The following is a 56325-nucleotide window of genomic DNA, read 5'->3' as shown; positions in this document are numbered from 1 at the left end:
TCGCCGTTCACGGCAATGGCGATATGGCTCGCCTTGGCGCCAGGGGCACCGTGGATCAGCCGGACATGCTCCCGGGGACCGAAGTCCAGGGCATACTGGTTCAGCCTGGCTTTACGCTGTGCGTTCATCCGGCCCCCTCAGTGCAACACGGCTCGGGACCGGCCCGACTCGATAGCAGGCAGATGACCATGCGCGGTCTCGGCCAGCTCCGCCAGCAGCGCATCCAGCACTTCCAACGCTACTGGAGAAAGACCGCTCGCTCCCATCATGCCCAGGTACAGGGCAAGGGCCTGCTGTTCGCCCTGCTCCCGTCCCAGGGCCGCCACCAAGGTTCCTTCAATATGATCCTGCATGGCTAGGCGCAAAGTGTCGGGGTCCATGGGTAGCCCGGCCCGTTCGCCAGGGAGAGCACCCTGGTAATGTTCATGGTAACGATGGGCCAGCAGGCCGCGCAGCAGCGGCAGATCGGCAGGCACAAAGGGTTCGCCCCACGGCTTGGCCCTCAGCCCGTGCGCCAGCAGGGTATCCCGGCCCCGCCAGGGCGCCAGGTACTCAGCCTGCAGTACTTCGGTGTGGTCGTAACAGTCCAGGCCGTCCAGCCGGCATGGCAGCCCATCGAGCAGGGCCGCCAGCTCTGCCACAAGCTCGCCTTCGCTGGCGCCGGTATGGAAGGGGCCCAGCCGGAATGGCCAGCGGTTGAACACCGTCAGCTCGATGGTGAAAGCCCCCTGGGCGTAATGCGGGTGCTCGCTCATTCGTCGCCCCCTTTCTGCCAGGCGCCGCGCAGGCTCTGGGCACCAAGCCAGACCTTCGGCGCTCGGCCATACCCGAACGGGGGGATCACCTCGCCGTCATCATCAAGCCGGGTGGTGAAGTGAACGGCCCTCTCCACATAGGTAGAGCCGGCCAGGGCAGCGCTGGCCTCAGTGACGATCTCGTTTTGGCTTTTGCCGTAGGCCAGGAAAGGCCCGTAGCCATGAACGTCACCCTCTATCGTGGTACAGCAGATGATAAACTCGAGCGGGCGGCGGGAACTGTCGGCGGCAGAGCGGAACAGCTCAAGCTGGCGCTGGTATTCGGCGTATTGCTCCTGGGCGTCCTGGGTGGCCGGGTCCAGTTGGTAACGCTGGCAAAACTCGGTGAAGGGTTTCATTTCCGGCCCCCTGTTTCCCGCGCCAGCATCAGCGCTTTCTCTATCTCGGCAATCTCGTTGAGAGAGTCGACGATCACCTGGCCCACTTCATGGAGTAGGTGGCCGGTATCGCTCGCCAGGTCAGTGTCGATCCCTACCTCCGGATCAATGCCAGTCAGCATCTCCCCCAGGGCCTTGATGCCAACGCCGATATTCGCTACCCGGGTATGGTGGCGGGCAATGTGTTTCTCGGCATCTGCCTTGGTCAGGGTGCGAGTGATGGTAATAGCGCTCATGCTGCCACCTCCTGCCCGGCAGGGCGGCGACCGGCAAACACCAGCGGCAGGCCGGCCAGGTAGGCGCGGGCCTCGGCTTCGGTGCGGCCATAGGCGGAAATGGTGCGAATGCGGGAAAGCTCGGCCAGCTTGCGGCCTTGGGCAACGATCAGAAAGGTGTAGATCATGATGATGGTTCCTATGTGCAATGCGACATAGGCGGATCGGGTAGCCGCAAAGCAGTGCTCACATAGGAAAGCACAGCGGGGGCGTTTTCTTTGGCTCCCGACCCATGCCCCCGAAACAGGGGAGTCACAGCCGCCATGATTGGCCGCCGTGGGGGAATGGGGTTCAGATTGTCCTATGTGAGTCACAGCCTGCGGGTGCTTAATCCGCCTGCCTTGCTGGTTGCTTAAGCCAGCACTGGCGATGATACACAGGGAAACCGGGGGACACAATGCCCCCTCGTGGGAATAGCGGATCATGGGGAAAGCTCCGGGTCAGGCGCTGGCGGTGGCCGCGGTAGTAGCTGCAGTGATGGTGGATAAATCAGGGTAGCGGCCGGCAATGCGGGTCATTCGTTCCGGCGACAAGGGCGGCGCATTGCGCTTTCGCCGCTGGCGGTTTACATCCGCCAGCACCTTGAGGCAGTCGGCCCGGGTCTGAATCCGCCAGCGGTTATGCCGCCCTTCGTTGGTGCCGTTGGCATCCTGGCCAGCATCCAGTTTAATCCCCAGCTCACGCTCAAGCAGCGACGGTATATTCCGGCTGGACGTGGCCCCGCTATTGTTCAGCATACTGAGCACGGTCACGCCCTCAGGAGACTCGGCCAGGAATAAGGCAACCCGCTCCCGAATTGTTGCCGGGCTGCTCACTGGCTCCCGTTCGGTGCCGGTGCTACCATTACCGAGCGTTATGCTGCTGTGTTGAAGGGCTTGGACTCGTGCGGAGTTCAGGCCCTTTTTGCTGTCGGTCATGCGGCGTCCCCCTTATGCGGCCTTCAGGCCGGAAATCCATTTTTGAATATCCGACTCGCGCCAGCGGGTCACGCCGCCCAGCTTTACGCTTTTTGGAAACTTGCCGGCTTTCTCCCATCGCCAGATCGATACCCGGCTGGCGGGTACCAGAGCTTGAACCTGCTTTACGTTTAACAAACGGTCTTGATGTATAGCGTCCATAAATCCCCCCGTGGGTTGCTTGTTGTTACAGAGGGATTCTGTGCTTTGCCGGTGGGGGATTCTTGTCAGGTGCCAAGAATATTCTTGGCTGACAAGAATTCAGTTCTTCGGTGGCGGGTACTGCAGGATTTTGAGGGCGGCGGAAATGTCCTTATTCAGGTTATCCAGGCGCTCGGCAGTCAATCCCAGCTTCTGGGCCTTGTCGATGACAGCCCCTTTGATGCCCGCCATGTTGATGTTGTTTTCGCCCTTCCTCATCCGGGGATCATCGGTGTTTTCGTAGAGCAGGACGGCCATCACGCCCAGCACATCAAACCAACGATCTTCATTGATAAGCGGCTTGGTCTGGCTTTTACCTGCCGGCGAGTCCGTTTCTTCCCCCTGTAGAATACGGCTTTCAAGGTCCAGCAGAGCCTTGGTGCGCACCACCCACAAGGCATCTTCCGGCAATGTCGCGGCAGGGTAGTAATCCCTTTCGCTAAAAGGCTTTGGCCGCTCAAAACTGGGGAGCTTGTCACTGGGAAGATCACTGAACCGATCTTGCAACTGGTAGTAATCACCCCCAGCATCTATAACAAAGACCCCCTCCAAACAGTGCAAGGTAATCTCGGGGCCACCTGTCAGCATCTGATAGCGGTGCTCAACATCAAGCCGTTCAGCTCCGATCAGAGGAAGATCAAAAACCTCGCCACCCTCGCCCAAACTCACAACCGCGGTATATTTATAGGGTGAGATAAGATCCGTGAAATTATTTTTAATAATAAAATCTGCGACATGAGCACTCAGCTTAAAATGCTCAACCAAGATATCAAGCATAAGAGGATCACATAAGCTAGCAGCCTCTTTCCTCAGCTCTCCCATGAGAAGCCTGGCAACCAGATTAGAGTAATCCTCGTCGACCTCCGCTCTCTTTTTAGACACCGCTTTGTTTGGAAAAGATACGGATAAGATAAGATGGCCATCCAATGCAAGCCTAAGCACATCCGCTTCAGTCACCTTCTCACCAAAAGAGCTACTAAGCCTGTCGGCTGCTTCTGGCACCGTCAGCCATTTCTTGAGCTGGAACAGCTTTGACATGTTATCGCTACCTCTGCGGCCCTGAAAAAGGTGCCGGGGCAGGCTGGCAGGGTTCACCAGCTTTTCGGGGCGTCCCCCTATTCCCGGCAAACTCGGTTATGCGGTGCGGTTGAACGAGGCCGGGATCACGTTGTCCGGCTCCTCGGCCAGCAGCTCCAGGCGGTCGAGCCAGCGATTCAGCACCTCCAGCTTTTCCGGCAGGTACTGGCTGCGGTTGTACACGGCGAACACGCCGCCCAGTTCATGGCCGGCCAGCAGCTCCACCACATGGGGCGGGGCGCCCAGGTCGGCGTTTTTGGTGATGAAGGTGTGCCGCAAGTTGTGCAACGTCCAGGGCTCCCGGTGCTTCAGCCGCTTGTGGAAGGTGCGGCCCTGCTGGCTCACGGCCTCGGGCTTCTTGAGCTGGCCCAACAGGTAAGGGCCACCATTGGAGCGGCGCATTTCTTCCAGCCAGGGGATCACCCGTTCGGGTATGGGCCGGATAATGCGGGTGCCGGTCTTGCTGTTCGCCTCGGGTACCGTCCACAGCCGGGCCTCCAGATCCCATTCAGCCCAGGTTGAAAGCCTGATCTCCTGGGTGCGGGCACAGAACGCGGTGATCAGCCTGAGCAAATCTCGGTAATAGGGCTGGACGCCGTTGTTATCGAGCCAGCGCCACAGGCCGCCCAGCTCGGCATCGGTGAGCACCCGGTCCCGCTTGCCCTGCTTCTTGCCCACGTCCGGTATCGTCAGCCCTTCCAGGGCGGTGCTGGTGGCGTAGCCGCGGCGCTCGCAGTAGCGCAGCGCCTGCTTGCACATCTGCAGCACATAGCCGGCGGCCACGGGGGCACCGTTATGGCTGATCCGCTCCAGAGCGGTGAGCCACTGGCGGCGGTCGGCCAGGTTGAGCGGCAACTTGCCGATCTGGGGGAAGATATGGATCTCGAGCTGGCGCCGGTGCTTGTCGTGGTTGGTGCGGTTGTGGGCGGCGTAGTTATCCAGCCAGTATTCCAGGGCATCCCGTACCGTGACCGGCTTCAGCGCTTCCTGGGCGGTAGCATTGAGCTTGAAGCGGGGATCCTCGTTGTTGGCCAGCCACTCCCGGCACTGGTCACGCAGCTTGCGGGCGGCGGCCAGGGACAGCTCCGGGTACTTGCCCAGCAGCAGCCGCTCCAGTTTTCCGCCCCTGCCGCCCAGCCGATAGCGGAAATACCAGGACAAGGAGCCCGACTTGATCAGCCGGGCGGATAACCCGTCACCATCGGTAATCCAGGTTTCCCGCTCGGGCGGCTTGCGGATCAGTCCCTTTATCTTGTTGTCGTTCAGCTGGTTGGTGGCCATGCTTCACCATGTCATGTGATACCCTGTGTGATACCCCAATCATAGTGTTTCACAGAAAATAAGGGAATCAACATGAAACAATATGAGCCACAAAAGCCAACTAATTCCTTACCTGTCAAATGGTTGCGTTAATCAACATGGAATGACATGAACAGCACTGAAACAGGTTATGTGGTAATACGGCATGAACTGATCAAACATCGGTCAAGGCATTGAATTCGAAGGCACCGGTCACCCCGGTGCCTTTTTTCTGCGCCAGGCCGAGGCAGCAAGGCCACGCCCATGCGGCGGCGGCCCGGAGCTCCGGCTGGCCATCAACCCGGTTCGACATCAGGCATGATCACCATAATCTGGCTACACTGAACAACATGGTAACCAGAAGGAACTGTGCCATGAAAAACCTCCTCGCCCCCGGCCTGATGGGCCTGCTTTTGATGGGTTGCGCCCATCAATCCCCAATAGAGACAAATGAACAGCGGCTCCTGGCCGATAGTCAGCGCTGCAACCAAGCCGCCATGGGGCAGGCGTCCGTCCAGCTCCACACCGCGAGCGCCCCCCTCCCCGGTGCCTCACCTGGCAGACGGAGCCATAATGCCTATTTCATGTGCATGAGAGAACTCGGCTGGTAACTCGGATAGCGCCCATACGTCGGCGCCTGCCGACACAGGCCGAAGGCTGCTTTTAGGTAGCCCCTCGTCGGCAACTCCAGGGGCCAGAGCATCTGCCATAGCGTCTTTGGTCTTGCATTCCATGCCGGCAAGGGGTAGGGTATGCGCGCCGAATCTCCGGCATCACGGTAGAGATACTCATGGAACCCAGTAGTTGTAGCTTACAGACAACCACTTCCGAGCCTATGACAGGTCGGGGGCTGGGACTGCCCGCGAGACTGCTGCGCCCCTGACGGCCGATGTCTCCCGGCCGGCCAGCCCCGGCCCAGGAGACAAAGATGACCTACGCCATTCTGTCCGAAGCGCTGCGTGCCGCCATGGCCCGCAACGACGACAACGCCATCACCCATCTGATCGCCGAGCTGCAGCCGGCGGATCTGGCCGATTTTATCACCCAGCAAAACCCGGCCGCTTCCCTGGAGCTGCTGCGCCACCTGCCCCTGCCGGAGCGGGCCGAGGCTTTCGGCTACCTGGAGCAGGAACAACAGCTGAACCTGGCCCGGCTGATGCCGGAGCGGGAACTGGCCGGACTCATGACCCCCATGCCCGCCGACGAACGGGCTGACTTGTTCAACCTGCTGCCCGAGCCGAGGCAGGAAGCCACCTTGCGCCACCTGGCCCGGGAAGAGCGGGAGGACGTGCGCCGCCTGGCCAGCTACCGAGAAGGCACCGCCGGCGCCCTGATGACCACCGACTATGTCACCATCCCCGAGCAGGCCAAGGTGGCCGAGGCCCTGGCCCTGGTGCGCCGGACCGCGCCGGACGCCGAGACCATCTACCAGCTCTATGTGCTGGACGAGCGTCGCCGGCTGGTCGGCACCCTGTCCCTGCGGGAGCTGATCCTCAACAGCCCCGCCTCCAGCGTGCGGGCGCTGATGACCACCGAGCTGGTGCAGGCCGAGGTCGATCTGCCCCAGGAAGAAGTGGCCCGCCTTATAAGCCGCTACGACCTGCTGGCCCTGCCGGTGGTGGACGCCGAGCAGCGGCTGGTGGGCATCATCACCTACGACGATGCCATGGACGTAGCCGAGGAAGAGGCCACCGAAGACATCCACAAGGGCGGCACCATCGGCAAGCTGGAAGGCGGCCTGCGCAACGCCAGCCTGTTCACCCTGTACCGCAAGCGCATCGTCTGGCTGGTGCTGCTGGTGTTCGCCAATATCTTCTCCGGCGCCGGCATCGCCCATTTCGAGGAGACCATCGAGGCCTACATAGTGCTGGTGTTCTTCCTGCCCCTGCTGATCGACAGCGGCGGCAACGCCGGTTCCCAGGCCGCCACCCTGATGGTGCGCGGTATCGCCACCGGCGACGTGCGGCTGGCGGACTGGGGCAAGCTGCTGGGACGGGAGATGATAGTGGCCACCGGCCTGGGCCTGACCATGGCGCTGGCGGTGTCTCTGCTCGGCACTTTCCGTGGCGGACCCGATATCGCCCTGGTGGTGGCATTAAGCATGCTGGTGATCGTCATGGTCGGCAGCCTGATCGGTATGAGCCTGCCCTTTGTCCTCAACCGGCTGGGCTGGGATCCGGCCACCGCCAGCGCCCCCCTGGTCACCACCATCGCCGACGCCAGCGGGGTACTGATCTACTTCGGCATCGCCACCAGCCTGCTGGGCCTGCCGGCCTGAGGCCTCGACCTCAAGGCCGCTCGAATTTATTCGGTCGGCAGCACCGGGAGTTGGCGTTGTGCCAGCCAGCCTTTGGCTGCCAGCTCCCAATCACCACCTTGCTGCCACTCGACCAGCACCCACTCCAGATCTTCCTGCTGCCAGCGCATGGCCGCCAGCAGCGCCAGCGCCTCGGGCGCACTCCGCTCCAGGGCCCGGCGGGCCAGGGTATGGGGCCTGTCGCCTTCGGGCCAATCCCCTTCCTCCAACCGTGGTCCCAGATAGTTGGGTCCCAGATCATGCAGCCGTTCGAAGAATCGCGCCACAAAGGGCGACGAGGCCTCGGGCATCCAGATGCTCAAGCTGGCATCCGCCTCGCCGGCCCACAGCCGCTGCCAGCTCTGACCGAGGTTGGCCCGGCTGATGCTCACCTCGAAGCCGGCCCGCTCCAGCACGGCAGCGGCCATATGGCTGCTGGCCAGTTCCTGGTATTGTTCACCACTAAGCAGGCGGATTTCCCGCTGGGGCTCGCCGCCACAGGCGCTCAGTAACAGCGCCAACACGGCTCCCAGTCTTGCTATCCACGTCATCGCCGCCTCCTGAAAAGGGCCAAGAATGCCCAAAAGTCGCCCCGGGATCATGCCTTTCGTGTCGGCCAGCCGCTGGGCCGGCCATAAGACACGATGAGCACCGCCAAACGCAGGGGCTGTCGCATCGCCACCGCTCGCCCCCGCCGCCGAAAAAACAGCCTTTGCCATTGAATCGGCAGGGCTTTCCCGGAACCTTGCCAGCGGATAGGGTACTATTTTTTCCCCCTCCTGGCCTCTTTTTGGCCAATTTATGGTAACGTGCGCCCGCCTGCTCCATGGATCGCGGCCTTGCGTCGGACCCGTATAGGTAAACCTTTGTTTTTTCATAAATTAAATGGATTCTCAGATGCGTCTGTTAACCCTGTTGAAAGCGGCTGCGCTCAGCCTGTTGCTGAGCGCCTGTGTGGCCCCCATGCTGGCCATGGGCCAGGGCCAGTTGATGTGGGCCCTGCTCAAACCCCTGGTGGGGCTGGACCCCAACACCACCAACCTGTTCGAGCAACCGGTGATCAAGACCCGGATGACTGGCCTGCTCGGGCCCCATTACGACACCACGGTGGACCTGCTGCGCACCGCGACCGAATTGCAGCAGGAAGGCCCGCTGTTCTACCTGGCTTCCCGTTATAGCCCGCTGGAAGGACCGGAGCGAGCCGGCTTGGTATGGAACTCGGAAACCAACCAGATGGCGGCCCTGCTCAATACCGGCGAGCAGACCAAGGTGTTCACCGAATCCCATACCGGCCGGGCGGCCGTATGGCCCGCCGCCATGCAGGACTGGCTGAACCACAACACGGCGCCGGCGCTGCTGCCCCTGGCCGGACCCGAGAGTTCCCCGCCGGCCACGGTACTGGCACCGCAGCAGTTGGCCCCGTCAGCCCAGGCCCTGCCGGCGGCAACCGGGGAGCCGCCCCTTGGCCAGCTACAGGCCGAACTGGCCGAAGCCAGGGCCAAGCTGCGGGCGGCGGAACAACAGCTGCAGCAGCTGGAAAGTGCCCCGGCTCCCAAGCCCGACAGCGCCTCCCCTGCGGCCGGCAACGACAAGGAAGCCGCCATGGAAGCCATGTTTAACGGCAACTGATCGGACCGGGCTCAGGCCAGGGCCTCCGGGGATACCGGCAGTATCTGGCCGGCGATATAGCGGCTCTCTCGGGAAGCGAGACAACGCATGGCCGATATCCTCCCTCCCCCCGCATGCCGGCTTGCACCGGCAAGGCGCCTCCCCATAGCCGGGATGCTAGATTTAAACAGTGTCCCCCTTGCCGGGGACAGCAGAGGAAAGCCTACGCCTTGCGGTTGCCGCCACCGGCGGCAGGGGTGGAAGAGGCTCCCCATCTCGACGAGGAAAAAACAGCATCCTCAGGAAGAGCACGAAACCGAGCCCGATTAGTCTCTACAGATGGAACAATGCCGCTGGCCAGGAGAACAAGGCGACATGGCAAGTCGCGCCAGGACAACACGGAGATGACCAGGATGGGCAGAAGCCGGAGGCCCCGTTTTATGGCCGATGCCATGCTGGGACGGCTGGCGCGCTGGCTGCGAGTGCTGGACTTCGACACCCGCTACCAGCCCGCCTTGACTGATCATCAACTGGTGGAATTGGCCAATGCCGAAGGGCGGATACTGCTCACCCGGGATAGGCACCTGGTGCGCTTTCTGCGCCCGGACCAGGCCTTGCTGCTCGGCTCCCAGGTCCCCCTGGTGCAGTTGCAGGAAGTGATCGGGGCCTGCCGGCTCCCACCGCCGCCGCGGCTGTTCCGCCGTTGCCTGCTGTGCAACACGCCCCTGTGCCCGGCCCGGCCCGAGGACCTGAGCGGCCGCCCGCCGCCTTTGCCGCCCGACGGCATGGCGCCGGTGTTCCAGTGCCCCCATTGCCGCCGCCTGTACTGGCCGGGCTCCCATACCCGGCGCATGCGCGAGGCGCTGCAACGGGCCCTGCCCGATTGGTTGCCCGGTGGCTAGCCCAGTCCGCCCAGGTTGACGTATTTGGTTTCCAGAAACTCCTCCAGGCCGATGCGGGCGCCTTCCCGGCCCAGGCCGGATTCCTTGACCCCGCCGAAGGGGGACACCTCGTTGGAGATGATGCCCTCGTTCACCCCCACCATGCCCGACTCCAGCGCCTCGGCCACCCGGAATACCCGGTTCAGATCCTTGGTGTAGAAGTAGGCGGCCAGGCCGAAGGGGGTGGCGTTGGCGCGGCGCACCGCCTCGGCCTCGTCCTGGAAGCGGAAACAGGCCGCCACCGGGCCGAAGGTTTCCTCCTGGGCCAGTTGCATGCCTTCGTGGGCCTCGCGGATCACGGTGGGCTGGTAGAAGGTGCCGCCAAGCTCATGACGTGCCCCGCCACACACCAGCTGGCCGCCCCGGGCCAGGGCGTCCGCCACATGGCGCTCCACCTTGGCCAGCGCCGCCGGGTTGATCAGCGGCCCCTGCTGGGCGCCGGGGGTCAGGCCCTCGGCCACCGTCATGGCGGACGCGGCCTCGGCCAGGCGGCTGACGAAGGCGTCGTAGATACCGTCTTGCACGAAGAAGCGGTTGACGCACACGCAGGTCTGGCCGGTGTTGCGGAACTTGGAGGCCAGGGCCCCGGCCACGGCCGCGTCCAGATCCGCATCGTCGAACACGATAAAGGGAGCGTTGCCGCCCAACTCCAGGGAGAGCTTCTTCACCGTGTCGGCGGCCCTGGCCATCAGCAGCTTGCCCACCCGGGTCGAGCCGGTGAAGGACAGCTTGCGCACCACCGGGCTCGCCATCATCGCCTCGCCGATGGCCGGGGCATCGCCGGACACCAGGTTGAGCACCCCGGGCGGCATGCCCGCCCGTTCCGCCAGCACCGCCAGGGCGTTGGCACAGAGGGGGGTTTCTTCCGAGGCCTTGGCCACGGCGGTGCAGCCGGCGGCGATGGCCGGCCCCACCTTGCGGGTGAGCATGGCGAAGGGAAAATTCCAAGGGGTGATGGCGGCGATCACGCCCACCGGCTCCTTCACCACCCAGAGCCGGTTTTCCTGCCTGGGGCTGGGGATGGTTTCGCCGTAGGCGCGCTTGGCTTCTTCCGCGAACCATTCGAGGAAGCTGGCGGCATAGGCCACCTCGCCCCTGGCCTCGGTCAGGGGCTTGCCCTGCTCCAGCACCATCAGTTCGGCCAGTTCATCCTGGTGCTGCATCATCAGTTCATACCAGCGGCGCAGCACGGCGCCCCGCTCCTTGGGCGTGGTCTTGCGCCAGCCGCCCAGGGCCCGCTCGGCGGCGGCGATGGCCTCGTCGGTTTCGGCGCCGCCGCAGCGGGCCACCTTGGCAATGACCTCGCCGCTGGCCGGGTTGCACACCTCGTAACTGTCGGGGGCGGTACGCCACTGGCCGTCACAATACCAGCCGGTTTGCCACAGGGGGTTGGAAGCGTCCATCTCGTTTCTCCTTCAGGGATGAATATGCAGCCATTGTTCTGCAGACAGTAACGTTAGGTTAATGGTGTGTATAGGGGCAAGCAGGATTCGGGGGTGGGACCAGCAGGGCGGAAGCCCGGCGCCGGAATAAGAAAAGGCCGGGAGGGTTCCCGGCCTTGCTACTGAGAGTGTTTCAGTTCGGCTTAGCTGCGTTCCGCCTGGGCGTCGGCAACCACTTCGTCACCCACGGCACCGGACTTGGCTTTCTTGTCCTTGACCCAGTGATCCGCGTTCTTGATGCCCAGCTTGGTGGGATCGAAGGTCGGATCCAGGCCCTTGGCCTTCTGCGCCTCGTAGTCCTTCAGGGCGATCAGCGCCGGCTTTTGCAGCAGCAGTATGGCGACGATGTTCAACCAGGCCATCAGGCCCACGCCGATGTCACCCAGGCCCCAGGCCAGCTCGGCAGTACGGACGGCACCATACACCACAGAGGCCATCAGCGCGATTTTGAGGGCGAAGATCAGCCAGGGACGGTGTACCTGACGGTTGATGTAGGCCACGTTGGTCTCGGCGATGTAGTAGTAGGCCAGTATGGTGGTGAAGGCGAAGAAGAACAGCGCCACCGCCACGAAGATGCTGCCGAAGCCAGGCATCACCGACTCGACCGCCGCCTGGGTGTAACCCGGGCCGGCAGACACGCCCGGCAGTTTTTCGACGATGGCTTCGCCGGCCTTGCCCATGACGTTGTAGGCACCGGTGATGATCACCATAAAGGCGGTAGCGGTACAAACGAACAGGGTGTCGATGTACACGGAGAAGCTCTGCACCAGACCCTGCTTGGCCGGGTGGGACACCTCGGCGGCGGCGGCGGCGTGAGGACCGGTACCCTGGCCCGCTTCGTTGGAGTAGATACCGCGCTTCACGCCCCACTCGATGGCCAGGCCCAGGATGGCACCGAAACCGGCCTGCAGGCCGAAGGCGCTACCCACGATCAGGCTGATCACGCTGGGCAGTTGGCTGACGTTCATGATGATGATCACGAAGGCCACCAGGACGTAACCCAGCGCCATAAAGGGCACCACCACCTGGGTGAAGTGGGCGATACGCTTGATACCACCGAAGATGATCAGGCCCAGCAGCACTACCACAGCGGCGGCAGACACTGAAGTGGGAATGCCGAAGGCATTCTCGATACCGGAAGCGATACTGTTGGCCTGTACGCCCGGCAGCAGCAGACCGCAGCCGATGATGGTGGCGAAGGCGAAGATCCAGGCGAACCACTTGATGCCCAGGCCTTTCTCGATGTAGTAGGCGGGACCACCACGATACAGTCCGTTGTCGTCTTTTTCCTTGTAGATCTGCGCCAGGGTGGACTCGATAAAGGCGGTACCGGCACCCAGGAAGGCCACGACCCACATCCAGAACACGGCGCCGGGACCACCGAAGGTGATGGCGGTGGCCACACCGGCGATGTTACCTGTACCTACCCGGCCGGACAGCGACAGTGCCAGGGCCTGGAAGGAAGAAATACCGGCGGGAGAGGATTCGCCCTTGAACATCAGGCGGACCATTTCTTTGATGTGACGGACTTGCAGGAAGCGGGTACGCAGAGAGAAGTACAGACCCACACCCAGACACAGATAGATCAGGGGCAGGCTCCAGATATAACCATTAATTGCATCGACTAATGCACTCATACTAACGTCCTTTGTTCTGATTTAGGATGTCCGCTCGCGCAGAACATTGTCCTGACAGGGGCTTTTGATTAACGATTAAACAAGGTCCAACCGGTAAGTGGAGAGAAAATTACTCCGCTATCCGCCCCAGTACAAGTAGGGCTACCGATTAGAATTTCTTATCGATAGCCGGCCAGTTGATTAACAACAGGGCAACAGCCTGCCTCAACCCGGTTATCCTGCTTATACCCCAGTCTTGCGACCAACTTCAACTCATTGTTTTTAAAGAAATAAAACAAGAACACCCGATTTACATTCCGGCTTCACAAAAGCCTCCCCTCGTTTACATAAGGTAAAAACTGTCTGGGTTTTGCCACCGGTACAATTTTAAAATATGTAAGCAATATCACATTTTCATTTACTAAAAAGTAAGCGGTTGTAAGTGTAATTAACAAGCCATGCACCAAGACAACCATTTTTAATGAATAAAAAATCAACCAGAGCAGTAGAAAGTATCGGCACAGCGGCATACCTAGCCCAGGCTCCACCCCAGGAACCCAGCCGTCAAAAATTAACAACATTAGAGTAAAAAGGTAAATTATGGGGCTTTTCCACGGACAGCTCCGTGGCCGTGCCGGCTCGAATTTATGGGTGCCATGCGGGAAGTCCAGGCGATAGGAGGGCCCACCAATACACTCGCGGCCCAGCTCCGGCCACCTGACACCCCCTCTAACGGGGAAAAACCGCCACCTGCCGCTGCCAGCGCTGTTGCAGGCTAGGCAGTGACATGGCCCCGAACAGAGCCTGGGAAGCCTGGCTGTACCAGGCCCAGGACTGGTTGCCGTAGTCGAAGTGCCACCACTCGCTGGGCAGGTTGGTGAAGCCGGCGCGGATCATTACGCTGTGCAGCAGGCGGCGGTTCTCGATCACCTCCGCCTCCCGCGGGCCGGGCCGGGCCACCGCCTCGAAGGCGGCGCTGTAGGACCAGGGGCTGATGTCGTCGAACTCGGTGCCCATGTCGAGCAGCCGGCCTTCGCCGTCGCACAGGGTCACGTCGACGGAGCCGCCGGTCAGATGCGGGCTGGGGGCGCACGGATCGGCGCTGGGCGGGGCCACGAAGTGGCGGGCCCGGGCCTGGTGCTCGGCCTCGCTGCCGGCCGGATCATGGTCGCGCAGGGCCGCCAACAGGGTGTCGTACAGGTACTGCTGTACCGCCAGCGGGCGCCAGCCGTCCAGCACCACCAGCTCGATGCCGGCCGGCAACAGCCGGGCCGCCTGCTGCAGTCGGGTCAACACCGAAGCACGCACATGGCACTCGGCCAGGGCGCCCGGCACCCCCAGGTGAAAATAGGCCGGGTAGACCCGGATGGGCGAGGAAACCAGGCCGAGCGGCACCAGCGGATCGCCCACCTCCTCGATGGGCAGGGACTGCAGCCGGCTCCAGTCCGGCTCGGGATGGGAAGGGATCGGCTGGGACAGGAAATTCATAGGGACTCGCGACGCAGGTGAGAATGTCCCAGACTGGCCAATGCCGGCCGTTTTTGCAAGCCCGCCGTCAGTCCCCCTGTTCGGGCCGGGCCGCCCGGGCCTGGTAACGCTGCATCAGCCAGCCGCCGCCCAGGCTCAGCAACACGATGCGCACCACATGGTGGAAGATCACCCAGGAGGGCTCCTCGCCGGTGACCAGCGCCAGATAGATCATCGCCTCCAGCCCGCCCGGGGCATAGGCCAGCCACACCTGGAACACCGACAGATCCAGTTGCCAGGCCACCAGCCCGGCCCACAGCAGGGACACCAGCGAGCTGGCCAGGCAGATCACCAGGCCGATGCCCAGCAGCCCGGCCAGCTCCCGCGCTGGCAAGGGGCGGATGCGGCAGCCCAGCAGGGCGCCGAGCAGCAGCATGGACAGGGGCAGCATCCAGCCGGCCAGCACCATGTCCTGGGGTTGCTGGGCGGCGAAGACGCCCCCCACCAGCATGCCGCCCAGCAGCGGGCTCACCGGCAGCCGCAGGCGGCGCAGGCCCCGCCCCAGCAGCAGGGCGACGGCCAGCAGCAGCAGGCTGAGCCCGTGGGACAGGGCCTGTTCGCCGGGCAGCGGCACCTGGTTGACCCAGCCCAGCCAGAGCACCAGGGTGACGCCGCTTACCAGCAGCATCACCCGCACCGTCTGCGACAGCACCACCCGCAGCGGATTGTCGAGCTCCGACGCCAGCGCCGCCATCACCGACAAGGCCCCCGGCGAGGCCGCCAGCATGGCCTCTTCCCGGGACCAGCCGAGCCGGCGCAGCAGCCCCTGCACCAGGGGTAACTGGGTAGCCAGGCACAGCAGCAGGCCGCCCAGGCTGATCAGCAGGGAAGATCCCGCCGGCAATTCGGTGCTGATGCGCAGGCCCACGCTCAGGCCCAGCACCAGTTGCACCAGTTCGAGGCTGTACGGCGGCACCCGGGTGGCGAGACCACGCATGGAGCAGAAGGCCACCAGCACCATGGCGCCGACCAGCCAGTCGGAAGGAAAGCCGAGCCCGTGGGCGGCACCGCCCCCCACCCCCGCCAGCAGCAGCGTCAGAAGGATAGATCGCATCAAGGTATCCGGGCCGGCCACTTCCTGTGCCCGGCCTGTTCAGGCATGGGCGGCCGGAGAAGATCCCGTTCGCAGCGGGCCGCCGGGAGAAAACAGGAAAGGCGATTATTTCTCTTTCTCGGTCAAAGCTCAACCAGGACTAGAGCAGCAGGCCGCCGAACACAAAGCCCAGCATCACGCTCACCGCTATGGTCACCACCCCGGGCACGAAGAAAGGATGGTTGAACACCGCCTTGCCGATGCGGGTGGAGCCGGTGTCGTCCATTTCCACCGCCGCCAGCAGGGTCGGATAGGTGGGCAGCACGAAGAGCGCGCTGACCGCCGCGAAGGAGGCCACCGCGGTCAGCGGATCCACGCCGATGGCCAGCGCCGCCGGCATCAGCGCCTTGGTGGTGGCGCCCTGGGAATAGAGCAGCATGGAGGCGAAGAACAGGGTCACCGCCAGCAGCCAGGAATAGGTTTCGAGCAGACCGCCGGCGACCAGCTTGATGTCGTCGATATGGTTGGACACGAAGGTATCCCCCAGCCAGGCCACCCCCAGCACGCAGACACAGGCCGACATGCCGGACCTGAAGGTGGCCATATTGGAAATGTGGCTCGCATCCAGCTTGCAACCCAGGGTGATGGCCCCGGCGGCAGTCAACATGAAGATCATGATGGCCGCATCCCGCGGCAGCACCGGGTTGGCGATCAGCCCCACCTTGTCGGAAATGGCGGTGGCGTAGAGCACCACGGCGCCGATGGCCAGCAGGAAGTAGAGCACCGAGCGCCGGGCCCCCGCCTTGATCTCGACGGCGCTCCCGCCCCGGAGCCTGACCAGCCCCTTGGCCAGTCGCTCCCGGTACACCGGATCCTCCGCCAGCGGCGCCCCCAGCCGGTTGGCCACCAGGGCGCCGACCAGGCAGGCCAGGAAGGTGGCGGGAATACAGATGGCCAGCAGGGTCAGGTAGTCCACCCCCAGGGGCTCGAGGATGCCGGAAAAGAACACCACCGCCGCCGAAATGGGCGAGGCGGTAATGGCTATCTGGGAGGCCACCACCGCGATGCTGAGCGGGCGGGACGGGCGTATGCCCTGCTCCTTGGCCACCTCGGCGATCACCGGCAGGGTGGAAAAGGCGGTGTGGCCGGTGCCGGCGAACAGGGTCATGCTGTAGGTGACCACCGGCGCCAGAAAGGTGATGTATTTGGGATGGCGGCGCAGCAGCCGCTCGGCCAGGCTGACCAGGTAGTCCATGCCGCCGGCCAGCTGCATGGCGGCGATGGCGGTGATCACCGACATGATGATCAGGATCACCTCCACCGGAATGGCGCCGGGAGTCAGCCCCAGCCCCAGGGTCAGCACCAGTACCCCCAGGCCGCCGGCGAAGCCGATGCCGATACTGCCCATCCTGGCGCCCAGGGTGATGGCCGCCAGCACAATCAACAACTCGAACACTATCATTTCCACTCTCCCGCCGACCGACCCGCCTCCCTGCCGGTGATGAGCAGCATAAAAACGGGCTCCGTCTCGAGCCCGTCGCTTCAGGGTTAGTCCAGGGCCCGCGCGTAGCGCCTGGCCCGGTATTGGGGCCGCATCAGGTTGTCGATGGACAGGATGTCGTCGAGCTGCTCGGGGGTGAGCAGGCCCCGCTCCAGCACCACTTCGCGCACCCCCTTGCCGGTTCTGGCGCAGATCTTGCCGACGATATCGCCCTCATGATGGCCGATATAGGGATTGAGGTAGGTGACGAGACCGATGGAGTGGAGCACATAGTCCCGGCACACCTCGGGGTTGGCGGTAATGCCGGTCACGCACTTGTCGCGCAGGGCCACGCAGGCCTTTTCCATCAGGTTGAGGGATTCGAACATGGACTGGGCGATCACCGGCTCCATCACGTTCAGCTGCAGCTGGCCGCCCTCGGCGGCCAGGGTGACGGTGACGTCGTTGCCGATCACCTTGAAGGCGGCCTGGTTGACCACCTCCGGGATCACCGGATTGACCTTGGCCGGCATGATGGAGGAGCCCGCCTGCAGCTCGGGCAGGTTGATCTCGTTGAGCCCGGCGCGGGGCCCGGAAGACAGCAGCCGCAGATCGTTGCAGATCTTCGACAGCTTCACCGCCAGCCGTTTGAAGGCGCTGTGCAGCATCACGTAGGCGCCGCAGTCGGAGGTGGCTTCAATCAAGTCCTCCGCCGGTACATAGGCCTGGCCGGTGATCTCCGCCAGTTTGGCGATGGCCAGGCGGGAATATTCCGGCGGGGTGTTGAGCCCGGTGCCGATGGCGGTGGCCCCCAGGTTGACCTCCAGTAGCAGCTCCCGGCACAGGCGGATGCTTTTCACTTCCTCGCGCAGGGTGACGGCGAAGGCATGGAATTCCTGGCCCAGGCTCATGGGCACCGCGTCCTGTAGCTGGGTGCGTCCCATCTTGAGGATGTCCGCAAATGCCAGTGCCTTGGCCTCGAACGCCTCGATCAACCGCTCGAGGGCCGCCAGCAGGTGTTCGCAGCTGTGGAACAGGGCCACCCGAAAGCCGGTGGGATAGGCGTCGTTGGTGGACTGGCACTTGTTGACGTGATCGTTGGGGTTGACCACGTCGTAGCGGCCCTTGGGCAGGCCCATCAGCTCCAGGGCGATATTGGCCAGCACCTCGTTGGTGTTCATGTTGACCGAAGTGCCCGCCCCGCCCTGAAAGACGTCGATGGGAAACTGATCGAAACCCTTGCCGGTGCTCAGCATCAGGTCGCAGGCGTCCACTATCTGGTCGGCAATGCGCGGCTCTATGGTGCCCAGTTCGCCGTTGGCCAGGGCCGCCGCCTTCTTGGTCAGCACCATGCCGCGCACCAGATCGGGAAAATCGGAAATTTTCTGGCTGCTCAGGCGGAAATTGTCCAGCGCCCGCTGGGTATGGATGCCGTAGTAATGGTGGTTGTCCACCGCCAGGGTACCCAGCAGGTCTTCTTCGATACGAACGGGGATCATGTCGCTCATGGTTGTCCGGCCTCGGCGTTATTATGAATTGGCGGGCCCGGTGCATTCTGCCCCCGGGCATGGCCTCATGCTACCCCCAAGGGGGTAAGCAAAGATTGATCCAGGGCACTAAAGGGACCGATACCGGAAGCGGCGAGCGTGATCTCCCTCCCCGGCTTAACCTTTTTTCTTCTTGCAGCGCCCCTGCACGGCCTTGAACCTGGGGTTGCTCTTGCAGATAACGTAGAGCCGCCCACGACGGCGCACTATCTGGCAATCCGGATGACGCTGTTTGGCACTTTTCAGGGAGTTGACCACCTGCATTACTTGATTCCCCCGCTCGCCATGCCCTTGAAGCGGCGCTGGAACTGGCGCACCCGCCCTTCGGCCGCCACCGTCCGCTGCTGGCCGGTATAGAAGGGGTGGGAGGCGGAGGACACGTCCAGCCGGACCAGGGGGTAGTGCTTGCCGTCCGACCAGAGGATGCTCTCCTGGGAATTCATGGTGGAGCCGACCTTGAAGTAAGTGTCGGCCGAGGCGTCGTGGAAAACGACCTGGCGGTATTCGGGGTGAATGCCGGTTTTCATTGAGGGATCTCCGTGTGGGCAATGAAGCAACTGTTATAACATAACAATACCGCTAATGATAATAATTGTTGTTCGTCTTTTTATCTATACCGAATTCCCCTGCCGGAAACAAAAGCACCGGTGCGGACGGAAGCATGCCATGACCCACGTCAAGGCAGTCCCGAGCAATTACTACTAAAGTGGTGCCCAGTGATTCCCAGCTACAGGAGAGACCTGTGCAAACCCTGACCCTCGATATCGCCGTGGTCGGCGCCGGCGGCGCCGGCCTCAGGGCCGCCATCGCCGCCGCCGAGGCGGATCCCTCGTTGCGGGTGGCCCTGCTGTCCAAGGTCTACCCCATGCGCTCCCATACGGTGGCGGCGGAAGGCGGCGCGGCCGCCGTGATCAAGGACGAAGACAGCCTGGACCAGCACTTCGACGACACCGTTTCCGGCGGCGACTGGCTGTGCGAGCAGGACGTGGTCGAGCGCTTCGTGGCCGAATGCCCGCGGGAAATGACCCAGATGGAATTATGGGGTTGCCCCTGGAGCCGCAAGGACGACGGCAGCGTCAACGTGCGCCGCTTCGGCGGCATGAAAACCGAGCGCACCTGGTTTGCCGCCGACAAGACCGGCTTCCACCTGCTGCATACCCTGTTCCAGACCTCGATAAAGTACCCGCAGATCAAGCGCTTCGACGAGTTCTTCGTGCTCGACCTGGTGGTGGTCGAAGGCCGGGTGCAGGGCCTGGTGGCGCTGCACCTGGCCGAAGGGGAGCTGGTGCTGATCCGCGCCCGGGCGGTGATCCTGGCCACCGGCGGCGCCGCCCGGGTGTTCCGCTACAACACCAACGGCGGCATCGTCACCGGCGACGGCATGGCCATGGCCTACCGCCACGGCGTGCCCCTGCGCGACATGGAGTTCGTGCAGTACCACCCCACCGGCTTGCCCGGCTCCGGCATACTGATGACCGAGGGCTGCCGGGGCGAGGGCGGCATACTGCTCAACCGCCACGGCTACCGTTACCTGCAGGACTACGGCCTGGGCCCGGAAACCCCGCTCGGCGAGCCCAGAAACAAGTACATGGAGCTGGGCCCGCGGGACAAGGTGTCCCAGGCCTTCTGGCACGAGCTGCAGAAGGGCAACACCCTCTCCCACCCCCTGGGCGAGGTGGTGCACCTGGATCTGCGCCACCTGGGCGAGAAAAAACTGAAAGAGCGGCTGCCCTTTATCTGCGAGCTGGCCAAGGCCTATGTCAACGTGGATCCGGTGAAGGAGCCTATTCCCATCCGCCCCACCGCCCACTACACCATGGGCGGCATAGAGGTGGACAAAGAGAGCCAGACCCGCATCCGGGGCCTGTTCGCGGTGGGCGAATGCGCCTCCAGCGGACTCCACGGCGCCAACCGGCTGGGCTCCAACTCGCTGGCCGAGCTGCTGGTGTTCGGCCGTCAGGCCGGGGAAGCGGCGGCCCGGCTGGCGGCGGAGCAGCGCCCCTTCGACGAGGCGGCCATCGCCGCCGAGGCGGGACGGGTGCAGTCCGGGGTCGAGGCGCTCAGGCAACAGCGGGGGGATCAGAACTGGGCCGACATCCGCGACGAACTGGGCCGGACCATGGAGGAAGGCTGCGGCATCTATCGCAGCGAGGATCTGATGCAGGCCACCATCGACAAGATTGCCGAGCTGAAGGCGCGCTACCGCCATATCGCCATCCGGGACCCGGGCCGGGTGTTCAACACCGACTTGATCGGCGCCATCGAACTCGGCTACTGCCTGGACGTGGCCGAGGCCATGGCCCACAGCGCCATCCGGCGCAAGGAATCCCGCGGCGCCCACCAGCGGCTGGACGAGGGCTGCCGGGAGCGGGACGACGAGCGCTACCTCAAGCATACCCTGGCCCACTACCGGGCCGACGGCGCGCCCGACATCGGCTACAGCGAGGTCTGCATCACCCGTTCGCGGCCGGCCAAACGGGTTTATGGCGCCGAAGCGGAACAAGGGGAGAAAGCCCGATGAGCCAGCTGAAAACCGTGCAGATACTGCGCTACGATCCGGAGCGGGACGACGAGCCCCACCTGGAGCGCTACGACATCCCCTGGAACGACACCACCTCGGTGCTGGACGCCCTCAACCATATCAAGGACCAGATAGACCCCAGCCTGACGTTCCGCTGGTCCTGCCGCATGGCCATCTGCGGCTCCTGCGGCTTTATGGTCAACGGCGTGCCCAAACTCGGCTGCAAGACCTTTCTGCGGGACTACGACGAACTGCGCATCGAGCCGCTGGAGAACTACCCCATCGAAAAGGATCTGGTGGTGGATCTGGCCCCCTTCGTGGAGCGGATCGAAGCCATCAAGCCCTATATCATCGGCAACGACAGAACCGTGGAGCAGGGGCCCAATACCCAGACCCCGGCCCAGATGGACGCCTACCACGGTTTTTCCCAGTGCATCAACTGCGGCCTGTGCTATGCCGCCTGCCCCCAGGTGGGGCTCAACCCCCGCTTCCTCGGGCCGGCGGCCATCACCCTGGCCCGCCGCTACAACCTGGACAGCCGGGACCAGGGCCGGCACGAGCGGATGAAGCTTATCAACGGCGACGACGGCGCCTGGGGCTGTACCTTCGTGGGCTATTGCTCCGAGGTCTGCCCGAAGGAGGTGGACCCGGCCGCCGCCGTCAACCAGAGCAAGATAGACTCGGGCGTCAATTACCTGCTGGCCGCCCTGCGCCGCAACTGAGGGGGAAACCATGAGTGCTCGCAAACCCTATGTCCGGGAGATGAAGGCCGACTGGTGGCTGAAGAAGCAACCCTACCGCTTCTACATGCTGCGGGAAGCCACGGTGCTGCCCCTGACCTTTTTCAGCCTCTGCCTGCTGGCCGGGCTGTGGAGCCTGGGTCGAGGCCCGGAGGCCTGGGCAGGCTGGCTGGCCTTTATGGCCAGCCCCCTGGTGATAGTGCTGAATCTGCTGGCCCTGGCCGGCAGCCTGTTCCACGCCGCCACCTTCTTTCTGATGATGCCCCAGGTGATGCCGGTGAAGCTCAAGGGCGAACGGCTGCCGGCGGTGAAGGCGGCGGCGGCGCAATGGGCGCTGACCGCCGCCATCAGCCTGTTCTGCCTGCTGTGGTTTTTAAGCTAAATACCGCTTCTGAAAAGTAAATTCATTATCGGCAGCGACCGGGTGCTGCTAAGCAGACCCTTCGCGCCAGGGATGGCGCGGCGGAGCCCCCAGGGATGGGTTTACGGCGTGTCTGTGTGCAGCACACGGTCGATGTGGCCTGATTAGGACAACGACTTAGGAGTCGACATGAAACCCATCAATCCCCATCCCCGCCGTTCGGAAGAGCCCATCTGGTGGAGCCTGTTCGGCGCCGGCGGCAGCTGGTTCGCCATGATCACCCCCATCACGGTACTGCTGGTGGGCGTACTGGTGCCGCTGGGGCTGCTGAGCCCGGACTACCTGAGTTTCGAGCGGGTACATGGCTTCGCCAGCCACTGGATCGGCGCCCTGTTCATCCTGGGCTCCGTCATACTGCCCCTGTGGCATGCCATGCACCGCATCCATCACGGTACCCACGATCTGCGGCTGCAGCTGGGGGTCATGGGCAAGATACTCTGTTACGGCTTCGCCGCCCTAGTGTCCTTGCTGGCCATTATCCTGGCTCTGGGGCTGTAGCCGGCTCACATATCGTTGATAAAGGACTTGTCCAGCTGCTTGAAGGCCAGGTTGAGGGTTTCCCCCAGCTCGTAGTAGCGGGGCCGGGATACCGGCTCCTTGGCCTTGATGCCGGCGGCGGCAATCTTCTCGTGCAGTTGCCAGTACCAGTTCACCAGGGTCGGCGGCAACAGGGTGTCGGCCCGCTTGCCGAGCCAGTACAGCCCCTGCAGCGGCAGGCTGGCCAGAAAGAGCACCGAGGCCACCACGCTGGGCCAGTATTGCGGAGCACCGAACTGGAATTGGATCAACAGACTCAGGGTCACCAGCACCGGCATGGTGCGCATGCCCAGGCTGGTGGCGGCGATCACCCGGTATTCGGGAAACAGCGCCGCCAGTCGCCGCTCCCTTGGCCATATGCTCAGGTAGGCCTTGCCTCTGTGCAAGGTGGTGGTGAAGATGCCCATACTGCCTCCCGGGACTGGCCACGCCATTCTGTTGGTAAATTACAACGCATTCATCCAAATCAAAAAAACACGCTAATTTTCTGTTATTTTATGACAAAAAAAAGGTATTATCTTGCCCTAAATCGACCCGGTCAGACCGGTGAAGTCAGGGATGGTAACGGCGTAATCTCCGCTTGGGAATGCGTCTAACCTTAAGGATAGAGTTTAACCGACATTTATTGCCCGGAAATCGCCTCCGGACAGCAAGATTTTCGTAACCCCTGACGAAAAGGTTCCATACATGACTAGCAAGCTGGTACTCGTCCTCAACTGCGGCAGCTCCTCGCTCAAATTCGCCATCCTCGACGCCGAAACCGGCGATGAACGCCTCTCCGGCCTGGCCGAGTGCTTCTACCTGCCCGAAGCCCGCATCAAGTGGAAACTCGACGGCGAAAAGGGCAACGCCGAGCTGGGCGCCGGTGCCGCCCACCAGCAGGCCCTGGACTTTATCGTGGCCAACCTGCTCAACCCCAGCCCCGAGCTGCTGCAGGGCCTGGTGGCCATCGGCCATCGGGTGGTGCACGGCGGCGAGCAGTTCACCCGTTCCGTGCTGATCGACGAAACGGTGATCAAGGGCATCGAAGACTGCGCCAGCCTGGCGCCGCTGCACAACCCGGCCCACCTGGTGGGCATCGCCTCGGCACGCAAGTCCTTCCCCGCGCTGCCCCAGGTGGCGGTGTTCGACACCGCTTTCCACCAGACCATGCCCGAACAGGCTTATCTGTACGCCATTCCCTACCACCTGTACCGGGAACACGGCATCCGCCGCTACGGCATGCACGGCACCAGCCACTATTTCATTGCCCAGGAAGCCGCCAGGATGCTGGACAAGCCGGTGGCCGAGCTGAACATCATCAGCTGCCACCTGGGCAACGGCGCCTCGGTCTGCGCCATCAAGAACGGCGAGTCGGTGGACACCTCCATGGGCCTGACCCCGCTCGAGGGCCTGGTGATGGGCACCCGCAGCGGCGACATCGATCCGGCCATCATCTTCCACCTGCACGACGTGCTGGGTTACAGCACCGACCGCATCAACACCCTGCTGACCAAGGAATCCGGCCTGCTGGGCCTGACCGAAAACACCAGCGATTGCCGCTTCGCGGAAGACAACTACCACCGCCTGCCGGAAGCCAAACGGGCCCTGGACATCTTCTGCTATCGCTTGGCCAAGTACATCGCCGGCTACAGCTGTGCCCTGGACGGCCGCCTGGACGGTGTCGTCTTCACCGGCGGCATCGGCGAGAACTCCGCCCTGGTGCGGGAACTGACCCTGTCCTACCTGGGGCTGCTTGGCTTCAAACTGGACGCGGACGCCAACCTGGCCGCCCGTTTCGGCAAGGCCGGCCGCATCACCGCCGAGGGCAGCACTCCTGCCTGGGTGCTGCCGACCAACGAAGAATGGGTGATCGCCCAGGACGCGCTGGCCCTCAGCCGTCAACAGTAAGGGGGACATCATGGCCAGAACCATAATGCTCATTCCCGTCAGCAGCGGTGTCGGGGCCACCTCGGTCAGCCTCGGCATGGTGCGCGCCATGGAGCGCAACGGGGTCAATATCAGCTTCTTCAAGCCGGTGTCCCAACCGCGCACCCGGCGCAAGGGCCAGGATCATTCCAGCGCGGTGATCGCCAATGGCTCCAATATCACACCGCCTGAGCCCTTCGCCCTGAGTTATGCCGAAAGCATGATCTCCGCCGGCAACCTGGACGTGCTGCTGGAAGAGATCGTCGCCCGCTTCGAAAAGCACGTGAAGGACAGCGGCGCCGAGGTGGTGGTGGTGGAAGGCCTGATCCCCACCGACAAGCAGCCCTTCGCCAACCGCATCAACTATGACGTGGCCAAGGCGCTGGACGCGGACATGGTGTTCATCACCCAGCCCGGCAGCGACAGCAGCCAGCAGTTGAAAGAGCGGCTGGAGCTGGCCTGCGCCAACTTCGGCGGTGTGGTCAACAAGCGCATCGTCGGCTGCATCATCAACAAGGTGGGCGCACCGGTCGATGACCAGGGCAATACCCGCCCCGATCTGACCGAAATGTTCAGCCCCCACGCCAAGGGCGAGCATGTCTCCCCCAACCTGGAAGTACTGCAGGTATTCGGCAAGACCCCGCTGCGCATCCTCGGCTGCATTCCCTGGAACACCCCGCTGGTGGCGCCACGGGCGGTGGATCTGGCCCGTCACCTCAGCGCGACCATCATCAACGAGGGCGAGCTGAACAGCCGCCGCCTGCAGAGCGTGACCTTCTGCGCCCGCGCCATCCACAACATGGTGGAGCACTTCCGCCCGGGCAGCCTGCTGGTGGCCTCCGGCGACCGCTCCGACGTTATCGTCTCCGTCTGCCTGGCGGCCATGAACGGGGTCAAGATCGGCGCCCTGCTGCTCACCGGCAGCTATCATCCGGAGCCGCAGATCATGGCCCTGTGCCAGCGCGCCATCGAGACCGGCCTGCCGATCCTGATGGTCAACACCAACACCTGGCAGACCGCGGTCAGCCTGCAGCACTTCAACCTGGAGATCCCGGTGGACGATCTGGGCCGGATCGAACTGGTGCAGGACTATGTGGCCGGCCATATCGACAAGCACTGGATCGAGTCGCTCAGCGCCAAGTCGGCCCGCAGCCGCCGCCTGAGCCCGCCCGCCTTCCGCTACCAGCTCACCGAGCTGGCCCGCCGTGCCGCCAAGCGCATCGTGCTGCCGGAAGGCGAGGAGCCGCGTACCATCAAGGCCGCCGCCATCTGCGCCGAGCGGGGCATCGCCCGGCCGGTGCTGCTCGGCAACCACGACGCCATCATGCGGGTGGCCGCCCAGCAGGGGGTGGTGCTGGATGAACGGGTGGAAATCGTGGATCCGGTACAGGTGCGCGGCAACTATGTGGAACGCCTGGTGGAACTGCGCAAGTCCAAGGGCATCACCGAGGTGGTGGCCCAGGAGCAGCTCGAGGACAACGTGGTGCTGGGCACCATGATGCTGGAGCGCAACGAGGTGGACGGCCTGGTGTCCGGCGCCATCCACACCACCGCCAACACCATAAGGCCACCGCTGCAGATCATCAAGACCGCCCCCGGCAGTTCGCTGGTGTCCTCGGTGTTCTTTATGCTGCTGCCGGATCAGGTGCTGGTGTACGGCGACTGCGCCATCAACCCGGATCCCACCGCCGAGCAACTGGCGGAAATCGCCATCCAGTCCGCCGAGTCGGCCCAGGCCTTCGGCATAGAGCCGCGGGTGGCGATGATCTCCTATTCCACCGGCACCTCCGGCACCGGCGCCGACGTGGACAAGGTGCGCGAGGCCACCCGTCTCGCCAAGGACAAACGCCCGGATCTGGTGATCGACGGCCCGCTGCAGTACGACGCCGCCATCATGGAGAACGTGGCCAAGTCCAAGGCCCCCAACTCGCCGGTGGCGGGCAAGGCGACGGTGTTCATCTTCCCGGATCTGAACACCGGCAACACCACCTACAAGGCGGTGCAGCGTTCGGCCGAGCTGGTGTCCATCGGCCCCATGCTGCAGGGCATGCGCAAGCCGGTGAACGATCTGTCCCGGGGCGCCCTGGTCGACGACATCGTCTACACCATCGCCCTCACCGCCATCCAGGCGGCCCAGCAGGCGGCCAAGAGCCACGGCTGAGCCTCGCCGCCCCTCTCTACGCCGCCCTCTCCGGGCGGCGTTTTCTTTATGTCATCCGGCTCGGCGGCGCCGTCCCCCTCAAGAAATAAAAACCTTTTCCTTATCGTGAAAACTGGTAACTTAGCCTTAACTTTCACAGAAGGAGATAAACCATGTCCGCAGTGACCTTCCAAGGCAATCCCGTGGCCGTTTCCGGCCAGTTTCCCCAGGCCGGCCAGGCCGCACCCGACTTTATCCTGACCGGTGCCGATCTCACCGATATCCGCCTGGCCGACTTCAAGGGCCAGAAGCTGCTGCTCAATATCTTCCCCAGCATCGATACCGGTGTCTGTGCCACCAGCGTGCGTACCTTCAACGAAAAGGCCGCCGCCCTGGCCAACACCAAGGTACTGTGCGTCTCCATGGACCTGCCCTTCGCCGCCAGCCGCTTCTGTGCCGCCGAAGGTGTCGAGAATGTGCAGGTGGCCTCGGCCTTCCGTCACCCGGAATTCCTGGGCGCCTACGGCGTGGCCCTGAGTGACGGCGCCCTGCGCGGCCTGTCCGCCCGCGCCGTGGTGTGCATCGATGAGCAAGGCCAGGTGGTGTATGGCGAGCGCGTGGCCGAACTGACCGACGAGCCCGCCTATGACGCAGCCATCGCGGCCCTGTCCTGATCCTGCCGGATCCCTGCCCGATCCGTTTTTTGTTTTAATATCAAGAAACTAGCTTAACTCCCCGGGGTAATCTACAGACTTACTCACAGTTTATGTGGATAACCCCGGTATTGCTCTGCCGCCATTCCTCTCATCGTCCCCCCTCAGAAGTCGTGGGTTATATCCGTAAGGCTCTGTTATTCTGAAGAAGTATTTTCCATCAGGCTAGGTGCGGCCTGGGCACGGAGGAGTGAGATTATGAAGATACTGCTGACCGGTGGTACCGGCTTTATCGGCCATCGTCTGATGAGCCACCTGCGGGGGCATCATCAGCTGGCCGTATTGAGTCGCTCGCCCAACAAGGTGTACCAGCGCCTGGGGCACGATGTCGAGGCCCTGGCTTCGCTGCAGGAGCTGGACAACCTCGATGCCTTCGATGCGGTGATCAACCTGGCCGGAGAGCCCATTGCCGACAAGCGCTGGAGCCAGGCCCAGAAAGACAGCATCTGCCAGAGCCGCTGGCAGCTGACCCGGCAACTGGTGGACAAGCTCAAGGCCGGCAAGCACCCCCCCAAGGTATTGATCAGCGGCTCGGCGGTGGGCTATTACGGCCGCCAGGGCGATACCCTGGTGGACGAAGACTCCCACCCCCATCCCGAGTTCAGCCATGAGGTCTGTGCCCGCTGGGAAGAGCTGGCCATGGCGGCCGTCAGCGAACAGACCCGGGTCTGCCTGATCCGCCTGGGTATGGTGCTGGGTGCCGAGGGCGGCGCCCTCAAGAAGATGTTGCCCGGCTACCGCCTGGGACTCGGTGGCCCGATCGGCTCCGGCAAGCAGTATATGTCCTGGATCCATATCGAGGATGTGGTGAACCTGCTCCTGTTCCTGCTGGAACATGAGGAGTGCAGCGGCGCCTTCAACGCCACCGCCCCGGAGCCGGTCACCAACGAGCAATTCAGCCGCAACCTGGCCCGGGTGCTGGGCAAACCCCATTTCGCCCGCATTCCGGCCTGGGCGATGAAACTGTTGCTCGGGGAGATGGCGGATCTGCTGCTGACCGGGCAGCGGGTGATGCCGGTGCGGCTGCAGCAGGCGGGGTTTCATTTTCGTTATCCCACCCTGGACAAGGCTCTGAAAGAAACCCTGGGTGCCATGCGCAACGCCTGAGCCCCTTATCGAAGGAGAAGAGATGCCCCCACCCCAGAGCCGACTGCGCAACACCGCCAAAGTAGTGGTCATACTGGTTTTGCTGTCCAGCCTGCTGGTGGGCTCCAGCCTGATATGGCAACACTCGCAGCAGGAGGTGAAGCAGCAGAAACTGGCCGCCATCGATATCGCCCGTTTCCATATCAACAGCCTGCAGGTCCAGCTGGAGCGTAACCTGTCCTCGGCCTATGCCCTGGCCGCCCTGATCAAGCAGGGTCAGGGCGATATCCAGGATTTCGGCGCGGTCGCCGGGCAGTTGCTGCCTTTTTATCCGCAGGTCAAGGCCCTGGCGCTGTCGCCCGGGGGTATCGTCACCAAGATCTATCCGCTGGCGGGCAATGAAGGCGCGCTCGGGCTCAATCAATTTACCCATCCGGCCCAGCGCAAGGAGGCGCGGCTGGCCAGGGACTCGCGCCGCCTGACCCTGACCGGGCCGGTCGAGCTGGCCCAGGGCGGCGTCGGGCTGATCGGCCGGCTGCCGGTGTTTATGGCCGAGGACGACGATACCTTCTGGGGCTTCGTCAGCGTGGTCATCCTGCTGTCGGATCTGCTGGCCGATACCGAGTTGCAGATGCTCGAGCAACGGGGTTATGCCTTCGAACTGTGGCGCCAGCTCCCGACTGCGAGTATCGATGACACTCGGCGACAAACGATTGCCCGTTCGGCCAAACCTCTGGACAACGATGCCATTACCGAATCCCTGGCCCTGCCCAACCACAGCTGGCAGCTCAGCCTGGCCCAGCCAGGGGGCTGGCGCGATACCCAGAGCCTGGCGCAACAACTCCTGGGTATCCTGGTGTTCAGCCTGATGCTGGCCTTTCTGGTCTATCTGCTGGCGCAGACGCGCTGGCAGGCCCGACGGCTGGAACTGCGAGTCGAGGCCCGTACCCGGGAGATCTCCGAGGCCAGAAACCAGCTGGAGGCCACCCTGGCCCGCCAGCAGTCGCTGATCACCGCCTCCAATACCGGCGCCTGGGAATACGACCGGAACACCGGAGAACTGAACGGCAGTGACGAGTATTTTTCCATGCTCGGCCTGGGCAAGCAGGCCCATGAACAGGGGCATGGCCGCCGCCTGATGACGGCCTGGGAAGATTTACTGCACCCGGAAGACAAGGCCCGCGCCCGGCAGGCATTTGCCGAGTACCTCGCCCGTGAAGAGGATACGCTGTACGAAAATCAGTTTCGCATGCGCCACGCCAACGGAAACTGGATATGGATACTGGCCCGGGGCCGAACCCTGCGGGACCGCAAAGGCCAGCCCACTCCCCTGACCGTGGGTACCCATATCGACATCACCCAGCAGATCAGGGACAAAGAGCAGATCCACTTCCTCGCCCATTTCGATCCCCTCACCGGCCTGCCCAACCGCAGCCTGCTGGTCGACCGCACCCGGCAGGCCATCCAGCTGGTCCGCCGAGAGCAGGGCTCCCTGGCCCTGCTGTTCCTGGATCTGGACAGGTTCAAGGGCATCAACGATTCCCTGGGGCACAACATCGGCGACAAACTGCTGGTTCAGGTGGCGGAGCGGCTCCGGCAGTTCTGCCGGGAAGAGGACACCATTTCCCGCTTCGGCGGTGACGAGTTCATCCTGGTGCTGCCACTGACCGATGCCGAAGGGGCCGCCCATTTTGCCCAGCGGCTGCTGGCGACCATGACAGCTCCCTTCGCGATCAAAAAGCATGATATCCGGCTTTCTGTGTCGCTGGGCATCGCCCTCTATCCCGATGACGGGCTGAACTTCAACGAACTGTATCATCACGCCGATATCGCTATGTACCAGGCCAAGGAGGCGGGACGAAACGGTTACCGCTTCTTTACCACCGAGATGCAGAGCCGCTACAGCCGCATGCTGCTGCTGGAAAACGGCTTGCGTCAGGCCATCGAACGTCAACAACTGAGCCTGGTATATCAGCCCCAGTTCACCCTGGCCGAGTACCGGCTCACCGGCTTTGAGGCTCTGCTGCGCTGGCAACATCCGGAGCTGGGCATGATATCGCCGGCGGAGTTTATTCCCATTGCCGAAAAGAACGGCTTTATCATGCCTCTGGGCGAGTGGGTACTGGCCACGGCCCTGCGGCAGCAGGCCCGCTGGCAACAACAGGGCTTGCCCGCAACACTGATGGGCGTCAACGTGTCGGCGGTACAGTTTCGCCATCCCAGGCTGGGCGAGCAGATCCGCATGCTGCTGGCGGCGACAGAAGTACCGGCGCAACAACTGGAGTTGGAGCTGACCGAAAGCGTGATGATGGACAACCCGCAGCGGACGGTGGCGGTCATGGAGCAGCTGAATCTGCTGGGTATTCACCTGGCACTGGATGACTTCGGCACCGGCTATTCGTCGCTCAGCTACCTGAAGCGCTTGCGCCTGGCGCGGCTGAAAATCGATCAGAGCTTCGTCCGCGACCTGCTGATCGATGAGGAAGACAGGACCATTATCGGGACTATCATCAGCCTGGCCCGTAACCTGGGGCTGCAGACCATCGCCGAGGGGGTGGAAAGCCGGGAACAGCTCGAGATGCTGCGGACCATGGGCTGCGACCAGGCCCAGGGCTACCACCTGGGTCGCCCCCTGAGCGCCGAACAGGCGACCGAGCTGCTGCTCGGTCGCCGTTCATTCCTGAGCTAACCCTGCTCCAGCTGGCGCAGCCGCTGGACCAGGGGCCCGCGCATGATGCCGCCGGCACGGCCGGTGAGCAGCAGCAGGGCCGCCCCCAGCAAGGGCAGGCCGAACCAGATACGGGGGTGGGGCTGCCAGGGCAGCTCCAACCACCAGGGCAGCAGCACCGCCACACACAGCTCCACCGCCAGCGCCGCCGCCAGGCCCGCCGCCAGCCCCGCCGCCAGCCATTCCCAGCGCAGCGAGGCCGTGATCAGCCGCTCGCCGGCGCCCAGGGTACGCAGCAGCACCAGCTCCCGCCGACGGCTTTCCAGGGTGGCCTCCACCTGGGCCAGCAGCACCAGCAGGCTGGCGCCGGTCACCAGCGCCATGATCACCAGCAAGGCTTGGCCGACCTGGGCCAGCACCTGGCGCAGTTGATCGAGCAGGGCCTCCACGTCGAACACCGTGATGGTGGGGAAGGCGCGGATCAGCTCCACCTCCAGGGCCCGCTGCGCCGGCGGCAGGTAAAAGCTCGCCAGCCAGGTGGCCGGGTACTCCGCCAGCACGTCGGGGCTGAAGATAAGATAAAAGTTGGGCTTCATGCTGTCCCAGTCCACTTCGCGGATATTGCGCACCTGTGCCGACACCTGCTGGCCGGCCAGATCCAGGGTCAGACGGTCGCCAACCGACAGCGCCAGCCGCTCGGCCAGGCCCGACTCCACCGAGACCCCGCCGGGGGCGGCCGACCACTGGCCGCGCAGGATGCGGTTGCCCTCGGGCAACTGCTCGCCGAAGGTCAGGTTGAGCTCCCGGCCCAGGCCGCCGCCCCGCTCGCTGTCCACATCCGGCGCCGCCGGGGCGCCGTTGACCTCGGTCAGGCGGCCGCGCACTATGGGGTAGAACAGGGAGCTGTCCAGCCCGGCCTGCTGCAGCCGCTCCCGGATCGGCTCCCGCTCCTCGGCGGCGATATTGATCAGGAAGCGGTTGGGGGTATCCGGCGGCAGCCGGGCCAGAAAACCGTCCACCAGTTCGCCGCGCACCACCCACAGCAGGGTGCCGAGGAAGAGCGCCAGGGCCACGCCGCCGAACTGCACCAGGGTCGCCAAGCGCGCCCGTTGCAGGCGGCTGACCGCCAGCCGGAAGGCGATGCCGCCACCGCTGCTGCGGGCCAGGGCCAGCAGCAGCCAGCACAGGCCGCCGAGCAGTCCCCCCAGGGCCGTCAGCCCCAGCAGCAGCCCCACCGCCAGCCCCGGGCTGCCGGCGAACAGCCAGCTCAGGCCGAAGGTGCCCGCCAGCAGTATGCCGGCGCTCCACCAGGGGGAGATGCGGGCCTCGGCCTCGTTGCGCAACACCCGCAGGGGCGGTACCCGCAACAGCCGCAGCAGAGGCACCACCGACAGCATCAGGGTAGTGAGCAGCGCCAGCCCCGCCGCCACCACGAAGGGCATGACGGAGGGCGGCGGCAGCGGAATATCGAGCACCTCCCCCAGGCTGAGCAGGATAAGCCGGTGCAAGCCGTAGCCGGCCAGGGCACCCAGGCTGGCCCCCAGCAGCAACAGGCCGGCCAGCAGCCGGCCGAGCCAGCCCAGCAGCTGCCGGCGCCCGGCGCCCAGGGTCTTGAGCAGGGCGATACGGTCCTGCTCCCGGCGGGAGAAATAGCCGAGGGCGATGGCCATGGCCAGGATGCCGAGCAGCACCCCGGTGAGCGACGCCAGCCGGAAGAACTGCTCGGCCCGGCTGATGGAGCGGGCCACCGGGGTATCGGCGTCGTCCGGGCCGCGCCAGCGCTGGCCCTGCTGCAACTGCGGTCGCAGCCAGTCGGCGTAGGCCTGCAGCCCGGGATCCTCGCCCTTGAACAGGTAGCGGTAACGGGCCCGGCTGCCTTCCATAAAGATGCCGGTGGCGGCCACATCGTCCAGATGGATCAGCGCGCGCGGCGCCAGCAGGAAGGGGGAGAAGCCCTCGTCCGGCTCCTTCACCAGCTCCCCCGCCACCTCGAGCTCGATATTGCCGAGCTCGACCTTGTCGCCTGGTTGCAGTTGCAGCAGGGCCAGGAGGCGGGCGGACAGCCAGATGGTGCCCGGCCGTACCCGGCCGGCGGGGTTCAGCTGGAGTTCACCGTAAAACGGAAAGGCGTCGTCCACCGCCCGGACGCTGGCCAGCTGCAGCTCGTCGTTGGCGAACAGTACGCTCTGGAACGACTGGGTGCGGGACACCTCCAACCCATGCCGTTCCGCTTCCTGCAGCCATTCATCCCGGGCCGGTCGGCTGCCGGTGAGGATACGATCGGCGGCGATATAGTCCCGCCCCGACACCTTGAGCGCGCTGTTGAGGCGGTCCGCCACCAGGGTCACGCTGAGGATGCTGGCCACGCACAGGGCCAGGGCCAGCACGAACAGCCGGAGCGGTCCCCGCCCCGCCTCGCGCCAGATCAGGCGCCAGCTAAGACTCTGCATGCTGCTCCTCCAGGCGACCGGCGGTCATCAGCAGGCGCCGCTCGCAGCGACCGGCCAGGGCCTCGTCGTGGGTGACGATCACCAGGGTGGTGCCGTGCTCCCGGTTCAGGCGAAACAGCAGCTCGATGATCTGGGCACCGGTGTGGTGATCCAGGTTGCCGGTGGGCTCGTCCGCCAGCAAGATGTCCGGCTCGGTCATAAAGGCGCGGGCGATGGCCACCCGCTGCTGCTCGCCGCCGGACAACTGGCTGGGAAAGTGGTGCACCCGCTCGGCCAGCCCGACCTGGGCCAGCAGTTGCAGGGCCCGTTCCCGGCAACGGCTGCCGCCCTGCAACTCGGCGGGCAGCATAACGTTCTCCAGGGCGGTGAGGGTGGGCAGCAGCAGGAAGGACTGGAACACGAAGCCGATATGGCGGGCGCGCAGCCGGGCCCGCTGTTCTTCGTCCAGGGCGGCCAGTGAACGGCCGCCGATTTCGATGTCGCCCTCGCTGGCGATGTCCAGGCCGGCCAGCAGCCCGAGCAGGGTGGACTTGCCGGAGCCGGACGCCCCCACCAGGGCCAGGCTCTGCCCGGGCTTGACTTCCAGCCCTATCCCCTGAAGGATGGTCAGTGATGTGTCGCCCAGGCCGACCCTGTGGGTCAGGCCGGCCACCCTGATGATCGGAGAAGAAGTTGTCATGCCTCGTATCCTTTTGACGATACTGCTGTTGGTGTCATCCGTCGCCCATGCTAACACCGTTCTTATTCTCGGCGACAGCCTCAGCGCCGGTTACCGGATGAATGCCGACCAGGCCTGGCCCCGGCTGCTGGCCGAGCAATGGCACCGGGAAGGACGCAATGTGGAACTGGTGAACGCCAGCGTCAGCGGCGATACCACCCAGGGCGGCCTGCAACGGCTGCCGCCCCTGTTGGAACGCCACCAGCCCAGCCTGGTGGTGCTGGAGCTGGGCGGCAACGACGGCCTGCGCGGGCTGCCACCGCCGCTGATCGAGCGCAACCTCGACACCATGATAGCGCTCGCCGGTCAGGCCGGCGCCCGGGTGGTACTGACCGAAATCCGCCTGCCGCCCAACTACGGCCGCCGCTATCTGGAGCAGTTCGAGGGCATCTTCGGCACGCTGGCCGAACGGCACGAATTGCCGTTGCTGCCCTTCTTCGTGGCCCCGCTGCTCGGCGAGAACGGCATGATGATGGACGACGGCATCCATCCCACCGCCGAGGCCCAACCGCTGATCGCCCGCCAGGTGCACGCCTTCCTGACCCCCTACCTGGAGCCCTGACCGAGGGAACAGGCCAGGGTCTTGCTGATCTCGCCGAAGCCGAGCCCGCTCTGGCGGCGCCACTCGTTGAAGGCCGCCTGGGCCTGCTGCCTGCCCTTGCGGCTGCCTAAGCCTGCGTCGACCACCCGGTGGTTGACCAGGTAGGCAGTGACATCGGGGGTGAAGATAAAGGTGTCCACCCCCAGCCGGCGCAGGCCGTAGGCGGCGATGTTGCCCCCCAGCAAGCGGCCGCGCCCCTTGATCTCCTGCCAGAGCCCCACCCGGTCCGCCTCCGGCCAGCTGGCCACGAAGGCACCGAAGCCGCCGTAGGGCCGCCCCAGCTCCAGCACCATGCGGGCATTGACCGGTACGGCGGCAATTTTCTTCGCATGGCGCACTATGGTGGCGTCGTTGTTGAGCCGTTCCAGGTGATGATCGTCGAGCAGCAGCATCTTCTCCGGCGCGAAGCCGAAAAAGGCCCGCTCGAAATCGGGCCACTTCTGGCGGATCACCTCCCAGACGAAGCCAGACTGGAACAGGCTCATGGTGAAGGAGGACAACCAGCGGTCGTCGGGAATCGCCGCCAGCTGGTCGGGCGTACAGCACGGGGTGGCGATACGCTGCCGGAGCGCGGCCTCGCCGCCGTGGCGGGCGCAGGCCCGGGCGAAGATATCGGCGAACGCCTCCATAAAACCAGCCTCGTTTGAGTTTTTTCCATTGTGCGTGGCGGCGGCGAAAAAGGCCAGGGCCGGAGGGACCACGGAAAAGCAAAAAGCCGCTGCATCTCTGCAGCGGCTTTCTGTTTGGTGGACCCAGGCGGAATCGAACGGGGCAACCTTTGTCGCCGACCTCATTCATTCCACTCTCATCACCGACTAAAGTTGGTGGAGCTAGGCGGGATCGAACCGCCGACCTCTTGCATGCCATGCAAGCGCTCTCCCAGCTGAGCTATAGCCCCGAATTCGGGTTCAGATTGTTTTGGTGGAGCTAGGCGGGATCGAACCGCCGACCTCTTGCATGCCATGCAAGCGCTCTCCCAGCTGAGCTATAGCCCCAAAACAATGCTGTTTTACTGGTTTTTTCTGCCGCCTGGTGGATCTAGGCGGAATCGAACGGGGCAACCTTTGTCGCCGACCTCATTCATTTCCACTGTAACCACCGACCAAATTTGGTGGAGCTAGGCGGGATCGAACCGCCGACCTCTTGCATGCCATGCAAGCGCTCTCCCAGCTGAGCTATAGCCCCATTTGGCAGAAATGACTTAAGGGGTTACCAAGAAATCTTGGTGGAGCTAGGCGGGATCGAACCGCCGACCTCTTGCATGCCATGCAAGCGCTCTCCCAGCTGAGCTATAGCCCCGCTTAAGTCTCTCGGGGACCTTGTCCCTGCGAGCGAGGCGCATAATAGGCAGGGGGCACTTTAGTGTCAACCACAAAATAAAAAAAGCCGTTCAACCAGTCATTTTTTGAGCGATGGAGGCTGGAAGCCGGAAGCGTAATAAAAAACGGCGCCGTCTCAAGGCGCCGTTTGTTTTTCTTCTGGCTTACAACTTAAGGCTTTGAGCTGTTTTATCCTTGGGTCCGTTCGGCGATAAAGGCCAGGGCCATGTCGATGCGTGCCAGTACCTTGTCCTGGCCGAGCAGCGCCATGACGCCGTCGATGGCCGGCGACTGGCCCACGCCGGTGACCGCCACCCGCAGCGGCATGCCCACCTTGCCCATGCCCAGCTCCAGCTCGGCGGCGGTGGCGTTGATCACCTCGTGGATGGCGCCGGCCCGCCAGTCGGCCAGCTCCGCCAGCCTGGTGCGGGCCAGGGCCAGGGGCTCGGCCGCCACCGGGCGCAGGTGCTTCTTGGCCGCGCCCTCCTCGAAGGCGGCGAAATCCTCGAACAGGTAGCGGCTCTGGGCCGCCAGCTCCTTCAGGGTCTGGCAGCGTTCGGCATACAGGCTCACCACCTCGGCCAGGGCCGGCCCCTGGCCGAAGTCGATGCCCTGATCGCGCATATGCCATGCCAGGTGGCCCGCCACTTCCTCGGCCGGCAGGGTCTTGATGTAGTGCTGGTTCAGCCACAGCAGCTTGTCGGTATTGAAGGCGGAAGCCGACTTGCTGATGGCGTCGAGGGAGAACAGGGACACCATCTCCTCCAGGGAGAAGATCTCCTGGTCGCCGTTGGACCAGCCCAGCCGCACCAGATAGTTGAGCAGGGCCTGGGGCAGGTAGCCGTCGTCCCGGTACTGCATCACGCTGACGGCACCGTGGCGCTTGGACAGCTTGGCGCCGTCGTCGCCCAGGATCATGGACACATGGGCGAACTCGGGCACGGGCGCGCCCAGGGCGTGGTAGATGTTGATCTGGCGCGGGGTGTTGTTGATGTGGTCCTCGCCGCGCACCACATGGGTGATGGCCATGTCCCAGTCGTCCACCACCACGCAGAAGTTGTAGGTGGGGGCACCATCGCTGCGGCGGATGATCAGGTCGTCCATCTCCCGGTTGGCGATCTCGATATGGCCGCGCACATGGTCCTCGAACACCACGGCGCCGTCGGTCGGGTTCTTGAAACGGATCACATGGGGCGTGCCGGCGGGGTGTTCATGGTCGCCATGGCGGCAGGTGCCATCGTAGCGGGGCTTTTCGCCGCTGGCCATCTGCTGTTCGCGCAGGGCTTCCAGCCGCTCCCTGGAGCAGTAGCAGCGGTAGGCCTTGCCCTCGGCCAGCAGCCGGTCGATCAGCTCGTTGTAACGGTCAAAACGCCGGGTCTGGTAGTAGGGACCCTCGTCCCAGCCCAGGCCCAGCCAGTCCATGCCCTCGAGAATGGCATCGATGGCCTCCTGGGTGGAACGTTCCAGATCGGTGTCTTCGATACGCAGGACAAACTCGCCCTGGTGATGGCGGGCGTAGAGCCAGGAGTACAGAGCCGTGCGTGCGCCGCCGACATGGAGGAAACCGGTGGGGCTGGGAGCAAACCGCGTTTTAACTGTCATTTTTCTGCCTTAAGCTGGTGAAAAGCCCAAACGAGCCTGAAACGTTATAAGTGGCGACCATTTTAGCACCCGGCCGGGGCGGGTTAAACGCTTTGTCGAAGCGGGCCGGGATGGTGGCCGGAGACGGGCGGGACAAAAGCGGACAAGACTGAAAAAGGGCCTTATCCGCCGCTTGTCGGGCGAGCGGCCCAGGGATACACTTGTGCCCGCGAGGGCCTATACATGACCAGACGAAGACCAGTCACCAAACGTAATACGCCGGAATCGTTCGGCACCAAATTGAACCAGCTGACCCTGCCGGCACGGCAAGGGGTGGGCAGGGCCTTGTCGGCACTGCGCCAGTTGCCCCAGGCACACCGCACCGGCCTGATGGTGCTGGTGCCGCTGTGGCTGCTGCTGCTGATTTGGCAACCGGCGCCGCCCCCTCCCCGGGGGCCGGTGACCGGCACGCTCAGCCTTGCCCTGGAGCCGTCCCTGACCCGGGAGATACCGGTGCCCGAGGGCGGCCGGCGCATCGACCATACCCTGGGCCAGGGGGATACCCTGGCAGCCCTGTTCCGCCAGTGGCAGTTGCCGGGCCAGGACCTGATCGCCCTGGTGCGGGCCGAGCCCTCCTACAAGCCGCTCAGCAACCTGCGCGCCGGCCAGGACATGACCCTGGTGATCAGCGCCGACGGCCGGCTGCACTACCTGGAGGTACGGGACAAGGGCCTGACCCTGAACGCCTTCCGCCGCATGGGCCAGGACTTTACCACCGTTACCACCCCCTGAGATAACCAAAGGGGCTGCCAGGCCCCTCTCCATCAGGGCTGCCAGCCGTGCTCGGCCAGCAGCACCAGCAGTGCTGCCTCATCCATCACCGGCACGCCCAGCTCCTGGGCCTTGACCAGCTTGGAGCCGGCCGCTTCGCCCGCCACCACCCAACTGGTCTTGGCCGATACCGAGCCGGCCACCTTGGCGCCCAGGGCCTGCAGCGCCGCCTTGGCATCGTTGCGCGACAGCTGGCCGAGGGTGCCGGTCAGCACGAAGGTCTGGCCCGCCAGGGGCTGGGCGGCGACAGGCACGGCCTCGATCGCCGGCCAGTTCAGGCCGCAGCCGCCCTGCTCCCTTGGCGCCACCAGCGCCTGCACGACTTCCTGGTTATGGGGCTGCCGGAAAAAATAGTAGATGTGTTTGGCCACCACCTCGCCCACATCCGGCACCGCCAGCAGCGTTTCCACCTCGGCCTGCATCACCGATTCCAGCGCCCGGAAGTGCTGTGCCAGGTTGCTGGCGGTGGCCTCCCCCACTTCGCGGATACCCAGCGCATACAGGAAGCGTGACAAGGTCGTGTGGCGCGCCTTGTCCAGCGCCGCCAGCAGATTGGTCGCGGACTTCTCGCCCATGCGCTCCAGGCCGGCCAGGGTGGCATGGTCCAGGTGAAACAAATCCGCCGGCGTCTTTACCTTTTCCTGATCCACCAGTTGCTCCACCAGTTTGGTGCCCAGCCCTTCGATATCCAATGCCTTGCGGGAGGCGAAGTGGCGGATGGCTTCCTTGCGCTGAGCGGCGCAGAACAGGCCACCGGTGCAGCGGGCCACCGCCTCGCCCTCGATTCGCTCTATCTCGGCGTCACAGACCGGGCAATGATCGGGGAACTCGATGGCCTGGGCGTCCGCCGGGCGCCGCTCCAGCACCACCGCCACCACCTGGGGGATCACATCCCCGGCCCGGCGCACTATCACCGTATCCCCTTCCATCACCCCCAGCCGGGCTATCTCGTCGGCGTTGTGCAGGGTGGCGTTGGACACCATCACTCCGGCCACCGGCACCGGCTCCAGCTTGGCCACCGGGGTGATGGCACCGGTGCGTCCCACCTGGAACTCCACCTTCAGCAGCCGGGTCAGCTCTTCCTGGGCCGGAAACTTGTGGGCGCAGGCCCAACGCGGTGCTCGGGCCACGAAGCCCAGCCGCTGCTGCAGGGCCAGCTCATCGACCTTGTAGACCACGCCGTCGATTTCATAAGGCAGTGACTCCCGACGCGCCAGGATATCGTCATGGAAGGCTTGGCAACCGGCCTTGCCCTGCACCCGCTTGATCTCGGGACACACCGGCAGACCCCACTGTTTTAATCGTTGCAGGCTGTCGAAGTGACGCCCGGCCAGGGGCTCGCCTTCCACCAAACCGACGCCGTAGCAGTAAAAGGCCAGCGGCCGCCGGGCGGTGATGCGGGAGTCGAGCTGGCGCAGGCTGCCGGCGGCGGCATTGCGCGGGTTAGCGAAAATCTTGCCGCCCTCGGCCCGCGCCGCCTGGTTCATGTTCTCGAAACCGGCCCTGGGCATGTACACCTCGCCGCGCACCTCGAGACGGACCGGCCAGCCCTCGCCTTTCAGCTTCAGCGGCACGGCGCGAATGGTGCGCACATTTTCGGTAATGCCCTCGCCGGTGCTGCCGTCGCCGCGGGTGGCGGCCTGCACCAGCCGTCCCTGCTCATACACCAGGCTGACCGCCAGGCCGTCGAGCTTGGGCTCGCAGCAGAAATCGAGCGGCTCGGCCCTGCCCAGCCGGTCCATCACCCGCTTTTCGAAGGCGGCCAGTTCCTCGTCGCTGAACACGTTGTCGAGCGACAGCATCGGCAGCGCGTGGCGCACCTCGGGAAAGGCGGACACCGGTGCCCCGCCCACCTTCTGGCTGGGGGAGTCCGGATCCAGCAGCTCGGGGTGGGCCTGCTCCAGCGCCACCAGCTCCCGCATCAGCCGGTCGTACTCGGCGTCGGGCACGCTGGGGGCATCTTCCACATAGTACTGGTAGTTGTAGCTATCGAGTTGCTCGCGCAGGGCAAGGATTCGGGCTTTGGCATCACTCATGGCATATTCCGCTCAAACAAAAAGTGCGGCCCCTGGCCGCACTTTGACATCACAATAGGGTTATCGGGCCTGGCTGTCGTAATCTCTCAGCTGTTCACGGCAATGGGCCAGATAGTCCGGACTGAGCGGGGAGCGCTCGCCGTCAAACAGCAGGGCATCCAGCTCCTCCGCCAGGTTCTCGGCGGTTTGCACCATCAGGTTGAAATGGTTCTTGGCCATGCCGGGCTTGGGCAGTTGCATGAATATCGATACCCCCGGCGTACTGAACCCGGTCATGGCGCCGGGATTGAAGGTGCCCGGCTTGACCATGTTGATCAGGCTGAACAATACCTCCCCCTGGCCGCCGGGAGCCTGGTGACGGTGAAAGATGTTCATGTCGCCAAAACAGAAGCCGGAACCGGTCAGGGCCCGGATCAGGCTGTTACCGGCCAGCACCTGGTTGGGCCGGGCCATCAGGTTGATCACATAAACATCCTGCCAGGTCTTGGGCACTTCCCGCCGAACCGGTGCCGGCTCGACCATCGGCTCGACCATCGGCTCGGCCGCAGGAACCGGCTCCGGTTCGACGACGGTTTCGGCCTCGGGCGGCACGGACGCCGGCGCATCAAACAGCGGGTCGATTTCTCCCTGCTGGTACCGGCGCTCACGCTGCTGCTGTTCAACCTGGTCGTGTACGGGACGGGCGGTCGTCACTGGCGGCGCCACCGGCGGGGGGGCTTGTTCGCGGACTGCGGCAGCCTTGGCCGGGGGCAGGCCCAGGCTGGGTTCACCCTCATCATCGTCGTCATCGTTGATTGCAGAGAAACGCGGGGCTGCCTGCCAGTCATCCTCGTCTTCATCCTTGCGGCGGGAGGGCTCGCCCTTGCGTGAGCCGACCACCCTGACCTTGCCGATCCCATCGGGGTCAAAGCCGTCGCTTTCCGCCGGCTCAGTCGCCATTTTGCCTAGCGGCTTTTCACGCATCGGTTTCTGGCGTCCTTTCTGGCTGGTCCACAAGCCGTGGATCAGCAAGGCGGCAATGGCCACCGCGCCCAGGATGATCAAGATAATTCGCAAATCCTGCATTATCGCTTCTCTAAAATTTTTGCTTATGTTCAGCCATAGCCGACGCAAGCGAGAATCCAATTACGTGGGTCGGGACACTCCCAAAGACACCGACAAGGGTATGTTTACCATGCGGGTTTGACAAGAGTCATCTCCGTCCTTAGCGGATAAAATACCCGTTTTTCACACTGTTATCCGCTCCTCAGCAAGAAAATAGCCACCGATGCTACCAGTACCCGGGCAAGACGTTCAAAAAACGCCCAAGGAATGGGTGACTCGGGAGTACGACAGGACGTTTCGCTTGCCCTTTCACGGCTTGGCACATACCGGTACGCCCTCTAGAATGGGGCATTTTTCATCGGGAGCCGTTATGCCCACTGTTTACCATGCCACCAGTGGCCCGGGTTATCTGCTCAAAGGGTGGGCACTGATGTGGGAGCGAGACCTCCGGCTGTTCGTGCTGATCCCGCTGGCGGTGAACCTGGTGCTGTTTGGTGGGGCTTGCTATGTGCTCTATATCCAGCTTGAGCAGCTGTTTACCTGGCTGGGGCAAGCAATGCCCCATTATCTGCAATGGCTGAGTTATATACTCTGGCCCTTGGCGGTGCTCACCATAGTGGTGCTGTTCTCGCTGACGTTCACCAGTATTGCCAATATGCTGGCGGCGCCGTTCAATGGTCTGCTGGCCGAGCGGGTGGAACAGAAACTGACCGGTGTTGCCCAGGACGACGGCGGCTGGCTCGGACTTCTCCGGGACACGCCCCGCATGCTGGGACGGGAGTGGCGTAAACTGGCCTATTATGTGCCGAGAGCCATCGGCTGCCTGCTGCTGTTCCTGGTGCCGGCCTTCGGCCAAACATTGGCGCCGGTGATCTGGTTTGCCTTCAGCGCCTGGATGATGACCATCCAGTACTGCGACTATCCGTTCGATAACCACAAGATCGACTTTCGCCTGATGCGCCGGGCGCTGGCAGAGAAAAGGCCACTGACCTGGGGCTTCGGCGCCAGCGTCACCCTGTGCTCCAGCCTGCCCTTTGTCAACCTGCTGATCATGCCGCTGGCGGTGTGCGGTGCCACCGCCCTGTGGGTGGATCACTATCCCCAGCTGCGTACCGGGCCGGTATCGAGATGAACAAAATCGGAGCTAGGGTAGTAGCCGACACCGCCGACGCCGAGCTGGCGGGCAGCCTTGTTGACCTCGACCAGGGACACACCGGGCAGGCGCAGATCGACGGCCTGGCCCAGCATATGGTAGCTTTTTTTGGCCACTCCCTTGCTCTGCCGCCGCAGCATGGCATTGGTCAGAGGGGAACGATACCCGGAGATGATCTGAATTTCACCTTGCCTGCCCAGCCGGAGCTGCAACAGGAACAGCTGATCGAACAGTTTAGGATCGATGGGAAAGGCTTCGTTACGGCGAATATCGCGCATTACCCGGCTGAATGAGCTAAGGCCATCCTCGAGATAATTCCCTTCTTCCCAGAAGCTGGCCGTCACCTGTTCACCCGTATGCAGGTTGTGCAGACTCAGTTTGCGTACCGGAGCGGATAAACTGGCCTGTGCCGAAACCGGCAGCCACGAGGCAACCCCTAGCCCGCCCAATCCCAGCAAAAAACGGCGACGATCCATACCAGATCCCGGCATACTACCTCCTTGAAAACCGCAGGGGTGCGTCGCCGATGTCCAAAGAGCCTATTATCCCGGCGCAACCGGTATTGCGTTTGCCTGTCAGGGATAAACCGGAAACCGGCCATCACCGGCTACGGGGGCACTCGGTCATCGGCTGCCGCACAGCGTTGAACCGGACCGAAACTATCCATAACAGAGCAAAATATCAACAACCTTTGGTTATAAGAGCTGCCCGTTGTGCGCGAGCAGCGGCCTCTGCTGCCCGGCGACGAAAGGAGGGTTAAGGGAACGATCGAACTGATATATGTCGTCCCGGAAACGGGGCAGCCCATCCGGCCCCAGCCAGCCGGGCCAGTACACCATGAACACCGGCAGGGGTTTGTTCACCCTGAGCCAGCGGGTATGCCGGCTCGACTTCAGATCGGCCAGCCGCGCCGGACTCCACTGTTCACTCAACAGCCAGAGCGCCAGTTGCTCGGCTTCTTCCACCCGTACGCAGCCCGAGCTCAGGGCCCGGCTGTCACGGCTGAACAGGCCGCGGGACGGCGTATCGTGCAGGTAGATGGCGTCATTATTGGGCAGATGGAACTTGTAGGCACCCAGCGCATTGCGACTGCCGGGTCGCTGCCGCAGACGGTAAGGAAAACCGCCCTCCTCATACAAGCGTGCCTGCCATTCCTCCCTGGGCACCACACGTTCTCCGGCATCCAGCACTTCGAAGTCTTCCCGTTCGATGTAGTCGGGATCCTGGTACAACCGGGGCAGTATGTCCTTGGTCAGGATGGAACGCGGTACATGCCAAGGAGGGTTGACCACCACATTGGTGATCTCGCTGGCCATGATCGGGGTCTTGCGGCTGTCTTTTCCTACTATGACGTCGCTTTCCAGCACCATGGCCTGATCCTGATAGAGCCGCAGCCGGTATTCGGGGATGTTCACCAGCAGATAAGCCGACGGCAGGGTATCGCCGATCAGGGTACGCAGCATGCTGCGCATCAGCAGCTGGGCCCGAGTCAGGGGTGGAGCGTCCAGCCAGGCATAGGTATGGGGCCCAATCACCCCGTCTACCTGCAGACCGTGACGCAGCTGAAACTGCCGCACCCCCTGTTCAAGCCGGCTGTCGTAGTAAGACGGATCCGTCTCGGCCTCCGCCGCTGACAGATCTCCCAGCAACTGCAAGCGCTCCCGTACCCGGGACACCGCCTTGGCCCTCTCGCCGGGCCTGAGCGTAGTGGTCCTGAGAGCCGGCCAGGGCTGCTCGGCCAGGCTTAACAGTCGTGCCAACTGCTGCTGTAACTGATCATGGTTCGCATAACCAGGTACCAGACGCTGTACCAACTGGTGACGACTGCCCTGTTGCGTTGCCTGTTGCAACGCCGCCTGGTCTTCCGCACTGAACACCAGGGCCGAGCGGCGGACTTGCAGATGCTGACGTTCGACGAAAGAGAGCGAGGACCATTGTCGCCAGAAGGTGCTCAGCCCCAGTAACAACCGGTCATCGGCCTGATCGGACGCGGTGTCGGCCGACGTCGCCTGTTGCCACCACAGGGTCAGTTCCGGGTGTACATCCGCCAGCGCCAGCTCCAGCCCCAATTGGTGCAGCTGCAACCGGGCCGCGGGCTCCTCCTGCCAGGAAGCGACAGCCCCACCCATGTTCAGACAAAGTAACAACCACAGCCCAGCGGCTGCACGGCACCTGTTCATCTTCCTTCCCTAACCCGTATTCAGAATCTACTATCTATTGGGCCCTGCTACAGGTGACCCGATCCCATGCCGGCGGCATTCACCCCGCTAGTGCCTTGATAACAGAGTTGCGGCCAAAGCACCATAGCCGGGGGACAGATAAGCCCAGGGATAAAGGAATATCATTTTATCATTTAATAACATATTGTTATAACAAATCGTCACTTCTCATTCCGCAAAGAATGGTTAAGCTGATGGTGTAAACGTATTTTTGGTGACACTGAACCTTAGGGATAGCCACAATGAGCAAGATTTTTGAAGATAACTCGCTGACCATTGGTCGCACTCCTCTGGTAAAACTGAACCGGGTCAGCAAGGGCCGGGTTTTTGCCAAGGTAGAAAGTCGTAACCCCAGTTTCAGCGTCAAATGTCGTATCGGCGCCAACATGATTTGGGACGCCGAAAAACGCGGTGAGTTGGTCCCCGGCAAAGAGCTGATTGAACCGACCAGCGGCAATACCGGTATTGCCCTGGCCTTTGTAGCGGCTTCCCGTGGCTATCCGATCACCCTGACCATGCCCAACACCATGAGCCTGGAGCGTCGCCAGCTGCTGAAGGCCCTGGGGGCCAACCTGGTGCTGACCGAAGGGGCCAAGGGCATGAAGGGCGCCATTGAGAAAGCCATGGAGCTCAAAGAGTCGGCCCCGGACAAATTCGTGCTGCTGCAGCAGTTCAACAACCCGGCCAACCCGGAAATCCACGAGAAAACCACAGGTCCCGAGCTTTGGGAAGACACGGATGGCAACATCGATGTTTTCGTGGCCGGCGTGGGCACCGGCGGTACCATTACCGGCGTATCCCGCTACATCAAGCACACCAAGGGCAAGGCCATCACCTCGGTTGCCGTTGAACCGGTAGAATCACCGGTGATCACCCAGGCCATGGCCGGTGAAGAGATCAAGCCGGGCCCCCATAAAATTCAGGGGATCGGTGCCGGCTTCATTCCTGGCAACCTGGATCTGTCCCTGGTAGACCGGGTCGAGCGCGTCACCAGCGAAGACGCCATCGAGATGGCCCGCCGTCTGATGAAGGATGAAGGCATCCTTGCCGGGATCAGCTCCGGCGCCGCCGTGGTGGCCGCCAACCGCCTTGCCGAGCTGCCCGAGTTTGCCGACAAGAACATAGTGGTGATCCTGCCCAGTTCCGGCGAACGTTATCTCAGCAGTGCCCTGTTCCAGGGCATCTTCAGCGAGCAAGAACTGCAACAGTAACAACTAGGGCGCCGAATGGCGCCCTTTTGCTCCCCATGATCGTGGAATTACCACAAAAAACCCTCCTTTTGACCCAGCGCATGGGCGGCAACGACAGCATCGTTATCATGGGCATCACTGGTTCCCTTGCCTACACTAGTGACAGCCTTATGCCCGGCCAGACATTTTTGGACACGTTTGCCTCTTTATCTTGGGAAAGTCCGTCTGTTATTATTACGCGTTAAATAACTCCAGGAGCTGAATACTATGGGTCTGTTCGATAAACTGAAAAGAATGGTATCTGACGATACTAGCGACACCAGCGGTATCGAAATCTTTGCTCCCCTGTCCGGGGAAATCGTCGCCATCGAGGACGTGCCTGATGTGGTGTTTGCCGAGAAGATCGTCGGCGACGGCATCGCCATCAAGCCCAGCGGCAACAAGATGGTCGCGCCCTGCGACGGCACTATTGGTAAAATCTTTGAAACCAACCACGCTTTTTCCATCGAATCCGATTCCGGCCTGGAACTGTTCGTGCACTTCGGCATTGATACCGTTGAGCTCAAGGGCGAAGGTTTTACCCGTATTGCCCAGGAAGGCCAGCAGGTGAAGAAGGGCGACACCGTGATCGAATTCGACCTGGCCCTGCTGGAAGCCAAGGCCAAGTCCACCCTGACTCCCGTGGTCATTTCCAATATGGACGAAGTCAAAGAGCTCAGCAAGCTGAGCGGCGCCGTCACCCTGGCCCAGGACCTGGTGCTGCGTGTTAAAAAATAACACCATTTTTCTGTAATAAGGCGCCGATAGGCGCCTTTTTTATCGGCACGAATTAAAGGGAAGCCACCATGTTCAACTGGTTGAAAAAACTGGGCAAAGCGACCACGGCAGACGCCTCCGCCCGTTTTGAACCCGTGTCCTACCAAGGGTTCGACATCTATCCCGAACCCAAGGCGGAAAGCGGCCAGTACCGCTTGCAGGGCCGTATAGTGCAGCTCAAGGACGGCACCCGGCGGGAATACCTGTTAATCCGCTCGGATGTGTTGCCGTCTGCCGAGCAGGCCGCCGAGCTGATGGTCGCCAAAGCCAAGCGGGTGATCGACGAAAACGGTGAGCAGCTGTTTGACTGACTGGCCCCGCTGGCGCCGGCACCTGCAGCAGATCGGTGAGCGTCGGCTGCTGATACTGAGCGGTAGCGAAGCCTGGGCCATGGCCCGGGCCGTCACCCTCGGTGGAGAGAACCGGCTCTGGGTAGGACAGGCTCCGCCCGGTCTCGAGAGCCAGGCCGCCGGCAAGATCCAGCGCTGCCTGGGCCGGGAATACGATACCCTGGTGTACAACGCCTACAGCGGCCTGCACCCGGATGCCTTCGGCGCCCTGCTGGGCACGGTCACCGCCGGCGGTCTGGTTCTCTTGCTATGTCCTCCCCTGGCCGACTGGCCCGGCTACGCAGATCCCGATCTGGCCCGCTACGTGGCCCAGCCCGAGCAGGCCGCCGGGCTGGAAAGCCGCTTTATCCGCCGTTTCGTGTCCTTGTTGCGGCAGGATCCCCAGGTACTGCTGTGGCAGCAAGGCTCCCGCCCCCCCGCCTTGCCCGCCCTGCCCGATACCCCCTGGCAGCGCCGGCGTGACCGCCATGGCTGCCTGAACCAGGAACAACGCCAGGCCCTGGCCAGGGTACTGCGGGCCGCACGCCGCCGCCAGCCCCTGGTGCTGACCGCCGATCGCGGCCGGGGCAAGTCCAGCCTGCTGGGGCTGGCCGCCGCCCGCCTGCTGGATGCCGGTTACAGGGTACTGTTGACCGCGCCCAGCCCGGCCGCCACGGCCCGCGCCCTGGAGCACAGCAGCCAGCGCCTGTCTTTTATTGCGCCGGATGCCCTGCTGGCCCGGCTCCCACCGGCGGATCTGTTGCTGGTCGACGAAGCGGCGGCCATACCGACTCCCATGCTGCTGAACCTGGCCCGGCGTTACTGCTGTATCTTTGCCAGTACCGAGCACGGCTACGAAGGCACCGGCCTCGGCTTCCAGCTCAAATTCCAGCCGGCCCTGGCCCGGCTGGCCCCCAACTGGCAGAAGTATCACCTTGACACCCCCGCCCGCTGGAGCCCGCGGGATCCGCTGGAGCCACTGGTGTTCCGGCTGCTGGCGCTGGATGCCGACCCGCCGGCGCCGCCGGTTGGGGGCGTCCTGAACTTTCGTTATGTCTGCCGGCAGCAGCTGGAAGACGACGACCTCCTGCTGCAGCAGGTATTCGGTCTGCTGACTCTCGCTCATTACCAGACCCGGCCGAGCGATCTGCGCCAATTGCTGGATGCCCCCGGGCTGACGCTGGCCCTGGCCTGTCGGGAGCAGACCCCGGTAGCGGCGGCCCTGCTGGTACGGGAAGGGAAGCTTGACCCTGCGCTCGGCCAGGCGGTCTGGCGCGGGCAACGCCGCCCCCGGGGCCACCTGCTGCCTCAATCCCTGGCCTTCCATGGCGGTTTCAGGGAAGCGGGTGACTTCAGTTACCGGCGCATCATGCGCATCGTGGTGCACCCTCACTGCCAGCAGCAGGGCATCGGCTCACGGCTGTTGAGCTGGCTCAAACAGCAGGGCGGTGCCGACTTTCTCGGCACCAGCTTCGGCGCCAGCCCCGATCTGCTGCGCTTCTGGCAACACAACGATTTTCGTGCGGTGCGCGTCGGCCTCGTCGCCGATACGGTCAGCGGCCTGCACGCCGCCATGATGCTGTGGCCATGCTCACGCCCGGCGCATCGAGTCTTGCCCGCCTGGAGGGGACAGTTCAGCGCCAACCTGGCCTACTATCGTGAAGGGCTGCTGCAGGCGTTACCGGAAGCCTGGTGGCAAAGCCTGCAGTTGTGCCCGCCTTTGCCGATGCCGGCGCTGGATACCGCCATCGCCTGGGGCTTTGCTTTTGCCCAGCGGGACCTGATGGCCGATCAGGCGGTGCTGGCCCGCGTTGCGCTCGCGGCCACGCCCTTGACTCCGCTCGACGGGAAACAGCAGGCCCTGCTGCACGCCCTGCTCAGTCCCGGTGCCACGCCGGTAGGGGTGGCAGCAGATTATGGCCTGCCCGGCCAGAAAGCGGCGGTACGGCAGTTGCGTACCATCATCCAGCATTTCTTCCCCTGCCCCCATACCCCCTGCCCGGATTGTTAATATCGGGTAAACGGCGCTAGGCTATACAAGAAAATTTTGTCTATTCAATTACCTTCTTTCAAGGAGCCTGACAGATGGAACCGATCACCGAGCTGCTGTCCTCGATTAACAGCGTGGTATGGGGGGTGCCCATGCTGGTGGGGATCCTGGGCATCGGCCTGTATCTGCAATTCGGGCTCGGCTTTATGCCCATCCGCAAACTGGGTACGGGTTTTCGCTTGCTGTTTACCAAAAGCGAGCGCGGCAGCGGTGAAATATCGCCTTTCAACGCCCTGATGACGGCCCTTTCCGCCACCATAGGCACGGGGAATATCGCCGGGGTCGCCACCGCCATCTTCTTCGGCGGCCCCGGCGCCCTGTTCTGGATGTGGATGACGGCCCTGGTGGGCATGGCCACCAAGTATTCCGAGGCGGTCTGCGCCGTGAACTTCCGGGAAACCGATAAACTCGGCAACCATGTCGGTGGTCCCATGTACTACATCAAGAATGGCCTGGGGGCCAAGTGGGCATGGCTGGGCGTGGCCTTCGCCATCTTCGGCGGCATCGCCGGCTTCGGCATCGGCAACACGGTGCAGGCCAACTCGGTCGCCGATGCGCTGCGAGCCTCCTTCGGCATCTCTACCCTCACCACCGGAGTGGTACTGATGGTACTGGTCGGAGCCGTGCTGATCGGCGGCATTCGCTGGATTTCCGAGGTGGCCGGCAAGCTGGTCCCCTTGATGACGCTGTCTTACTTTACCGCCGGGCTGGTGGTACTGGCCTTGAATATCACCGCCATTCCCGCCGCCTTTGGCTTGATCATCGAACACGCTTTCAGCCCTATCGCCGCCCAGGGCGGTTTTGCCGGTGCCGCGGTGTGGGCCGCCATCCGCTTCGGGGTGGCCCGGGGGGTGTTTTCCAATGAGGCCGGCCTGGGCAGTGCCCCCATCGCCCACGCCGCAGCCAGGACCGACAGCCCGGTGCGCCAGGGGCTGATTGCCATGCTCGGTACCTTCATCGATACCATCATCGTCTGCTCCATCACCGGCCTGGCAATTATTGTCACCGGCAGCTGGACCAGCGGTGAAGCCGGCGCCTCGCTTACCACCCTGGCCTTTTCCAGCGCCATCCCCGGCGGTCAATATATCGTCGCTATCGCCCTGGCCGTTTTCGCCTTTACCACCATCCTCGGCTGGAGTTTCTACGGTGAGAAATGCGTGCAATATCTATTCGGCATCAAGGCCATAGTCCCCTTCCGTGTCGCCTGGATACTGGCGCTGCCCGTTGGCGCCACCCAATCGCTGGAGTTTATCTGGCTGCTGGCCGACACGCTCAACGCCATGATGGCCATTCCCAACCTGATCGCCCTGGCCTTGCTGAGCCCGGTGGTATTCCGGCTGACCAAGAGCTACTTTGCCAAGTCATGAGATTCTGGCTCTTTTGCCGGCATTGCCCCCTACAGCAATGCCGGCTCCGGCTGATATACTGGCCCCAGCCAATCATCAGGACCAGACGATATGCATTCATATCCCAGCTATTCCGCTCACGCCATCGCCGAGCTTCGCAAACACCATCCCCTGCTCGGCCCCTTGATGGCGATGCAGCCGTTCAGCTGGTTCAATCCCGAGCGGGCTCCGGTGGAGCTGGCATTACCGGCCGTCGGCCTGACCGCCGGCGACGTGGCCGATGCCAGCCGGCGGCTGGCACGTTTCTCCCGCTATTTCTGCGCCGCCTTTCCCGCCACCCGGGAACAACAGGGCATCATCGAATCCCCCTTGCGCCCCATCCCCAGCATGCAGCGGGCCCTGGGCGAACACTACGGCCAGCCGCTCACCGGCAGCCTGTGGCTGAAAATGGACAGTCACCTGCCCATTTCCGGCTCCATCAAGGCCCGGGGCGGCATCTATGAAGTGCTGCAGCATGCGGAGAAACTGGCGCTCAAGGCCGGCCTGCTGCACCTGGACGACGACTATGCCAAGCTGCACAGCGAGGCCTTCCGCCAGTTCTTCGGCCGTCATTCCATCGCCGTCGGCTCCACCGGCAACCTGGGGCTGTCCATCGGCATCATCGGCGCCCGGCTGGGATTCAGGGTCAGCGTGCACATGTCGGCCGATGCCCGCCAGTGGAAGAAAGATCTGCTGCGCAGCCAGGGCGTCACTGTGGTTGAGTACGACAGCGACTACTCGGTGGCGGTGGCGCAAGGGCGGCTCGAAGCGGAAAAGGATCCGCTTTGCCACTTCGTGGATGATGAAAACTCGGTGCAGCTGTTCCTCGGCTACGCCGTGGCCGGAGAGCGGCTCAAGGCCCAGCTGGAACAGCAACAGATCAAGGTGGACAAGGAACACCCGCTGTTCGTGTACTTGCCCTGCGGGGTCGGCGGTGGCCCCGGCGGGGTGGCGTTCGGCCTCAAGCTGGCCTTCGGCGATGCCGTGCACTGCATCTTCGCCGAACCCACCCACTCGCCCTGCATGCTGCTGGGCGTCTACACCGGGCTGCATGATCATATCTCGGTACAGGATCTGGGTATCGACAACCTCACCGCCGCCGACGGCCTGGCGGTCGGTCGCCCCTCGGGCTTTGTGGGACGGACCATGGCCCCCATGCTCGACGGCTTCTATACCCTGAGCGATCAAGAGATGCTGTGCTTACTGGGCCTGCTGGCCGGAACGGAAGGCATACGTCTCGAACCCTCGGCCCTGGCGGGCATGCCCGGGCCGCTGCGGGTGCAGACCGAGACCGAAGGCTACCGTCAGCGACTGGGGCTGACCCCGGCCCGCCTGGCCCGCGCCCATCATCTGGTCTGGGCTACCGGTGGCGGCATGGTGCCGGAACAGGAAATGGAACAGTATCTGGCCCTGGCCGCTTCAGCCAAACCAGCCACGGTTTAGACTGTCCTTGCACTGCCAGTACTGCCCGGCATAGCGCTGGGCACGGGCCTCGACCTTGCGCGAGGTATTCAGCAGCCAGCCCTTGCGCTGGTGGCTGCCACGCCGGTATCCCCCCCATCCCTCGTGATAATTGAGGTACTGGCCGTAGGCATCCCACTTGGAAACGCCGTTGATGGTGCTGGTTTTATGCATGTACCAGCCCATGAAATCGAGGGCGTCGTCGAAATTGGTTCGGCTGGCCCAGCGGCTGCCGGCTTCCCGCTGGTAGTCGGCCCAGGTCGCCTTCTTGGCCTGGGCATAGCCGTAGGCGTCGGAAGCCCGGCCGTAGGGGATGAACAGGAAATAGCGCATCGGCGGTCGGGCATCATGGCGAAAGGAACTCTCCTGATACATCATCGCCATGGTGACATGCACCGGCGCACCCCACTTTTCCCGCGCCTTGTTGGCGGACTTGTGCCAGCCCTTGTGCTGCTCGAAAATAGCGCAGATATTCTCGGGATTACGCGGCGGCGCGGCGGCACAGCCCGCCAGGAATGTCGCCGCCAACAGCATCAGCCACTTGCCGTTATCTTGCCATCTCACCTTCATCTGCCCGCGATAAGCTGTTCTGTATGAGAACCATAGTGCCTGTTCCCGCGGGCTAATGCCAGCTCACAGGCCTCCGCCGGCTTCAGGGAGAGTCAATTAAATTTTTAATCACAAGAGATGCATAACTATTTTTTGTCACCCGACCGCATAGGGATTAGAATTGGTAGCGGCCAAGACGCCGCACCGCCACCACATTCAGACGCTCAACCAAAGGAAACCTGATGCGCTTTTACTTTCCTATCGTCATCATCGATGAAGACTTCCGTTCCGAGAACACCAGTGGCTCGGGTATCCGTGAGCTGGCTTCCGCCATCGAGAAGGCCGGCATGGATGTGGTGGGCTATACCAGTTATGGCGACCTGACCTCCTTCGCCCAACAGCAGAGCCGGGCTGCCGGCTTTGTATTGTCCATCGATGATGAAGAGCTTGGCGGCAGCCGGGAAGAAGCCCATTCGGTGCTGGAACAACTGCGCCGGTTCGTGGAACAAATCCGCCACCGCAACCCGGATATCCCCATTTATCTTTACGGCGAAACCCGTACCGCCCGGCACATCCCCAACGCCATACTGCGCGAGCTGCATGGCTTTATTCACATGCACGAAGACACTCCCGATTTCGTGGCCCGGCACATTATCCGCGAGGCCAAAAGCTATCTGGACTCCCTGGCGCCCCCCTTCTTCCGCGCCCTGACCCATTACGCCCAGGACGGCTCCTACTCCTGGCACTGCCCCGGCCATTCCGGCGGCGTTGCCTTCCTGAAATCACCGGTGGGCCAGATGTTCCACCAGTTCTTCGGTGAGAACATGCTGCGCGCCGATGTCTGCAATTCGGTGGACGAGCTGGGCCAGCTACTCGACCACACCGGCCCGGTGGCCGCGTCCGAACGTAACGCCGCCCGTATCTTCAACGCCGATCACCTGTTCTTCGTCACCAACGGTACCTCCACCTCCAACAAGATAGTATGGAACTCCACCGTGGCCCCCGGCGACATCGTGGTGGTCGACCGAAACTGCCATAAATCCATACTGCATGCCATCATGATGACCGGTGCCGTGCCGGTGTTCCTGATGCCGACCCGCAACCACTACGGTATTATCGGCCCCATCCCCCGCAGCGAATTCGAGCCGGAACGCATCCGTGAAAAAATGCAGGCCAACCCCTTCTGCCGCGAGATCCTGGCCAAGAACCCGGACGTCAAACCCCGGGTGCTGACCATCACCCAGTCCACCTACGACGGCATCCTCTATAACGTGGAGGAAATCAAGAACCTGCTCGACGGAGAAATCGAAACCCTGCACTTCGACGAAGCCTGGCTGCCCCATGCCGCCTTCCACGACTTCTACGGCGACTATCACGCCATCGGCGAGGGCCGGCCGCGTTGCAAGGACTCCATGGTGTTCTCCACCCAGTCCACCCACAAGCTGCTGGCCGGCCTGTCCCAGGCTTCCCAGATCCTGGTGCAGGACGGCGAGGCCAACAAGCTCGACCGCCATCTGTTCAACGAAGCCTACCTGATGCACACTTCCACCAGCCCGCAGTACGCCATTATCGCCTCCTGCGACGTGGCCGCGGCCATGATGGAAGAGCCGGGCGGCACCGCCCTGGTGGAAGAGTCCCTGGCGGAAGCCCTGGAATTCCGCCGCGCCATGCGCAAGGTGGATGACGAATACGGCGACGACTGGTGGTTCACCGTCTGGGGACCGGACGATCTCACCGACGACGGCCTGGACGAACGGGATGCCTGGATGCTGCAGGCCGACGCCGGCTGGCACGGCTTCGGCGACATCGAGCCCGGCTTCAACCTGCTCGACCCCATCAAAGCCACCATACTGACCCCGGGCCTGAACATGAAAGGCGACTTTGCCGCCAGCGGTATTCCGGCGGTGGTGGTCACCAAGTACCTGGCCGAGCACGGTATCGTCATCGAGAAAACCGGGCTCTACTCCTTCTTCATCATGTTCACCATCGGCATCACCAAGGGCCGCTGGAACACCATGGTGACCGAGCTGCAACAGTTCAAGGACGACTACGACAACAACGTGCCGCTGTGGAAGGTGCTGCCGGAATTCGTGCAGAGCCATCCCCGCTACGAGCGGGTAGGATTGAAGGATCTGTGCGATCAGATCCACCAGATCTACAAGGAAAACGACGTGGCCAAGCTGACCACCGAAATGTACCTGTCGGATCTGGTACCGGCCATGAAGCCGGCGGATGCCTTTGCCAAAATGGCGCACAAGGAAATCGAACGGGTGCCGCTGGATGAACTGACCGGCCGAACCACGGCGGTGATGGTCGCTCCCTACCCGCCGGGTATTCCGCTGTTGATCCCGGGGGAGGTATTCAACGACATCATCGTCAACTACCTCAAATTCGCCCGGGACTTCAACCAGCGCTTCCCCGGCTTCGAAACCTATATCCACGGCCTGGTGGCCGAGGATCACCAGGGCGAAACCCGCTATTTCGTGGACTGCGTGGCCAAGTAACTTCCCTCGCCGCCCCCCAGCCGGGGCGGCTCCTTATAACAGACCGGCTACGATTCCGTCAGTCTGCGCCCCTCCCAGCGAACATCGACAGGCTCCAGAGCAGCCGACCGCCGCAGGGCCATGCTTTCCACAACCACCGTGGACACAGCGTTCGGTGTCCTCCTGTTGGCCAGAAGCAAGCTTGGTATCCAGTTCAACCGGGCCAAAACCACCGCCCAGCCTGTATGCTCGACGACGGCATCCTTGCCATCGACGGTTGGCTTAGACAACAGCCCGCCCCTCTTAACTGTCCAGCATTAACCCGAAATAACGCAGCCGAAAACAAGAAAACCACCCGAAGGTGGCTTTCTGTATGAGATGGCGCAGTGGCAAAGACATCGCCTTTGCAGCAAAGGCGCAGCGCGCCGACATCATCCAGCCGTCCGGCGTAGCCAATACGAAAAAACCCCAGCATCTCTGCTGGGGTTTTGAATGATGGCGGAGCGGACGGGGCTCGAACCCGCGACCCCCGGCGTGACAGGCCGGTATTCTAACCAACTGAACTACCGCTCCGCAAAAGCGTCTTAGTCAGTAACTAATTGGGTGCCTGGCAGTGACCTACTTTCACATGGCAGCTGCCACACTATCATCGGCGCGGGTGCGTTTCACTTCTGAGTTCGGCATGGAGTCAGGTGGGACCACAACGCTATCGCCGCCAGGCATAAACTTGAATCCGGAAAAGCTCTCTTCGATGAAGTTGTTCTCAATACTGCAAGCGCTCACACTTCTTGGGTGTTGTATGGTTAAGCCGCACGGGTCATTAGTACAGGTTAGCTCAACGCGTCACCGCGCTTACACACCCTGCCTATCTACGTCTTAGTCTCAA

At 63.3% G+C, this 56325-nt stretch carries 52 protein-coding genes, 5 tRNA genes and 2 rRNA genes (1 of these 59 only partly in view); 23 read left to right on the top strand and 36 right to left on the bottom strand.

Translation table 11 applies throughout. The features are described 5' to 3' along the window. The 10 genes from JKV55_RS17945 to JKV55_RS17900 all read right to left on the bottom strand — a co-directional run. Nucleotides 1–128, bottom strand: partial view of a helix-turn-helix domain-containing protein gene (locus JKV55_RS17945; RefSeq protein WP_202088268.1) — the 5' portion only. 1276 nt of this gene lie to the left of the window's left edge; 128 of the gene's 1404 nt are visible here — the first part of the coding sequence; it begins with the start codon at nt 126–128; its stop codon lies beyond the left edge, outside the window. Between the two features lie 9 nt (nt 129–137). Beyond that, nucleotides 138–755, bottom strand: a complete 618-nt coding sequence (locus JKV55_RS17940; RefSeq protein WP_202088266.1) for a hypothetical protein — start codon at nt 753–755, stop codon at nt 138–140. After that, the gene (locus tag JKV55_RS17935; protein ID WP_202088265.1) at nt 752–1153 is read right to left on the bottom strand and encodes a hypothetical protein; all 402 of its coding nucleotides are present in this window, start codon (nt 1151–1153) and stop codon (nt 752–754) included. Before JKV55_RS17935 ends, JKV55_RS17940 begins: the two co-directional genes overlap by 4 nt. Continuing rightward, nucleotides 1150–1428 (bottom strand): hypothetical protein, encoded by a 279-nt coding sequence (locus tag JKV55_RS17930; RefSeq protein WP_202088264.1) that lies wholly within the window; start codon nt 1426–1428, stop codon nt 1150–1152. Before JKV55_RS17930 ends, JKV55_RS17935 begins: the two co-directional genes overlap by 4 nt. Continuing rightward, nucleotides 1425–1595, bottom strand: a complete 171-nt coding sequence (locus JKV55_RS17925; RefSeq protein WP_202088262.1) for a host cell division inhibitor Icd-like protein — start codon at nt 1593–1595, stop codon at nt 1425–1427. Before JKV55_RS17925 ends, JKV55_RS17930 begins: the two co-directional genes overlap by 4 nt. A gap of 312 nt (nt 1596–1907) precedes the next feature. Next, nucleotides 1908–2384 carry a hypothetical protein gene (locus tag JKV55_RS17920; RefSeq protein WP_202088260.1) on the bottom strand — a complete coding sequence of 159 codons (477 nt, stop codon included), beginning with the start codon at nt 2382–2384 and terminating at the stop codon, nt 1908–1910. Between the two features lie 12 nt (nt 2385–2396). After that, nucleotides 2397–2585: a helix-turn-helix transcriptional regulator gene (locus JKV55_RS17915; protein WP_202088258.1), complete on the bottom strand. Its 189-nt coding sequence runs from the start codon at nt 2583–2585 to the stop codon at nt 2397–2399. A 99-nt stretch (nt 2586–2684) separates the two neighbouring features. Continuing rightward, complete coding sequence (locus JKV55_RS17910) at nt 2685–3662, bottom strand: hypothetical protein (protein ID WP_202088256.1); 978 nt, start codon at nt 3660–3662, stop codon at nt 2685–2687. A gap of 96 nt (nt 3663–3758) precedes the next feature. Beyond that, nucleotides 3759–4982 carry a tyrosine-type recombinase/integrase gene (locus JKV55_RS17905; protein ID WP_202088254.1) on the bottom strand — a complete coding sequence of 408 codons (1224 nt, stop codon included), beginning with the start codon at nt 4980–4982 and terminating at the stop codon, nt 3759–3761. A gap of 314 nt (nt 4983–5296) precedes the next feature. Further along, on the bottom strand, nt 5297–5524 hold the full coding sequence (locus tag JKV55_RS17900) for a hypothetical protein (RefSeq protein WP_202088252.1): 228 nt from the start codon (nt 5522–5524) through the stop codon (nt 5297–5299). Nucleotides 5525–5928: 404 nt separating this feature from the next. Here JKV55_RS17900 and mgtE point away from each other — a divergent pair, with 404 nt between their 5' ends. After that, nucleotides 5929–7278, top strand: coding sequence for a magnesium transporter (gene mgtE / locus JKV55_RS17895; protein ID WP_202088250.1), 1350 nt, complete (start codon nt 5929–5931; stop codon nt 7276–7278). Nucleotides 7279–7304: 26 nt separating this feature from the next. On the opposite strand, the gene JKV55_RS17890 is transcribed toward mgtE, so the two are convergent. Next, a complete protein-coding gene (locus JKV55_RS17890; RefSeq protein ID WP_202088243.1) occupies nt 7305–7847 on the bottom strand; it encodes a type 2 periplasmic-binding domain-containing protein in 543 nt (180 codons plus the stop codon). 346 nt (nt 7848–8193) lie between these two features. Between JKV55_RS17890 and JKV55_RS20300 the strand changes: the two genes are divergently transcribed. Together JKV55_RS20300 and JKV55_RS17880 are read left to right on the top strand one after the other, a co-directional pair. After that, complete coding sequence (locus tag JKV55_RS20300) at nt 8194–8925, top strand: Ivy family c-type lysozyme inhibitor (protein WP_202088242.1); 732 nt, start codon at nt 8194–8196, stop codon at nt 8923–8925. A 392-nt stretch (nt 8926–9317) separates the two neighbouring features. Then, complete coding sequence (locus JKV55_RS17880) at nt 9318–9806, top strand: Mut7-C RNAse domain-containing protein (protein WP_202088241.1); 489 nt, start codon at nt 9318–9320, stop codon at nt 9804–9806. Here the strand turns inward: JKV55_RS17880 and JKV55_RS17875 are convergent. The 8 genes from JKV55_RS17875 to JKV55_RS17840 all read right to left on the bottom strand — a co-directional run bounded on the left by JKV55_RS17875 (nt 9803) and on the right by JKV55_RS17840 (nt 19017). After that, nucleotides 9803–11248 carry an NAD-dependent succinate-semialdehyde dehydrogenase gene (locus JKV55_RS17875; RefSeq protein WP_202088240.1) on the bottom strand — a complete coding sequence of 482 codons (1446 nt, stop codon included), beginning with the start codon at nt 11246–11248 and terminating at the stop codon, nt 9803–9805. The two genes, JKV55_RS17880 and JKV55_RS17875, sit on opposite strands and share 4 nt — an antisense overlap. A gap of 182 nt (nt 11249–11430) precedes the next feature. Continuing rightward, the gene (locus JKV55_RS17870; RefSeq protein ID WP_202088239.1) at nt 11431–12924 is read right to left on the bottom strand and encodes an alanine/glycine:cation symporter family protein; all 1494 of its coding nucleotides are present in this window, start codon (nt 12922–12924) and stop codon (nt 11431–11433) included. A gap of 708 nt (nt 12925–13632) precedes the next feature. Further along, complete coding sequence (locus JKV55_RS17865) at nt 13633–14391, bottom strand: M15 family metallopeptidase (RefSeq protein WP_202088238.1); 759 nt, start codon at nt 14389–14391, stop codon at nt 13633–13635. Between the two features lie 67 nt (nt 14392–14458). Beyond that, nucleotides 14459–15484 carry an AbrB family transcriptional regulator gene (locus JKV55_RS17860; RefSeq protein WP_202088237.1) on the bottom strand — a complete coding sequence of 342 codons (1026 nt, stop codon included), beginning with the start codon at nt 15482–15484 and terminating at the stop codon, nt 14459–14461. A gap of 139 nt (nt 15485–15623) precedes the next feature. Then, a complete protein-coding gene (locus tag JKV55_RS17855; protein WP_202088230.1) occupies nt 15624–16925 on the bottom strand; it encodes an anaerobic C4-dicarboxylate transporter in 1302 nt (433 codons plus the stop codon). Nucleotides 16926–17011: 86 nt separating this feature from the next. Beyond that, nucleotides 17012–18451: an aspartate ammonia-lyase gene (aspA, locus tag JKV55_RS17850; protein ID WP_202088229.1), complete on the bottom strand. Its 1440-nt coding sequence runs from the start codon at nt 18449–18451 to the stop codon at nt 17012–17014. Nucleotides 18452–18607: 156 nt separating this feature from the next. Further along, entirely contained in the window at nt 18608–18754 is a 147-nt protein-coding gene (gene ykgO / locus JKV55_RS17845; RefSeq protein ID WP_202088228.1) for a type B 50S ribosomal protein L36, read from the bottom strand. Further along, nucleotides 18754–19017 carry a type B 50S ribosomal protein L31 gene (locus JKV55_RS17840; protein ID WP_202088227.1) on the bottom strand — a complete coding sequence of 88 codons (264 nt, stop codon included), beginning with the start codon at nt 19015–19017 and terminating at the stop codon, nt 18754–18756. Before JKV55_RS17840 ends, ykgO begins: the two co-directional genes overlap by 1 nt. 215 nt (nt 19018–19232) lie before the next feature. Between JKV55_RS17840 and frdA the strand changes: the two genes are divergently transcribed. The 4 genes from frdA (at nt 19233) to frdD (ending at nt 22670) form a co-directional block, all read left to right on the top strand. Then, entirely contained in the window at nt 19233–21011 is a 1779-nt protein-coding gene (gene frdA / locus JKV55_RS17835; RefSeq protein ID WP_202088224.1) for a fumarate reductase (quinol) flavoprotein subunit, read from the top strand. Next, nucleotides 21008–21733 (top strand): succinate dehydrogenase/fumarate reductase iron-sulfur subunit, encoded by a 726-nt coding sequence (locus JKV55_RS17830; protein WP_202088222.1) that lies wholly within the window; start codon nt 21008–21010, stop codon nt 21731–21733. Before frdA ends, JKV55_RS17830 begins: the two co-directional genes overlap by 4 nt. 10 nt (nt 21734–21743) lie before the next feature. After that, on the top strand, nt 21744–22133 hold the full coding sequence (gene frdC / locus JKV55_RS17825) for a fumarate reductase subunit FrdC (RefSeq protein WP_202088220.1): 390 nt from the start codon (nt 21744–21746) through the stop codon (nt 22131–22133). 168 nt (nt 22134–22301) lie between these two features. Continuing rightward, on the top strand, nt 22302–22670 hold the full coding sequence (gene frdD, locus JKV55_RS17820; protein ID WP_202088218.1) for a fumarate reductase subunit FrdD: 369 nt from the start codon (nt 22302–22304) through the stop codon (nt 22668–22670). Between the two features lie 5 nt (nt 22671–22675). Here frdD and yfbV read toward each other — a convergent pair whose 3' ends face one another. Continuing rightward, nucleotides 22676–23116, bottom strand: a complete 441-nt coding sequence (gene yfbV / locus JKV55_RS17815) for a terminus macrodomain insulation protein YfbV (protein WP_202088217.1) — start codon at nt 23114–23116, stop codon at nt 22676–22678. A gap of 280 nt (nt 23117–23396) precedes the next feature. Here yfbV and JKV55_RS17810 point away from each other — a divergent pair, with 280 nt between their 5' ends. The 5 genes from JKV55_RS17810 to JKV55_RS17790 all read left to right on the top strand — a co-directional run bounded on the left by JKV55_RS17810 (nt 23397) and on the right by JKV55_RS17790 (nt 31245). Then, nucleotides 23397–24599 (top strand): acetate kinase, encoded by a 1203-nt coding sequence (locus JKV55_RS17810; RefSeq protein ID WP_202088215.1) that lies wholly within the window; start codon nt 23397–23399, stop codon nt 24597–24599. Between the two features lie 10 nt (nt 24600–24609). After that, nucleotides 24610–26778: a phosphate acetyltransferase gene (gene pta / locus JKV55_RS17805; RefSeq protein ID WP_202088213.1), complete on the top strand. Its 2169-nt coding sequence runs from the start codon at nt 24610–24612 to the stop codon at nt 26776–26778. Between the two features lie 152 nt (nt 26779–26930). Beyond that, on the top strand, nt 26931–27431 hold the full coding sequence (gene tpx / locus JKV55_RS17800) for a thiol peroxidase (RefSeq protein WP_202088212.1): 501 nt from the start codon (nt 26931–26933) through the stop codon (nt 27429–27431). 237 nt (nt 27432–27668) lie between these two features. Beyond that, nucleotides 27669–28577 (top strand): TIGR01777 family oxidoreductase, encoded by a 909-nt coding sequence (locus JKV55_RS17795; RefSeq protein ID WP_202088211.1) that lies wholly within the window; start codon nt 27669–27671, stop codon nt 28575–28577. Between the two features lie 22 nt (nt 28578–28599). Further along, nucleotides 28600–31245, top strand: coding sequence for a bifunctional diguanylate cyclase/phosphodiesterase (locus tag JKV55_RS17790; protein WP_202088210.1), 2646 nt, complete (start codon nt 28600–28602; stop codon nt 31243–31245). Here JKV55_RS17790 and JKV55_RS17785 read toward each other — a convergent pair. Together JKV55_RS17785 and JKV55_RS17780 are read right to left on the bottom strand one after the other, a co-directional pair. After that, nucleotides 31242–33674, bottom strand: coding sequence for an ABC transporter permease (locus tag JKV55_RS17785; RefSeq protein ID WP_202088209.1), 2433 nt, complete (start codon nt 33672–33674; stop codon nt 31242–31244). The two genes, JKV55_RS17790 and JKV55_RS17785, sit on opposite strands and share 4 nt — an antisense overlap. After that, the gene (locus JKV55_RS17780; protein WP_202088208.1) at nt 33661–34353 is read right to left on the bottom strand and encodes an ABC transporter ATP-binding protein; all 693 of its coding nucleotides are present in this window, start codon (nt 34351–34353) and stop codon (nt 33661–33663) included. Before JKV55_RS17780 ends, JKV55_RS17785 begins: the two co-directional genes overlap by 14 nt. On the opposite strand from JKV55_RS17780, the gene JKV55_RS17775 reads away from it, so the two are divergent. After that, nucleotides 34352–34954, top strand: a complete 603-nt coding sequence (locus tag JKV55_RS17775; protein WP_202088207.1) for an arylesterase — start codon at nt 34352–34354, stop codon at nt 34952–34954. The two genes, JKV55_RS17780 and JKV55_RS17775, sit on opposite strands and share 2 nt — an antisense overlap. Here the strand turns inward: JKV55_RS17775 and JKV55_RS17770 are convergent. The 6 genes from JKV55_RS17770 to gltX all read right to left on the bottom strand — a co-directional run bounded on the left by JKV55_RS17770 (nt 34939) and on the right by gltX (nt 37914). Continuing rightward, nucleotides 34939–35622, bottom strand: a complete 684-nt coding sequence (locus JKV55_RS17770) for a DNA-3-methyladenine glycosylase I (protein WP_202088206.1) — start codon at nt 35620–35622, stop codon at nt 34939–34941. The two genes, JKV55_RS17775 and JKV55_RS17770, sit on opposite strands and share 16 nt — an antisense overlap. Before the next feature lie 193 nt (nt 35623–35815). Then, nucleotides 35816–35891: transfer RNA gene (locus JKV55_RS17765), tRNA-Ala, on the bottom strand. Nucleotides 35892–35912: 21 nt separating this feature from the next. Continuing rightward, nucleotides 35913–35988 (bottom strand) — tRNA-Ala (locus JKV55_RS17760). Between the two features lie 114 nt (nt 35989–36102). Continuing rightward, nucleotides 36103–36178, bottom strand: a tRNA-Ala gene (locus JKV55_RS17755). A gap of 38 nt (nt 36179–36216) precedes the next feature. Then, nucleotides 36217–36292 (bottom strand) — tRNA-Ala (locus JKV55_RS17750). Between the two features lie 209 nt (nt 36293–36501). Next, on the bottom strand, nt 36502–37914 hold the full coding sequence (gene gltX / locus JKV55_RS17745) for a glutamate--tRNA ligase (RefSeq protein ID WP_202088205.1): 1413 nt from the start codon (nt 37912–37914) through the stop codon (nt 36502–36504). 222 nt (nt 37915–38136) lie between these two features. Here gltX and JKV55_RS17740 point away from each other — a divergent pair, with 222 nt between their 5' ends. Beyond that, entirely contained in the window at nt 38137–38685 is a 549-nt protein-coding gene (locus JKV55_RS17740) for a LysM-like peptidoglycan-binding domain-containing protein (protein WP_202088204.1), read from the top strand. 32 nt (nt 38686–38717) lie between these two features. On the opposite strand, the gene ligA is transcribed toward JKV55_RS17740, so the two are convergent. Both ligA and zipA read right to left on the bottom strand, forming a co-directional pair. Further along, nucleotides 38718–40760, bottom strand: coding sequence for an NAD-dependent DNA ligase LigA (ligA, locus tag JKV55_RS17735; protein WP_202088203.1), 2043 nt, complete (start codon nt 40758–40760; stop codon nt 38718–38720). A gap of 60 nt (nt 40761–40820) precedes the next feature. Then, nucleotides 40821–41825, bottom strand: a complete 1005-nt coding sequence (gene zipA, locus JKV55_RS17730; protein WP_202088202.1) for a cell division protein ZipA — start codon at nt 41823–41825, stop codon at nt 40821–40823. Nucleotides 41826–42174: 349 nt separating this feature from the next. Here zipA and cysZ point away from each other — a divergent pair, with 349 nt between their 5' ends. After that, entirely contained in the window at nt 42175–42936 is a 762-nt protein-coding gene (gene cysZ / locus JKV55_RS17725; protein ID WP_202088201.1) for a sulfate transporter CysZ, read from the top strand. Here cysZ and mepK read toward each other — a convergent pair. Together mepK and JKV55_RS17715 are read right to left on the bottom strand one after the other, a co-directional pair. After that, nucleotides 42900–43433: a peptidoglycan L,D-endopeptidase MepK gene (gene mepK / locus JKV55_RS17720; RefSeq protein WP_237332985.1), complete on the bottom strand. Its 534-nt coding sequence runs from the start codon at nt 43431–43433 to the stop codon at nt 42900–42902. The two genes, cysZ and mepK, sit on opposite strands and share 37 nt — an antisense overlap. A 219-nt stretch (nt 43434–43652) precedes the next feature. Beyond that, nucleotides 43653–45041, bottom strand: a complete 1389-nt coding sequence (locus JKV55_RS17715) for a L,D-transpeptidase family protein (RefSeq protein WP_237332984.1) — start codon at nt 45039–45041, stop codon at nt 43653–43655. A 377-nt stretch (nt 45042–45418) separates the two neighbouring features. Between JKV55_RS17715 and cysK the strand changes: the two genes are divergently transcribed. The 6 genes from cysK to dsdA all read left to right on the top strand — a co-directional run bounded on the left by cysK (nt 45419) and on the right by dsdA (nt 52389). After that, the gene (gene cysK / locus JKV55_RS17710) at nt 45419–46387 is read left to right on the top strand and encodes a cysteine synthase A (RefSeq protein WP_202088198.1); all 969 of its coding nucleotides are present in this window, start codon (nt 45419–45421) and stop codon (nt 46385–46387) included. Nucleotides 46388–46633: 246 nt separating this feature from the next. Further along, nucleotides 46634–47143 carry a PTS glucose transporter subunit IIA gene (gene crr, locus JKV55_RS17705; protein WP_202088197.1) on the top strand — a complete coding sequence of 170 codons (510 nt, stop codon included), beginning with the start codon at nt 46634–46636 and terminating at the stop codon, nt 47141–47143. A 68-nt stretch (nt 47144–47211) separates the two neighbouring features. After that, nucleotides 47212–47493, top strand: a complete 282-nt coding sequence (locus JKV55_RS17700; RefSeq protein ID WP_202088196.1) for an HlyU family transcriptional regulator — start codon at nt 47212–47214, stop codon at nt 47491–47493. Continuing rightward, nucleotides 47486–49522 carry a tRNA(Met) cytidine acetyltransferase TmcA gene (locus JKV55_RS17695; protein ID WP_202088195.1) on the top strand — a complete coding sequence of 679 codons (2037 nt, stop codon included), beginning with the start codon at nt 47486–47488 and terminating at the stop codon, nt 49520–49522. The genes JKV55_RS17700 and JKV55_RS17695 overlap by 8 nt, the downstream gene beginning before the upstream one ends. 74 nt (nt 49523–49596) lie before the next feature. Continuing rightward, nucleotides 49597–50928 (top strand): alanine/glycine:cation symporter family protein, encoded by a 1332-nt coding sequence (locus JKV55_RS17690; RefSeq protein WP_202088194.1) that lies wholly within the window; start codon nt 49597–49599, stop codon nt 50926–50928. A gap of 90 nt (nt 50929–51018) precedes the next feature. Then, nucleotides 51019–52389: a D-serine ammonia-lyase gene (gene dsdA / locus JKV55_RS17685; protein WP_202088193.1), complete on the top strand. Its 1371-nt coding sequence runs from the start codon at nt 51019–51021 to the stop codon at nt 52387–52389. Here dsdA and JKV55_RS17680 read toward each other — a convergent pair. Beyond that, nucleotides 52366–52941, bottom strand: a complete 576-nt coding sequence (locus tag JKV55_RS17680; protein WP_237332991.1) for a transglycosylase SLT domain-containing protein — start codon at nt 52939–52941, stop codon at nt 52366–52368. The genes dsdA and JKV55_RS17680 overlap by 24 nt on opposite strands. Nucleotides 52942–53198: 257 nt before the next feature. Between JKV55_RS17680 and JKV55_RS17675 the strand changes: the two genes are divergently transcribed. Together JKV55_RS17675 and JKV55_RS20125 are read left to right on the top strand one after the other, a co-directional pair. After that, a complete protein-coding gene (locus tag JKV55_RS17675) occupies nt 53199–55460 on the top strand; it encodes an arginine/lysine/ornithine decarboxylase (protein ID WP_202088191.1) in 2262 nt (753 codons plus the stop codon). A 352-nt stretch (nt 55461–55812) separates the two neighbouring features. Next, on the top strand, nt 55813–55935 hold the full coding sequence (locus JKV55_RS20125; RefSeq protein WP_255511317.1) for a hypothetical protein: 123 nt from the start codon (nt 55813–55815) through the stop codon (nt 55933–55935). Here JKV55_RS20125 and JKV55_RS17670 read toward each other — a convergent pair. The 3 genes from JKV55_RS17670 to JKV55_RS17660 form a co-directional block, all read right to left on the bottom strand. Further along, a tRNA-Asp gene (locus JKV55_RS17670) sits at nt 55936–56012 on the bottom strand. Nucleotides 56013–56044: 32 nt separating this feature from the next. Beyond that, a 5S ribosomal RNA gene (gene rrf / locus JKV55_RS17665) occupies nt 56045–56159 on the bottom strand. 79 nt (nt 56160–56238) lie between these two features. After that, nucleotides 56239–56325 (bottom strand): 23S ribosomal RNA (locus JKV55_RS17660); the annotation flags it as partial.

The sequence above is a fragment of the Zobellella iuensis genome, assembly GCF_016746085.1.
Taxonomy (GTDB): domain Bacteria; phylum Pseudomonadota; class Gammaproteobacteria; order Enterobacterales; family Aeromonadaceae; genus Oceanimonas; species Oceanimonas iuensis.
This window is presented reverse-complemented; position numbering and strand designations above follow the sequence as displayed.

Excerpts from the sequence above, each read along its gene's own strand:
- JKV55_RS17940 (WP_202088266.1), bottom strand. The coding sequence starts at position 755 with ATGAGCGAGCACCCGCATTACGCCCAGGGGGCTTTCACCATCGAGCTG.
- JKV55_RS17935 (WP_202088265.1), bottom strand. The coding sequence starts at position 1,153 with ATGAAACCCTTCACCGAGTTTTGCCAGCGTTACCAACTGGACCCGGCC.
- JKV55_RS17930 (WP_202088264.1), bottom strand. The coding sequence starts at position 1,428 with ATGAGCGCTATTACCATCACTCGCACCCTGACCAAGGCAGATGCCGAG.
- JKV55_RS17925 (WP_202088262.1), bottom strand. The coding sequence starts at position 1,595 with ATGATCTACACCTTTCTGATCGTTGCCCAAGGCCGCAAGCTGGCCGAG.
- JKV55_RS17920 (WP_202088260.1), bottom strand. The coding sequence starts at position 2,384 with ATGACCGACAGCAAAAAGGGCCTGAACTCCGCACGAGTCCAAGCCCTT.
- JKV55_RS17915 (WP_202088258.1), bottom strand. The coding sequence starts at position 2,585 with ATGGACGCTATACATCAAGACCGTTTGTTAAACGTAAAGCAGGTTCAA.
- JKV55_RS17910 (WP_202088256.1), bottom strand. The coding sequence starts at position 3,662 with ATGTCAAAGCTGTTCCAGCTCAAGAAATGGCTGACGGTGCCAGAAGCA.
- JKV55_RS17905 (WP_202088254.1), bottom strand. The coding sequence starts at position 4,982 with ATGGCCACCAACCAGCTGAACGACAACAAGATAAAGGGACTGATCCGC.
- mgtE (WP_202088250.1), top strand. The coding sequence starts at position 5,929 with ATGACCTACGCCATTCTGTCCGAAGCGCTGCGTGCCGCCATGGCCCGC.
- JKV55_RS17890 (WP_202088243.1), bottom strand. The coding sequence starts at position 7,847 with ATGACGTGGATAGCAAGACTGGGAGCCGTGTTGGCGCTGTTACTGAGC.
- JKV55_RS20300 (WP_202088242.1), top strand. The coding sequence starts at position 8,194 with ATGCGTCTGTTAACCCTGTTGAAAGCGGCTGCGCTCAGCCTGTTGCTG.
- JKV55_RS17880 (WP_202088241.1), top strand. The coding sequence starts at position 9,318 with ATGGGCAGAAGCCGGAGGCCCCGTTTTATGGCCGATGCCATGCTGGGA.
- JKV55_RS17875 (WP_202088240.1), bottom strand. The coding sequence starts at position 11,248 with ATGGACGCTTCCAACCCCCTGTGGCAAACCGGCTGGTATTGTGACGGC.
- JKV55_RS17870 (WP_202088239.1), bottom strand. The coding sequence starts at position 12,924 with ATGAGTGCATTAGTCGATGCAATTAATGGTTATATCTGGAGCCTGCCC.
- JKV55_RS17865 (WP_202088238.1), bottom strand. The coding sequence starts at position 14,391 with ATGAATTTCCTGTCCCAGCCGATCCCTTCCCATCCCGAGCCGGACTGG.
- JKV55_RS17860 (WP_202088237.1), bottom strand. The coding sequence starts at position 15,484 with ATGCGATCTATCCTTCTGACGCTGCTGCTGGCGGGGGTGGGGGGCGGT.
- JKV55_RS17855 (WP_202088230.1), bottom strand. The coding sequence starts at position 16,925 with ATGATAGTGTTCGAGTTGTTGATTGTGCTGGCGGCCATCACCCTGGGC.
- aspA (WP_202088229.1), bottom strand. The coding sequence starts at position 18,451 with ATGAGCGACATGATCCCCGTTCGTATCGAAGAAGACCTGCTGGGTACC.
- ykgO (WP_202088228.1), bottom strand. The coding sequence starts at position 18,754 with ATGCAGGTGGTCAACTCCCTGAAAAGTGCCAAACAGCGTCATCCGGAT.
- JKV55_RS17840 (WP_202088227.1), bottom strand. The coding sequence starts at position 19,017 with ATGAAAACCGGCATTCACCCCGAATACCGCCAGGTCGTTTTCCACGAC.
- JKV55_RS17830 (WP_202088222.1), top strand. The coding sequence starts at position 21,008 with ATGAGCCAGCTGAAAACCGTGCAGATACTGCGCTACGATCCGGAGCGG.
- frdC (WP_202088220.1), top strand. The coding sequence starts at position 21,744 with ATGAGTGCTCGCAAACCCTATGTCCGGGAGATGAAGGCCGACTGGTGG.
- frdD (WP_202088218.1), top strand. The coding sequence starts at position 22,302 with ATGAAACCCATCAATCCCCATCCCCGCCGTTCGGAAGAGCCCATCTGG.
- yfbV (WP_202088217.1), bottom strand. The coding sequence starts at position 23,116 with ATGGGCATCTTCACCACCACCTTGCACAGAGGCAAGGCCTACCTGAGC.
- JKV55_RS17810 (WP_202088215.1), top strand. The coding sequence starts at position 23,397 with ATGACTAGCAAGCTGGTACTCGTCCTCAACTGCGGCAGCTCCTCGCTC.
- pta (WP_202088213.1), top strand. The coding sequence starts at position 24,610 with ATGGCCAGAACCATAATGCTCATTCCCGTCAGCAGCGGTGTCGGGGCC.
- tpx (WP_202088212.1), top strand. The coding sequence starts at position 26,931 with ATGTCCGCAGTGACCTTCCAAGGCAATCCCGTGGCCGTTTCCGGCCAG.
- JKV55_RS17795 (WP_202088211.1), top strand. The coding sequence starts at position 27,669 with ATGAAGATACTGCTGACCGGTGGTACCGGCTTTATCGGCCATCGTCTG.
- JKV55_RS17790 (WP_202088210.1), top strand. The coding sequence starts at position 28,600 with ATGCCCCCACCCCAGAGCCGACTGCGCAACACCGCCAAAGTAGTGGTC.
- JKV55_RS17785 (WP_202088209.1), bottom strand. The coding sequence starts at position 33,674 with ATGCAGAGTCTTAGCTGGCGCCTGATCTGGCGCGAGGCGGGGCGGGGA.
- JKV55_RS17775 (WP_202088207.1), top strand. The coding sequence starts at position 34,352 with ATGCCTCGTATCCTTTTGACGATACTGCTGTTGGTGTCATCCGTCGCC.
- JKV55_RS17780 (WP_202088208.1), bottom strand. The coding sequence starts at position 34,353 with ATGACAACTTCTTCTCCGATCATCAGGGTGGCCGGCCTGACCCACAGG.
- JKV55_RS17770 (WP_202088206.1), bottom strand. The coding sequence starts at position 35,622 with ATGGAGGCGTTCGCCGATATCTTCGCCCGGGCCTGCGCCCGCCACGGC.
- gltX (WP_202088205.1), bottom strand. The coding sequence starts at position 37,914 with ATGACAGTTAAAACGCGGTTTGCTCCCAGCCCCACCGGTTTCCTCCAT.
- JKV55_RS17740 (WP_202088204.1), top strand. The coding sequence starts at position 38,137 with ATGACCAGACGAAGACCAGTCACCAAACGTAATACGCCGGAATCGTTC.
- ligA (WP_202088203.1), bottom strand. The coding sequence starts at position 40,760 with ATGAGTGATGCCAAAGCCCGAATCCTTGCCCTGCGCGAGCAACTCGAT.
- zipA (WP_202088202.1), bottom strand. The coding sequence starts at position 41,825 with ATGCAGGATTTGCGAATTATCTTGATCATCCTGGGCGCGGTGGCCATT.
- cysZ (WP_202088201.1), top strand. The coding sequence starts at position 42,175 with ATGCCCACTGTTTACCATGCCACCAGTGGCCCGGGTTATCTGCTCAAA.
- mepK (WP_237332985.1), bottom strand. The coding sequence starts at position 43,433 with ATGGATCGTCGCCGTTTTTTGCTGGGATTGGGCGGGCTAGGGGTTGCC.
- cysK (WP_202088198.1), top strand. The coding sequence starts at position 45,419 with ATGAGCAAGATTTTTGAAGATAACTCGCTGACCATTGGTCGCACTCCT.
- crr (WP_202088197.1), top strand. The coding sequence starts at position 46,634 with ATGGGTCTGTTCGATAAACTGAAAAGAATGGTATCTGACGATACTAGC.
- JKV55_RS17700 (WP_202088196.1), top strand. The coding sequence starts at position 47,212 with ATGTTCAACTGGTTGAAAAAACTGGGCAAAGCGACCACGGCAGACGCC.
- JKV55_RS17690 (WP_202088194.1), top strand. The coding sequence starts at position 49,597 with ATGGAACCGATCACCGAGCTGCTGTCCTCGATTAACAGCGTGGTATGG.
- dsdA (WP_202088193.1), top strand. The coding sequence starts at position 51,019 with ATGCATTCATATCCCAGCTATTCCGCTCACGCCATCGCCGAGCTTCGC.
- JKV55_RS17680 (WP_237332991.1), bottom strand. The coding sequence starts at position 52,941 with ATGCTGTTGGCGGCGACATTCCTGGCGGGCTGTGCCGCCGCGCCGCCG.
- JKV55_RS17675 (WP_202088191.1), top strand. The coding sequence starts at position 53,199 with ATGCGCTTTTACTTTCCTATCGTCATCATCGATGAAGACTTCCGTTCC.
- JKV55_RS20125 (WP_255511317.1), top strand. The coding sequence starts at position 55,813 with ATGAGATGGCGCAGTGGCAAAGACATCGCCTTTGCAGCAAAGGCGCAG.